The 46,162-nt window shown below is 38.0% G+C and carries 45 protein-coding genes, 1 pseudogene and 1 riboswitch; of the genes and pseudogenes, 15 read left to right on the top strand and 31 right to left on the bottom strand.

The window, feature by feature from the left end; translation table 11 throughout:
- The first annotated feature begins 158 nt into the window (after window positions 1-158).
- The 5 genes from FVQ77_08030 (at window position 159) to FVQ77_08050 (ending at window position 5,249) form a co-directional block, all read left to right on the top strand.
- Window positions 159-557 (top strand): 50S ribosomal protein L19, encoded by a 399-nt coding sequence (locus tag FVQ77_08030; GenBank protein ID MBW8050272.1) that lies wholly within the window; start codon window positions 159-161, stop codon window positions 555-557.
- A 290-nt stretch (window positions 558-847) separates the two neighbouring features.
- Window positions 848-1,753: a diaminopimelate epimerase gene (locus FVQ77_08035; protein ID MBW8050273.1), complete on the top strand. Its 906-nt coding sequence runs from the start codon at window positions 848-850 to the stop codon at window positions 1,751-1,753.
- Window positions 1,754-2,052: 299 nt separating this feature from the next.
- On the top strand, window positions 2,053-3,441 hold the full coding sequence (locus tag FVQ77_08040) for a hypothetical protein (GenBank protein ID MBW8050274.1): 1,389 nt from the start codon (window positions 2,053-2,055) through the stop codon (window positions 3,439-3,441).
- Window positions 3,442-3,588: 147 nt separating this feature from the next.
- On the top strand, window positions 3,589-4,635 hold the full coding sequence (locus tag FVQ77_08045; protein ID MBW8050275.1) for a glycosyltransferase: 1,047 nt from the start codon (window positions 3,589-3,591) through the stop codon (window positions 4,633-4,635).
- 122 nt (window positions 4,636-4,757) lie between these two features.
- Window positions 4,758-5,249, top strand: a complete 492-nt coding sequence (locus FVQ77_08050) for a hypothetical protein (GenBank protein MBW8050276.1) — start codon at window positions 4,758-4,760, stop codon at window positions 5,247-5,249.
- A 347-nt stretch (window positions 5,250-5,596) separates the two neighbouring features.
- Here FVQ77_08050 and FVQ77_08055 read toward each other — a convergent pair whose 3' ends face one another.
- Both FVQ77_08055 and FVQ77_08060 read right to left on the bottom strand, forming a co-directional pair.
- The gene (locus FVQ77_08055; protein ID MBW8050277.1) at window positions 5,597-7,135 is read right to left on the bottom strand and encodes a 3-deoxy-D-manno-octulosonic acid transferase; all 1,539 of its coding nucleotides are present in this window, start codon (window positions 7,133-7,135) and stop codon (window positions 5,597-5,599) included.
- Between the two features lie 105 nt (window positions 7,136-7,240).
- Complete coding sequence (locus tag FVQ77_08060; protein MBW8050278.1) at window positions 7,241-7,864, bottom strand: porin; 624 nt, start codon at window positions 7,862-7,864, stop codon at window positions 7,241-7,243.
- Window positions 7,865-7,983: 119 nt separating this feature from the next.
- Here FVQ77_08060 and FVQ77_08065 point away from each other — a divergent pair, with 119 nt between their 5' ends.
- The 3 genes from FVQ77_08065 (at window position 7,984) to FVQ77_08075 (ending at window position 10,777) form a co-directional block, all read left to right on the top strand.
- On the top strand, window positions 7,984-8,469 hold the full coding sequence (locus tag FVQ77_08065) for a peroxiredoxin (protein MBW8050279.1): 486 nt from the start codon (window positions 7,984-7,986) through the stop codon (window positions 8,467-8,469).
- A 175-nt stretch (window positions 8,470-8,644) separates the two neighbouring features.
- Complete coding sequence (locus FVQ77_08070; GenBank protein MBW8050280.1) at window positions 8,645-9,433, top strand: outer membrane beta-barrel protein; 789 nt, start codon at window positions 8,645-8,647, stop codon at window positions 9,431-9,433.
- A gap of 132 nt (window positions 9,434-9,565) precedes the next feature.
- Window positions 9,566-10,777: a hypothetical protein gene (locus tag FVQ77_08075; GenBank protein ID MBW8050281.1), complete on the top strand. Its 1,212-nt coding sequence runs from the start codon at window positions 9,566-9,568 to the stop codon at window positions 10,775-10,777.
- Window positions 10,778-10,831: 54 nt separating this feature from the next.
- Here the strand turns inward: FVQ77_08075 and FVQ77_08080 are convergent, their stop codons facing one another.
- The 13 genes and pseudogenes from FVQ77_08080 to FVQ77_08140 all read right to left on the bottom strand — a co-directional run bounded on the left by FVQ77_08080 (window position 10,832) and on the right by FVQ77_08140 (window position 20,113).
- Window positions 10,832-11,056: a DUF2283 domain-containing protein gene (locus tag FVQ77_08080; protein MBW8050282.1), complete on the bottom strand. Its 225-nt coding sequence runs from the start codon at window positions 11,054-11,056 to the stop codon at window positions 10,832-10,834.
- 16 nt (window positions 11,057-11,072) lie between these two features.
- A complete protein-coding gene (locus FVQ77_08085; GenBank protein MBW8050283.1) occupies window positions 11,073-11,318 on the bottom strand; it encodes a YgiT-type zinc finger protein in 246 nt (81 codons plus the stop codon).
- Entirely contained in the window at window positions 11,315-11,629 is a 315-nt protein-coding gene (locus FVQ77_08090; protein ID MBW8050284.1) for a DUF4258 domain-containing protein, read from the bottom strand. The genes FVQ77_08085 and FVQ77_08090 overlap by 4 nt, the downstream gene beginning before the upstream one ends.
- A gap of 30 nt (window positions 11,630-11,659) precedes the next feature.
- On the bottom strand, window positions 11,660-12,229 hold the full coding sequence (locus FVQ77_08095) for a hypothetical protein (protein ID MBW8050285.1): 570 nt from the start codon (window positions 12,227-12,229) through the stop codon (window positions 11,660-11,662).
- Between the two features lie 95 nt (window positions 12,230-12,324).
- On the bottom strand, window positions 12,325-13,305 hold the full coding sequence (locus tag FVQ77_08100) for an NAD-dependent epimerase/dehydratase family protein (protein ID MBW8050286.1): 981 nt from the start codon (window positions 13,303-13,305) through the stop codon (window positions 12,325-12,327).
- Window positions 13,306-13,374: 69 nt separating this feature from the next.
- Window positions 13,375-13,590, bottom strand: coding sequence for a hypothetical protein (locus tag FVQ77_08105; GenBank protein ID MBW8050287.1), 216 nt, complete (start codon window positions 13,588-13,590; stop codon window positions 13,375-13,377).
- Window positions 13,591-13,618: 28 nt separating this feature from the next.
- Window positions 13,619-14,392, bottom strand: a complete 774-nt coding sequence (locus tag FVQ77_08110) for an enoyl-CoA hydratase/isomerase family protein (GenBank protein ID MBW8050288.1) — start codon at window positions 14,390-14,392, stop codon at window positions 13,619-13,621.
- Between the two features lie 141 nt (window positions 14,393-14,533).
- Window positions 14,534-14,893 (bottom strand): annotated as a pseudogene (locus tag FVQ77_08115) (transcriptional regulator).
- On the bottom strand, window positions 14,886-15,212 hold the full coding sequence (locus FVQ77_08120) for a type II toxin-antitoxin system HigB family toxin (GenBank protein MBW8050289.1): 327 nt from the start codon (window positions 15,210-15,212) through the stop codon (window positions 14,886-14,888). The pseudogene FVQ77_08115 and the gene FVQ77_08120 overlap by 8 nt, the downstream one beginning before the upstream one ends.
- An 80-nt stretch (window positions 15,213-15,292) precedes the next feature.
- A complete protein-coding gene (gene paaZ / locus FVQ77_08125; GenBank protein ID MBW8050290.1) occupies window positions 15,293-17,353 on the bottom strand; it encodes a phenylacetic acid degradation bifunctional protein PaaZ in 2,061 nt (686 codons plus the stop codon).
- A gap of 27 nt (window positions 17,354-17,380) precedes the next feature.
- Window positions 17,381-17,704: a helix-turn-helix transcriptional regulator gene (locus FVQ77_08130; protein ID MBW8050291.1), complete on the bottom strand. Its 324-nt coding sequence runs from the start codon at window positions 17,702-17,704 to the stop codon at window positions 17,381-17,383.
- Window positions 17,705-17,806: 102 nt separating this feature from the next.
- Complete coding sequence (locus tag FVQ77_08135; GenBank protein MBW8050292.1) at window positions 17,807-18,349, bottom strand: hypothetical protein; 543 nt, start codon at window positions 18,347-18,349, stop codon at window positions 17,807-17,809.
- A 174-nt stretch (window positions 18,350-18,523) separates the two neighbouring features.
- A complete protein-coding gene (locus tag FVQ77_08140) occupies window positions 18,524-20,113 on the bottom strand; it encodes a YjgP/YjgQ family permease (protein MBW8050293.1) in 1,590 nt (529 codons plus the stop codon).
- Between FVQ77_08140 and FVQ77_08145 the strand changes: the two genes are divergently transcribed.
- Entirely contained in the window at window positions 20,080-21,252 is a 1,173-nt protein-coding gene (locus FVQ77_08145; protein MBW8050294.1) for a D-alanine--D-alanine ligase, read from the top strand. The two genes, FVQ77_08140 and FVQ77_08145, sit on opposite strands and share 34 nt — an antisense overlap.
- A gap of 129 nt (window positions 21,253-21,381) precedes the next feature.
- Here FVQ77_08145 and FVQ77_08150 read toward each other — a convergent pair whose 3' ends face one another.
- Window positions 21,382-22,824, bottom strand: a complete 1,443-nt coding sequence (locus FVQ77_08150; protein MBW8050295.1) for an aldehyde dehydrogenase — start codon at window positions 22,822-22,824, stop codon at window positions 21,382-21,384.
- A 96-nt stretch (window positions 22,825-22,920) separates the two neighbouring features.
- Here FVQ77_08150 and FVQ77_08155 point away from each other — a divergent pair, with 96 nt between their 5' ends.
- On the top strand, window positions 22,921-23,937 hold the full coding sequence (locus FVQ77_08155; GenBank protein ID MBW8050296.1) for a nitronate monooxygenase: 1,017 nt from the start codon (window positions 22,921-22,923) through the stop codon (window positions 23,935-23,937).
- Window positions 23,938-24,118: 181 nt separating this feature from the next.
- Here the strand turns inward: FVQ77_08155 and FVQ77_08160 are convergent, their stop codons facing one another.
- Both FVQ77_08160 and FVQ77_08165 read right to left on the bottom strand, forming a co-directional pair.
- Entirely contained in the window at window positions 24,119-24,931 is an 813-nt protein-coding gene (locus tag FVQ77_08160; protein MBW8050297.1) for an SDR family oxidoreductase, read from the bottom strand.
- Between the two features lie 33 nt (window positions 24,932-24,964).
- Window positions 24,965-27,853, bottom strand: coding sequence for a hypothetical protein (locus FVQ77_08165; GenBank protein MBW8050298.1), 2,889 nt, complete (start codon window positions 27,851-27,853; stop codon window positions 24,965-24,967).
- Between the two features lie 438 nt (window positions 27,854-28,291).
- On the opposite strand from FVQ77_08165, the gene FVQ77_08170 reads away from it, so the two are divergent.
- The gene (locus FVQ77_08170) at window positions 28,292-28,801 is read left to right on the top strand and encodes a 3-hydroxyanthranilate 3,4-dioxygenase (protein MBW8050299.1); all 510 of its coding nucleotides are present in this window, start codon (window positions 28,292-28,294) and stop codon (window positions 28,799-28,801) included.
- A gap of 1 nt (window position 28,802) precedes the next feature.
- Here FVQ77_08170 and FVQ77_08175 read toward each other — a convergent pair whose 3' ends face one another.
- Window positions 28,803-29,042, bottom strand: coding sequence for a hypothetical protein (locus FVQ77_08175; GenBank protein MBW8050300.1), 240 nt, complete (start codon window positions 29,040-29,042; stop codon window positions 28,803-28,805).
- Here FVQ77_08175 and FVQ77_08180 point away from each other — a divergent pair.
- The 3 genes from FVQ77_08180 to kynU are packed head-to-tail and all read left to right on the top strand — an operon-like array spanning window position 29,028 to window position 31,546.
- Entirely contained in the window at window positions 29,028-29,192 is a 165-nt protein-coding gene (locus tag FVQ77_08180) for a nucleotidyltransferase domain-containing protein (GenBank protein ID MBW8050301.1), read from the top strand. The genes FVQ77_08175 and FVQ77_08180 overlap by 15 nt on opposite strands.
- An 11-nt stretch (window positions 29,193-29,203) precedes the next feature.
- A complete protein-coding gene (locus tag FVQ77_08185) occupies window positions 29,204-30,253 on the top strand; it encodes an amidohydrolase (GenBank protein MBW8050302.1) in 1,050 nt (349 codons plus the stop codon).
- A gap of 27 nt (window positions 30,254-30,280) precedes the next feature.
- On the top strand, window positions 30,281-31,546 hold the full coding sequence (gene kynU / locus FVQ77_08190; GenBank protein MBW8050303.1) for a kynureninase: 1,266 nt from the start codon (window positions 30,281-30,283) through the stop codon (window positions 31,544-31,546).
- A 23-nt stretch (window positions 31,547-31,569) separates the two neighbouring features.
- Here kynU and FVQ77_08195 read toward each other — a convergent pair whose 3' ends face one another.
- From FVQ77_08195 to metH, 11 genes are all read right to left on the bottom strand, one after another.
- The gene (locus tag FVQ77_08195; protein ID MBW8050304.1) at window positions 31,570-32,559 is read right to left on the bottom strand and encodes an RNA ligase (ATP); all 990 of its coding nucleotides are present in this window, start codon (window positions 32,557-32,559) and stop codon (window positions 31,570-31,572) included.
- A gap of 15 nt (window positions 32,560-32,574) precedes the next feature.
- Entirely contained in the window at window positions 32,575-33,102 is a 528-nt protein-coding gene (locus FVQ77_08200; GenBank protein MBW8050305.1) for a DUF4396 domain-containing protein, read from the bottom strand.
- Window positions 33,090-33,554: a hypothetical protein gene (locus FVQ77_08205; GenBank protein MBW8050306.1), complete on the bottom strand. Its 465-nt coding sequence runs from the start codon at window positions 33,552-33,554 to the stop codon at window positions 33,090-33,092. The genes FVQ77_08200 and FVQ77_08205 overlap by 13 nt, the downstream gene beginning before the upstream one ends.
- 67 nt (window positions 33,555-33,621) lie before the next feature.
- Entirely contained in the window at window positions 33,622-34,461 is an 840-nt protein-coding gene (locus FVQ77_08210; protein MBW8050307.1) for a DUF1571 domain-containing protein, read from the bottom strand.
- A gap of 216 nt (window positions 34,462-34,677) precedes the next feature.
- Entirely contained in the window at window positions 34,678-36,315 is a 1,638-nt protein-coding gene (locus FVQ77_08215) for a hypothetical protein (GenBank protein ID MBW8050308.1), read from the bottom strand.
- A gap of 103 nt (window positions 36,316-36,418) precedes the next feature.
- Window positions 36,419-37,228: a restriction endonuclease gene (locus FVQ77_08220; protein MBW8050309.1), complete on the bottom strand. Its 810-nt coding sequence runs from the start codon at window positions 37,226-37,228 to the stop codon at window positions 36,419-36,421.
- Window positions 37,225-38,193: a site-specific DNA-methyltransferase gene (locus FVQ77_08225; GenBank protein MBW8050310.1), complete on the bottom strand. Its 969-nt coding sequence runs from the start codon at window positions 38,191-38,193 to the stop codon at window positions 37,225-37,227. Before FVQ77_08225 ends, FVQ77_08220 begins: the two co-directional genes overlap by 4 nt.
- A 115-nt stretch (window positions 38,194-38,308) precedes the next feature.
- Window positions 38,309-39,106, bottom strand: a complete 798-nt coding sequence (locus FVQ77_08230) for a hypothetical protein (protein ID MBW8050311.1) — start codon at window positions 39,104-39,106, stop codon at window positions 38,309-38,311.
- Between the two features lie 161 nt (window positions 39,107-39,267).
- Window positions 39,268-39,567, bottom strand: a complete 300-nt coding sequence (locus FVQ77_08235) for a type II toxin-antitoxin system RelE/ParE family toxin (GenBank protein MBW8050312.1) — start codon at window positions 39,565-39,567, stop codon at window positions 39,268-39,270.
- The gene (locus FVQ77_08240) at window positions 39,560-39,811 is read right to left on the bottom strand and encodes a type II toxin-antitoxin system ParD family antitoxin (protein ID MBW8050313.1); all 252 of its coding nucleotides are present in this window, start codon (window positions 39,809-39,811) and stop codon (window positions 39,560-39,562) included. Before FVQ77_08240 ends, FVQ77_08235 begins: the two co-directional genes overlap by 8 nt.
- Window positions 39,812-39,978: 167 nt before the next feature.
- Window positions 39,979-43,716: a methionine synthase gene (gene metH / locus FVQ77_08245; protein ID MBW8050314.1), complete on the bottom strand. Its 3,738-nt coding sequence runs from the start codon at window positions 43,714-43,716 to the stop codon at window positions 39,979-39,981.
- A 183-nt stretch (window positions 43,717-43,899) separates the two neighbouring features.
- A riboswitch (SAM riboswitch) is annotated at window positions 43,900-44,043 on the bottom strand.
- A 535-nt stretch (window positions 44,044-44,578) separates the two neighbouring features.
- Here metH and FVQ77_08250 point away from each other — a divergent pair.
- The gene (locus FVQ77_08250) at window positions 44,579-45,526 is read left to right on the top strand and encodes a phosphatase (protein MBW8050315.1); all 948 of its coding nucleotides are present in this window, start codon (window positions 44,579-44,581) and stop codon (window positions 45,524-45,526) included.
- Between the two features lie 146 nt (window positions 45,527-45,672).
- Here FVQ77_08250 and FVQ77_08255 read toward each other — a convergent pair whose 3' ends face one another.
- Window positions 45,673-46,122, bottom strand: a complete 450-nt coding sequence (locus FVQ77_08255) for a hypothetical protein (protein MBW8050316.1) — start codon at window positions 46,120-46,122, stop codon at window positions 45,673-45,675.
- Window positions 46,123-46,162: the final 40 nt, after the last annotated feature.

Here is a 46,162-nt window from a genome sequence, read left to right on the forward strand (position 1 = left end):
TAACCATTTGTTGATTAATAACGAAAGAATCTATTTATTACTAATTAATGTTGCAAAACTAAATTGTTGCTACACTACATTGCATAGAGCAAAGGCCAAAGCGTTGAACCCAGCCAGTTGGCGGGGCTCTGCTCTCTACATTTATTTATTTGTCAATCATGAGTGAATTATTAAAACTAATAGAAAAAGAATACCAGGAAACACGTAAGAACTTACCTGATTTTAAAGCCGGGGATACAATTAATGTCCATTATAAGATCCGTGAGGGCAAAAAGGAAAGGGTGCAGCAATTCCAGGGGACAGTAATTCAAAGGAAAAATCCGAGTTCTAATGGTGAAACTTTTACTGTCAGGAAAATATCGAATGGTATTGGTGTAGAAAGGATCTTCCCATTTATTTCACCAAATATTGCTGAAATAAAGGTCATCCGACAAGGTTCTGTAAGACGGGCCAGACTGTATTATTTAAGAAATGTTTCCACTAAAGCTGCCAGGATCAAGGAAAAAATAATCGGAGATTCCAGGAAATCAGGTACTAAGAAACAGAAAAGCGCGTAACGCAGGGCGTTTTCACCACGCTTAAGCTCTTTTTCCCCATCAAAAGGTATAGTAGAATACTAATAAAAAATGCTAATATACGAATGTTCCATAAGCTGGCGTAGCCAGAACCAAACAAGTTATTAATCAACAGTCGGCAATCGGCAATCGGCAATCGGCAGTCGGCAGTCGGCAACATTGGCGACTGTGGACTGCCGACTGTGGACTTGTTTCAGATTAGCTTCTCTAAAGGGTAAAGTCAGGATGTCTGAATTTACTCATCTCTAAACCAATCCCTATTTCCCAGATCAATGAACGTTGAATTTTACAAATACCAGGGTACTGGCAATGATTTTATTATGATTGATGACAGAAAGAATGATTTTGACCACAATGATCATCAATTAATAAACAAATTGTGTAGCAGGAAATTTGGAATTGGGGCTGATGGGCTTATCCTGATCCGGGATCACGCTGATCATAACTTTGAAATGGTTTATTTTAATGCAGATGGGTATCAAAGTTCATTGTGCGGTAATGGAGCAAGATGTGCCGTCCATTTTGCAAATTATTTAAGTATTGTTAATAATAAATGTCGTTTTAAAGCAATTGATGGCGAACATGAAGCTTTTATTGATGATCTCATGCCCGTCAGCCCTAAAGCAAAAAAGGAAATAGAGGAAATAACGGCAAAAATAAGGCAGGCAGGCCTAATCCGCTTAAAAATGAATGATGTAACACTGATTGAAAAAAACCCTGCCCGCCCACAAAGCTCTTCCTCAATGCAGGCAGGCGGGAGTGACCATTACTTATTAGACACCGGTTCTCCACAATACGTTTCTTTTGTAGATAATTTAACTGATTTTGATGTAAAAAATAATGGGAGAAAGATCAGAAACAGTCAACGCTTCAGGAAAGAAGGCATAAACGTAAACTTTGTAGAGAAAATTTCCAATGACACAATTTTCGTCCGATCCTATGAAAGAGGAGTAGAAGATGAAACGCTTTCATGCGGTACGGGTGTTACGGCTGCGGCTTTAACATGTACTATAGATGGAAGGAGTAAGATAGGAAATAGTATGATAGGCACTGTAAAAATCAGAACTTTAGGCGGTGAGTTAAAAGTTACATTTAAAAGCATTAATGAAATGCGTTTTGAAGATATTTACCTTATTGGCCCTGTTGAAATGGTCTATAAAGGTATAGTAGAATACTAATAAAAAATGCTAATATACGAATGTTCCCTAAGCTGGCGTAGCCAGAACCAAACAAGTTATTAATCGGCAGTCGACAGTCGGCAGTCAGCAACATTGGCGACTGTGGACTGCCGAGTGTGGACTTGTTTCAGAATGTATAAAAATATTCTGCCAAAATATGTCAGAAGTAAAAATATTAGTATAAATTAGTATATCAGCATTATTTTATTAGTATGCCTTTCACCAATGCTTTAAATTTCATCAAATCCTCCCTCTGGCCTCTTCTCGTTGTCTTCTTCAGAATACTGAGCAGTTTAGCAGTGAATAAGCTTTTTGCCGTTTTCTATGGGCCGGCAGGAATTACACTACTCGCACATTTTCAGAATTTATTAAGTATTATCACTACTATTCCAGGAGATGGCATCAATCGTGGCATGATAAAATACACGGCAGCCTGCCTGCCAAACAACCGGCAAGGGAAAGGCAGGCAGGCAGGGACTCATGCCTCTTCCCACAAAAAAAATAACCAGGAGTTGTACCCCGCCAAAGGCGGGGCAGGTAAGAACTATTTTGTTGCGGGTTTCTGGTTAAATATGATCGTTTTCGTTATTACAATGCTTGTGCTGGTTCTTGCAAAGCAACAATACTTTGTATTATTTCTAATAGATTATAGCTTTCCGGATAAGTTTATCTGGTTTACTGTATTTATAATAGCCTCACTATTCCTAACCATCAATCTCTTTTTACTATCAGTAATTCTTTCAAAACAATTATTACGTACTGTTGCATTGATCACCATTGCAGGAAGTGTTTTTACTATTGTTTTTTCAGGTATTGGTGTCTTGCATTTCACGATTACCAAAGCTTTACTCGTATTTCTGCTGGGACAATCATGTGCTTTTTTGTTTTCAATAATTTATGTAACAAAGAAAAAGTTTATACTTGTCATTTCGACCGCAGGGAGAAATCTTCCGATTGGAAGTTGCTGCTTGCAAATCAGGATATTCCTCGCTGCCCTTCGGAATGGCAGATACTCTAGCGGGGGAGGATGGAGGGTTTATAAAGATTTAGGCAAATTCATTCTAATGGCGCTCAGTGTAGTGTTGTTTGATAAAATGGTTGATTTTTTTGTCAGGATGTATATCATCAATCAGTATGATCTTTACCAAACAGGGTTATGGCAAACGGTTGTCAAAGTATCTGACAGCTATACAATGGTTTTTACAGCCATTTTAGGAATGGTTTATTATCCGAAGATATCTGCACTGATCAATAATGACCCAGGGAATGAGCACCCTTCGGGGGGATTTAGGGGGGCTCCAACTAATCTACAAAAATATGTTAGCAATGTTTTTTACTTGCTGGCGCCATCTATTGCAATAGCGCTTGGGTTTGTGTTTTTATTCAAACAAGGTATTATCCTCCTCCTTTTTGATACACAATTTTTAGGATCCGCGTTTTTGATGAAATACCAGATACTGGGAGATTTCTTTAAAATGTCGTCATGGATACTTGCTTACCTGATACTTGCTCAGGCCCGGGTAGGTTTGTTTATAGCCACCCAGGCAATTTCAGCAATCATATATGTGGTATCATTATATTTATTAACTCCTGTTTTTGGATTAGAAGGGTTGACAATCTCGCATTTGATTCGTTTTGTGTTATATTTCATCTTTAATATTATTTATTTCAGGAAAATATTTCATTAATGGAAGATGGATATTTATTCTTGATTTTGAAACCACGAAACCACTAATTACACGAATTACACTAATTAAGAATTATACTAATTAAATTAGTGAAATTCGTGTAATTAGTGGTTTCGGATTTCGAGTTTCGAGTTTAGAATTTTACATATGTCCCCTCTTGTCTCAATCATATGCCTTTGCCATAATCATGGTCGCTTTATTCGCGAAGCATTGAATTCGGTTATTAACCAGACTTACAATAATATTGAGATAATAATAGTTGATGATGCAAGCAGCGATAATAGTACATCTATAATCAATGAATATGTAAAGATACATCCTGAATTTAAATTTTTAGCGCTCAAAAAAAATGCAGGCAACTGCACAGCTTTTAATAAGGGGCTTTCTTTAGCCAAAGGTGAATTTGTGATTGACTTTGCAACTGATGACGTTTTAACAAAGGAAAGGGTGGGATTACAGGTTGAAATATTTAAAAAACTGGATAAGTTTTATGGTGTAGTATTTACCAATGCGATTTATATTAATGAACATTCGGAATTTTTGGGTTATCACTATAAAATGTCTAAAACATCCAACATCCAACCCCGGATGGATAAAAAAGAAATCGAACGAGGTAAATATCAAACACCTGCCCGCCAAAGGCCTATGGCAGGCGGGTCAAATATCCGGCAACCAGTACCTAGTGGAAACGTTTATAAAGAAATACTTGAACGATATTTCATTTGTCCGCCTACGATGATGATCCGTAAGCGGGTTTTGGATGAACTGGAAGGCTATGATGAGCAGCTTGCTTATGAAGACTTTGATTTTTGGGTGCGCTCTGCAAGGAATTACAAATATTACTATTTAGATAAAGCGTTAACTTACAGGAGAATCGTCAGCGATTCTCATTCCGTAAAATTCAATAAAGCCGGAAACGACCGGATGATAAGGAGTACTTATTTAGTATGTAAAAAAGCGTTTGAATTAAACAGGAATGAGATAGAAAATAAAACATTGGCAAAACGCGTTAAATATGAAATGAGGCTGGCTTTTTTTACTGAAAATTTTGATATTACACAGGATTTTGCGATATTGCTAAAAAAATTAAACTACCTTGATTGGTTTCACAGGATAATTGATTTGCTTTCAAAAATTAAAATAAGAGTATCTTATCTGTATAAATGGTATTATAGATTAAGATATGGAAAATAATTTATTGGTGAGCAGTGCGTTGTTAATGAAAAATAAGTTATTTACAGATGGAAATTAATAAGATCATAACGATACTATTTTTATCCTTTTTCATTTCTGTAGCAACAGTGTATGGGCAGGATATGCCTGATACTGATGAACAAACATACCGGGATGAAAAAGCACCTTTTAAAGAGCGGCTATATATTGGCGGGAATTTGGGGTTGCAGTTTGGTACAATTACTTTTATTGATCTTTCTCCTGTAATTGGATATAAATTTACAGAGCGTTTTTCAGCCGGGCCTGGATTGATCTATCAGTATTTCAACTTCAGAGGAGTTGGTTTTAGTAATTATGGTGGAAAGATCTTTTCCCGTTACCTTATTAGTGAAAACCTGTTTGCACATTCTGAATATGAATATCTAAATATTGAATTATTAACGGTTGATCGCACAGGAAAAATTGTAGACAGGAGAAGGACAGACGTCAAAAGCTTTTTTATAGGCGGAGGCTATATTCAACGGATAGGTAACAGAGCTTTTATATCAATCATGTTACTATACAATCTTATCGATAATCCCTATAGTCCTTATACCAACCCAATAATCCGGATCGGGATAAGTGCAGGGATCTAAATATTTACGAATGACGAATGACGAAGTACGAATTATGTAATAGGTATATGCGTTTAGGTCGCACAAGATTTATACTTTTGAATATGTATGAGTGACTAACCACGCCATTTATGGCGTGGACATTAAAGAATAAAACTGACAGGGCTTTAGCCCAATTATGCTAAAAACGGGCTAAAGCCCAGGGTTTGTATAGTTTGATTATCTCCGCCATAAATGGCGGAGTTAGTCAGCCATAAATAGACACAATCTTCAATTTGTTTATAAAAAGGATGGTAGAGAATGAGTAAAAGCCAACAAAATCAATATCAACTGATGTGATACCTAAACGCATATACCTATTATGTAATTCATCCCCTCGTCATTCGTACTTCGTCATTCGTAATTTGAAAGATCTTTTCGGCTGCTCCGGTATTTTTCAGAACGTAATTGCGTGCAATAGATGCCTTATTAGCTCTGAGCTCATCGTTTTCGTAGTTGGCCTTAAACTGCTTTTCAAACTCCTTTGTATTTTTTATTGAAAATGCTGCTCCTGACGCAACCAGGTCAACAGCTTCATGAAATTTTTTATAATTGGGACCAAAAAATATGGGCATCCCGAAAGTGGCTGCCTCCAGGATATTGTGCAGACCTAACCCAAAAGCGCCCCCTATGTAGGCAAAATCGGCATATTGATAAAGCGAAGATAACATACCAATATTGTCTATTATCAATACTTTATATTTTGCTGCATTTTGTTTGTTTAACATTGAATAGCGTATGCAATCAGCTGTTTCTTTCCTAAAATGTTTTTTTTGAGTTTTTTCCTGAACTTTTAATATTTGTTTACGTATATTTGCGGTGAAGTCTTTTGTGGTTTCCACACTTGGGGAATTGAACCCCTCTGTTGGCTGGAGCCACTTTAGGCTTCTTTTTTTGTTATTGAATCCTTTATTAATTTTATGTAGAATATCTTCTTCACTCACTTTATGGAATAAACGAGACTGTAGTTTTTCTATCTCATTTTCACCTATCTCATGCGGAGCAATTACAATTTTAAGTTGTTTGTTAAAATTATTAATAAAAGGAATCAGTATTTTCATATCCTCAGGCCAACTACTTCCAATAATAAGCAGCTTTTCACCAGCTTTAAATTGCTCAACTATGGGTATCTCTTTTTTATTATCGCAAATCGTTTTCACCCTGTCAAACCGGGTATCACCTGCTATGGTTAGGTTATTTATTCCAATATTTTTTAACAGATCATAAGAAATTTGGTCTTGCACAAAAATGTACTGAAAAAAGGAGAGCATTTTCCTGTAAAATCCGCCATGAGGCTTAAAAAATAATTGATTGGTTCTGAATATTGCGGAAAATAAAATGACCGGAATATTGTTTTTCTTTAAAGTATTGAGGTAGTGATACCAGAATTCATATTTAACAAAGAATACAATTTTGGGCTGAACTATTTCTACGAATCTCTCTGCATTTTTTTTGCTGTCTATGGGTAAATAGAAAACAAAATCTGCCAATTCATAGTCTTTCCTGACTTCATATCCGGAAGGGGAAAAAAAAGTTAGTAAAATTTTCCATTTCCCATCTTCCCACCCTTTCGGGTGGTCACCCGTTAGGGGTGACATTTTCCATTTTTCAATAACTGGCCTTGCCTGCTCAAACTCTCCCAGGGACGCGCAATGAAACCAGGCTATTGGGGAATTATTATCTTTCAATGTCAGCTTGATCTGATCAAAAATCCCTTTCCTTCCTATAATCCATTTTTTTGCTTTGGGATTGAAAGATGAAGCTATTATGATTGCTAAATGATAAAGCCTGATACTAATATTATAGAAAAATAGTGACAATTGAGAGATGAAGCGTAAGCTTTTTTTACTAACATAAAGATGACTCATTAGCGTATGGTTTTATACATACGCTTACTATGACAAAACCCTCTAAACAATTCAGAGGGTTTTGCAGCCAAAGATTATTTTAATTTATTTTCCCGTAGTGATTAATCACCCTGTTTCATCAAGGTTCAGGATATTATAAGCCAAACCAGCTAATGCTCCACCAGCAAGCGGGCCCAACAGGTAAATCCAAAGATCCCCTATTGAATCACCACCGGTAAATGTATCTATCAAAATTGGGCCAATACCAACAGCAGGATTAAAAGCGCCTCCTGAAATTGGACCGCCCGCAAAAGCAGCTGCCAATATAGTAAACCCGATGGCAAGCCCGTAATAGGAATTTCCTTCGGTTTTTTTTGAGGTGGCAACATTAAGAACAACCATACAAAGAGCAAAAGTGAAGGCTCCTTCAATAGCTAAAGGCTTTAAAACATTGAATCCTTCTTTTGGAGCCGGGAAAAAAGTATCTTTATACAATAAATAGAAAAATAATGCCGCTAATAAAGCTCCAATGATCTGGAAGATCATATACATCAAGGCATCTTTGCCTCCGATCTTTTTCCTGATCAAAACCGCAAGGGTTACGGCAGGATTATAATGTGCACCTGATAAATGCCAGCCCATATAGACCATGACCATTAAGATGGCACCAATGGCTATAGGATTACCTGTCAATCCTATTACGAGCACTAAGAAAAAGGTGCCGGTTAATTCTACTAAATAATTTCTCATAATAATAATATTTTAGTTTGGTACAAAGCTATGATTTTTTTAAATAATTATTTATTTGATAAGATTTTTTTTACATTTGCCTTCTAAAATATGACTATAAAATTAAAAACCAATTAATTATGAATGTTGAAAAAGGACAACAAGCGCCTTCGTTTACGCTGCGTGATACAGAGAAAAACGAAGTTTCATTAGATGATTTCAAAGGAAAAAATGTGGTATTATTGTTTTTCCCTCTGGCATTTACCGGGGTTTGCACAAAAGAATTATGTGCAACCAGGGATGACCTTGCATTTTACGATGATCTTAATGCCCAGGTTTTAGCCGTTTCGGTTGATTCCTTGTTTTCCCTTGGCAAGTTTAAGGAAGAGCAAAATCTCAATTTCCCGTTATTATCAGATTTTAATAAGGAAACGGCCCGATCCTATGGAGCGCTTTATGAAGAATTTGGACTGGGGATGAAAGGCGTTGCTAAAAGATCAGCTTTTGTGATCGATGCAAACCAGGTGATCAGGTATGCGGAAGTATTGGAATCGGTAGATGATCTGCCAAATTTTGATGCTATTAAAGAAACGCTCTCTTCTTTACAAAAGGAACGTGTAGCTTAATTTTAGCTGTAAACGATAATTACAGGGTTACTAGCCCTCCGAGGGTTAGTAATCCTTTTTTAAAAACAAAAAAACTAAAAATATTTTTCTTTTTAAAAAAAGTGATACATTTGCCCCCGATAATGATTTGTACAAAACAGATCAACAAATATTAACCAATTAAATTTTTACAACTATGAAAAAACTTTTTTTATCAAGCGTATTGGCATTTGCTATGACATTTGCCTTCGCACAGGATGATGACTCAAGAAAACCCGTTGCAGGTGACATGGGTTTTGCATTTGGCGTTAATAGCCCATTCGTGACTTCATCAATTTTTACCACTGTAGGTAATGCCGGAACTGTGGTATTTAAATATGTAGTTGCTGATGGCATTGTGGCAAGGGTAGGTATTATTATATCTAACAGTAATAGTACTATTGAAAATGAGTTTTTAGATTCTACAGGAATTTCCGGAAATGGTATTTTTAGCATTAACACAACCAAAACTAATTCATGGACCATCAGTGTGGGTGGTGAGTACCATCTTGAAGGTACCTCCAAGTTAGACCCGTATGCTGCTGCTGATCTGTATTATGGCGGATTGGGTGGATCTACCATTGTTCGACAGGAAGTAAAAGAAGCAACAGGTGTCTTACAAACAGGAGCTGTAAACGGAGATTTTAAAGAAACTAAAACAACTAAAGTAGGAAAAGGATCTGTTTTGGGTTTACAGGGCGCTGTAGGAGTTAATTATTTTATTGCCAAGAACTTTGCAATAGGAGCTGAATTTAATTATGGCCTTGCAAAAACGGTATTTAACAATAAAAAAAGTGAAACAATTATTGAAACTAAAGGTAATACATTTCTTTTACCTGGTGAAACAGCTGGTATAAAAACTTTTACAAATTCCAATGCTGTTAATAAATCAGGCGGCTGGGCAACAACCGGAGGTGGAGTACTTACCGTTAATATTTTCTTTTAAAAAATAAATTTGTAAAAAACGCCTTATCAAATATTTGGTATGGCGTTTTTTTTTAAAAACATTTATTTTGTTTGTATTATTATTTTTATATTTATATTTGTAAAAGATATTAAAACCTAAATTTCATTAGTTATGAAAAAGTTCGCAAAAAGTTTCGTGCCACCTGTATTTTCAGGTGCATCCTTTGCAACCATGTTGATCTGTATAATGGTTGCTGTTTCGTCATGTAAAAAAGAACCAGACTATGGCAATCCTACACTTTCTGGTCTTGCTGATAAAGATAGTGTTGATTTAACTACTGTGGCCAGACAAGTGGCAGGTGATGTCAACGAAGGCGCTAATAGTGAAAGCGGGGAAAGTTTGGAAAATCTTGTTGATCTGTTAAATACTGCTGATCCATTATTAAGAACTGTAAAGGGCGAAGGATTTAAAGGGATCTTTGAACGAACAAAACTGAAGATCAAAAGCGCCATACGAAATTTGCCTTTTAGAGATAAATTGGAATCTGCCAAAATTGCAAGCGATACATCCGGCAATTTTTGCTTTGACTGCCATTGGGGCACCTATACCTGGGTCCCTATCGATTCGGGTTATTGGCATTATACTCCTGGGGGTAATACCATTACCATGAAGTTCCCTGCTGATAAGAACAGCCCTGTTAATAATGCCGTATTGACCATTGGCGCCTATACGGAAATACCCATTACAACGGTGGACGAATTTGGTTTTTCTCAAACTAATTATTATCCCACCAGCCTGGTAGTTGATCTGAAAGTTAACAACATTCCTGAAGCTAATCTTAATTATACCGGTACTTTTGATTCTGAAGGTATGCCGCTCTCTATTAAATTAACCATTTATTTCAAACCATTTACCCTTTCATTTATATTCTCTAACCAACCTACCACCGTTTCTTTCGATCTGTCCCTTAGTAAAGATGGTGCAGGTGTTATGTACGCTGTTGGCGGTACAGGAACATTTACAGATGCATCCAAGGATTTTGTAAAAACAATTGAAGGGTACGTACAGCTATATAAGCTAAAACTGGAAACCTCTTCACCTGTTGATGTAGAAACGCTTAATGATATTGACCTGAATACTGGCATTACTGCTGCCGATCTTAACAAGTATGTCAATATAGATTTGTTCTATAATACTCTGAAAATTGGAGAATTATTCTTTATAGATATTATAGATCCTATAATGGGCATAGAGACACAAGTGTACATTAAATTCAATAGTGGCAAGGTGGTGCTCGCAGAGACCTATCTTTGTATAGTTGAAGAAACAGTTTGTACTGATTTTGGCGGGCAATGGGATCAGGCCCTTTGCGAGTGCCTGTAAAGAATTAATTTACAGAACTAAAAAGCCTTTCCAAAATTGGAAAGGCTTTTTTTATTAAGATACAGGCTTATTTTCCACCATTACCTTGTCAAATGCCTGAATAATAAGCTGCTTTATTTCTGCATTTTTAGATGCTGCTAATACTTCAATACCTATAATATTTCCATCAACATCATAGTCTGCTATAATATCATCAGTAATCGCATCAGTATTCTTTATAGCTAACTCCTTTAGTCGTATGTATAATGCATCTGCCTGTTGGGAATAGTGTATTCTCATTTATTACTAATGCTTTTTATAATACTACTTGAAAGGATTTGCCAAGAGGTTGGAAATCAGATGTTTCATGATTTTTGAGTTTCGCTTCAATTTTCTCAAAACTTCTTATTACTTCTGACGAGTATAATCTTTCCCCGCAATGGAGACAAACACCAGCCTTTACGTTCAGAATAGCAGTGTTGATACCTCCGGATAAAATCTCTTTAACTTCTTTTTTAACTATTTGCCCCTCACATCGAGGGCATTTTTTTACGTATTTCATGTCTTTTTTCTTTTCTTAAAATTAATCCAACGATTAGGATTAGGACGATATACTGTGATCAAGATTGCAATCTTGCTTTCAGGATCATAAGCCCAAACGCTATGAATTGGTTCATCCCCTGAAGATTTACCATAGATTAAACAACTTGGATAGGGCATATCTGTTTGGTAATCCTCTATAACTTCACCATTGCTTACTGAAAATAAAATGTCATCCAAAACCAACAAATCATTCCTTGCTTCTTGTTTTGCATGAAAGGTAATATTTAATTGATTTGCCTGTATAGCATCAATAATCTCAACTATTTTCAACTTATAAATATTATAAGGCCAAAAAAATTTCTACTTCAACGGGTCTGCCGTTACGCTGAAAGTATAATTAACGTTAAAAGTAAGCGTATCAAATATGAATCTGTTAGTAAATAATTGGGGATTCATTATAAGTGTATCCTTATTAACATAAGGAATAAAATCACCACCTTTTGTATCTAAAGTAAGAACATTGCTGTTGGTGTCAGCAGGTGTAACATTTTTACCTGCAAGTAAAATATTGCCAAGTACAGCATCAGCAAGATAGATCTTTACAGAGTCTAAAAAAGCAAATGTTCTGCCGGAATTAGTAATCGTCAATTTTAGGGCTTTCAAACTTGCCTTTTTGATGTTCTTAATATCTGCACCATTCTTTCCAAATTCATCTTTTGCTTTTGTTGGATATGTAACTATTGTATCAACCTTCACTTCAAGGATTGGAGTTGTGAAAGAGGTACTGTCTGAATAATCAAAGGTCAAAAATTTATCCACAAGATCATCTTTATTGCAGGAATACCACACCATAGCAAAAGAGAAAATAACGAGCGACCCCATCAGATATTTAATATCCAACGAAGTAAAAATTTTTCTTAAAGTTTTCATGATTTTGTTGTTTTTGGTTCAAAGATATTTTAATACAGTTGCAAATATAAGACTAATCTGGTATTGCTGCAAATAAAAGTGATAATAATTAAATTTTATAATAATTGTTCATCCTCCAACCATCGACAGGAATCACCGGCCATCTCCTCCAGCGATGAAGTTTTATAGTCCAATGTCTCAATCGCCTTATCATATTTACATGAAACATTTCCTGTTAACAACTCTAACGTTTCGGGTGTTATCTGAGGCTCTTTTGAAGTAAAAATTGATACGAACATATACCAGTTACAGGCAAGTTGCAGAGCCCATTTAGGCGTTACTTTACGGGTTTCTTTTTTTTTCAACAACTTTTCAATCTGGTTGATCACTTCCTTAAAACTTGCTTCTACGCCTCCCAAAAGGTAATTTTCACCTGTCTTTCCTTTTTCAACAGCGTTAATATGAGCCCTCGCAATGTCTTTTACATGGCAAAACATCCCGATTCCCGGAGGAATGCCGGGCAAATTATTATAATAAATCGTTTTAATCAGCTTAGCCCAGTTGTGCTTGTCGTAAGGGCCCATAATATGTGCAGGGTTGATGATCACCGCATCTAATCCTTTTGAAACGGCTTTTTTAACTTCCTGTTCACCAAGATATTTGGTGATAAAGTAATTGATTTTGGATGTTTCTGCATTGGAAGGTGTATTTTCATCAATCATTTCTCTATGAATACCGAATGCAGCCACTGAAGAGGTGTGTATGAATCGTTTTGCTTTCTTGGCAAGGGCACAATTCACCATATTGCGGGTACCTGTCACATTGTCAATATATTGTTGTTTATTCCGTTTAGACCACATATTGGTATTACCGGCAACGTGGAATACTGCATCAACCTGGTCAGGCATGGCTGCTATCAATGAATCATGATCGTCAATAGATCCAACTACCTTATTTACGCTAAAACGATTTAAATACTTTAAATCGGAAGTGGGGCGGTGTAAGGCGTAAACTTCCCAGTCTTCCTTACACAATTCTTCTATCAGGTTGAGGCCTACAAAGCCGGTTGATCCTGTTACAAAAGCTGTTTTTGGCATCGTGTTGTTTACAGTGAGGTTTATATGTAGCAACAATTTAATTACGCAATATTGTAATCATAAAATATATTATTTCATTAAGAAACCACTTAAAGATTGGAGTTTTATTCCTTTTTTCCTTGCTGTTTTTACTTCGATAATTCCGTCCTTTATAGCTTTAAAAACATCCAACTTGTTTTTTAATTTTTCATAATTTTCATTCAATTTCTTCCATTCTTTAACTGGAACAAGCACAGAGGTTTTATTGCCCGATTCGTCAATTACATATTTTACATTTTGGTTCATAATAACAAATTTACAGATTGCAAAGCTACTATTTTTTCTTCAACTTTTCAATAGCCTTAGCAACAAAATCTGATAAAACAAGCCTGCCGCTAATTTCAGCACGTTCCTCTAATAAAGTATCCCATTGTTCAGCGCCTTTCCAGAATATGTTTTTCAGCTTTTCCATTGCTTCCGGGCTGCTATTGGCCAGTTTTTCTGCGAGGGTATATACAGCTTCGTCTAATTCACCAACGCCTGGAAAAATATTAGCATAAAGCCCTTTTTCTTTTGCCCATTGGGCAGTCTGCCATTCGGCAGCGTTGATGGCAAGCTGGCTGAATACAGCTGTCCCGATTTTTCGTTCAACAGCAGGGCCAACTACAAAGGGGCCTATCCCAAGCGCCAGCTCACTGAGCTTTACCGATGCTCTATCCACAGCCAGAGCATAATCACAGGCAGCTACCAATCCAACGCCACCGCCTACCGCTTTTGCCTGTACACGTGCAATGATAAACTTTTTGCATTTACGCGCTGCATTGATAACCTTAGCAAAACCCATAAAAAACGCTTTGCCTTTTTCAATATTATCAATTGCGAGCAGTTCATCAAATGACGCCCCGGCACAGAATGCTTTCTCACCCTCACTATGCAAAACAATTACCTTAGCTTCGGGATCATTGCCAACCGAGGTAATTTCATCAGCGAGTTTTCTAAGTAAACTGCCCGGAAGGGAATTGCTTTTTGGGTGGGAAAAAGTGATGGCTGCTATTCCGTTTTCTATCGTAGTATCTACTTTGCCTTGTTCCATGATGTTTGTTTCCATAGCCTTTCCTGAACCTCTCCAACGAAAAAGGACCGTTTAGTAAACCAATGCTTCTTTATTTACCTTTGATCGATCAAGATTTTCTAAAAGTTGCTTTTTGGCTGAAAAATTTAAATCAAATTTAGAATTTTTAGTCATTTTATTAATTAACGATGTAAATGAGATCCCTAAATAATGATTTAGATTATAAACCATTTTCAAAGTAAGCGGTCTCTTTTTATTCAACACTTCAGAGACACGTGTTTTTCCTCCAAAAATAGGCGCAATGTCCTTTTGTTTAAGGTTCATTTGATCCATTCTAAACTTAATGGCTTCAACGGGGTCAGGTGGTGGAATAGGAAAATATTTTTTCTCATAATTTTCTATCAAAATAGCTAATATTTCAAATTCGTCTCCTTCAGGTGTATTAGGTTCTAATGGATTTGTACTTGAATGTATTAGGTCATAAGCTCTTTTAAGGGCTTTGTCTAATTCTTTGTCATTTTTTATAGGTTTAATCATGGTTGTATTTTTTTATAGGTTTATATGCTATCGTTTTTATATTTATATTATCATATTCCTGATGAGTTCCGAACCAAACGATGTAGATAGTTTTAAATCTATATTCAATATCTACAACCAATCGAAAATGATTTCCACTAATATCAAAAACCACTCTTTTATTATCAATAATAGATGCATTACCATATTTTTTTTTCACATCCTGAGTATTATTCCAATTTTCATTATAAGTATTAATAATCCATGCTTTTAATTCTTTTGCTGCCCTTTTATATTTTGGACTTTGCCAATATTTCTTTAATGTACTTTCAGCTATAATTCTCATTAATGTATATGAGATAAACGTATGAGAAAGAAAAAAGTTACCAATTAGGGTAACTTTCCCTCAGGATGTTAATTCTACTTTCTTTGAACCAACGTCAAAATAGTCGCCAGCGCCACCGTTTCCCCGGTTTCATCAAGTACCTCTGCCAGCCATTTCACAATGCCTTTTGCCACCTTATCATCCGGACGTTTTTCCTGGGCTGTTTTTTCTTTGACGGTCAACCTTACACCAATGGTAGCGCCAACGTAAACAGGTTTTGTAAAACGGCACTCATCAATACCATAATTGGCTAAAACCGGTCCTTTTTTCGGATCAACGAAAAGGCCGGCAGCGGCAGAAAGGATAAAATAGCCGTGTGCTACCCGTTCTTCAAACATGGTATTCTCAAGTGAGGTTACATCCATGTGTGCATAAAAATTATCACCGCTGATGTTGGCAAAATTCACGATATCTGCTTCGGTTACAGTGCGTTTATGCGTGACCAATGTTTCGCCAATTTTCAGGTCATCAAAATATTTCCTAAACGGATGGACAATATCTTCTTCCTGCTTAGCGCCTGCTAAGTAGGTGTTTGTTACTTTCATAAGCGTGGTAGGGGAACCCTGGATAGCCGTTCTTTGCATAAAATGAAAAACCCCTCTTATACCACCCATCTCTTCCCCGCCCCCGGCTCTTCCGGGCCCTCCATGAACAAGATGGGGCATGGGAGAACCGTGCCCGGTAGATTCCGAAGCACAGTCTTTATTGACAACTATGATCCTGCCATGATAAGCGGCTGTACCTAATATAATATCCCTTGCAAAGTTATCATCGGCAGTAAAAACCGATCCGACAAGGCTGCCTTTACCCATTTTAGCTAATTCTGCTGCTTCATCAATATTCTTATAAGGCATCACCGTGCAAACTGGTCCGAATGCTTCTACATTGTGCGGTTCGGTTTTATTGAATGGGTCATCACAATACAACAGCATGGAAGGCATAAATGCACCTAACTTCTTATCTGCACCCATTACTTCAAAATCATCATAACCGCCATGAACCAGTTTACCGGCTTTCAGAAGTTCCGATACACGGTCTTTAACTTCATCTACCTGTCCTATACTTGCCAGCGGGCCCATTCTTACACCGTCTACCGAGGGATTGCCCAATATTATTCCTTCAAGTCGTTTTTTTAAAGCTTTTATAACATCCTCACACAATTTTTCAGTTATTAGTGTTCGCCTTATTGCTGTACATTTCTGTCCGGCTTTTACGGTCATCTCCCTTGCAACTTCTTTGATAAATAGCTTAAATTCCTCCGTATCAGGAGTCGCATCCGGACCCAGGACTGAAAAATTCAGTGAATCAGCTTCCATATTAAACCGTACTGAATTATCAACAATTGCGGGATGCTGCTTTAACATTTTCCCTGTTTCAGCAGATCCGGTAAATGTGACCACATCCTGACTACTAACGTGATCCAACAGGTCTCCTACGCTTCCGCAAATGAGTTGCAAGGCGCCTTCGGGCAATATTTTTGAGTTAACGATCTCCTGTACCATCAGCTCAGTGAGATAGGAAGTGATCGTAGCAGGTTTTACTATTGCCGGCACCCCAGCTAAAAAGTTAACGGCAATTTTTTCTAACATTCCCCAGCAAGGGAAATTAAAGGCATTGATATGTATGGCAGTTCCCTCCATAGGCACACATATATGATGCCCAATAAAAGTTCCGTTTTTAGATAAAGCTTCCAGGTTGCCATCAACATAAAATGGCTCATCAGGAAGTTCGCGCCTGCCCTTGCTTGCATACACAAACAGGTTGCCGATACCGCCTTCAATATCTACCCAGGAATCGGTCTTGGTAGCGCCCGTAGCTGCTGACAATTCATAAAATATATTCTTCTTTTCGGTAAGGTATAGCGCCAATGCTTTCAGCATCCTTCCCCTTTCATGAAAGGTCATTTTGCGTAAGGCAGGCCCCCCTACCCTTCTTGCATATTCCAGCATGGCTTTAAAATCCAGCCCTTTGCTCGTAGCTATAGCAATTTGCTCACCGGTAACAGCATTGAACAGATCCTTTCCGTTTCCTTCACCCTCTATCCATTTGCCCTGAACGTAGTTTTTTAATTTGATGGTTTTTGTTTTTACTTGCATGATTGGTTTATTTATTTTAATGACAGGCTAAACAGTTACCTCCTGTTTTTTCTTTACTACAATTTTCTTCTTGTATTGCTTTTTAGCTTTCATTGGAGTAATTATTATATCTTCATCCAATACGGCCTCAATCTTAGCAATAGTTTTTAGAGTAATATTATGCTCCCCGGATAACCATTTGCTGATCTCTGATTCATTTTTCCATAGGGCCTTAGCAAGGTCCTTTTGAGTCATACCTTTACGCTCTGTTATTTCATAGATTTGATCTATTATATCAAGTGATTTAGTCACAAAGATTTTCGATTCTTTGCTAGTTCTTTTAATTATTTTATCGAAGAATTTACTTGGCATTTTTTTATATTTAACTATTTTATTAAAAATATAATTCCAATTCACCTTCTAGAGATGATGAATTCCTATTAATTCTTATTAGACCTTCTGCAATACAATTATTCACTTATTTAAAAACATTTGTTTCAACCGTTCCAATGCCTCTGCCCAATAAGCCTTCATTTTCTCTGCTCCTTTCGCATCAGGCAGTTTCGTATGTTGCACGACCACCTGGCTTTTATCCTGGCCTTTGTCGTAAAAGTTCACATTTAAGCTTTTTTGACCATCGGTCCAGGTGATGCGCATGGATACTTCCGGAGTGGCTTTATGAATGGTAATGGGCGTATCCGGCTGCCAATTATTCCTGGCTCTTTCATCTTCAAAGGCATTATATAGTTCAGCTAACGAAACGTCAATAGTTTTGCTCACACTGATCTCATACCCTTCGGGTTTCTGGTGTAATGCACGCATTCCTCTTTCCTGTTCGTAAGTTACCGTTACCATTTGCTGCCACCATGGCTTAACCTGGTATGCCTTACCAATATAGGTAACAATTTCCTTGTGGTTCATCTTGGCAGCGCCTGCCGCATCCAGTATTTTAAACCATTCATCCCAGGCTTTTCCTGTGCTTGCCAGGACTTTTTCATCGCTTATTTTTTGGGACATAATGATGAGTTGTTTGATGATTGACAGGCAAAAATAGATAAAACCTGCCACAAAGACACGAAGAAACTAAGTTTTACAAAATATTTTAGACGCGAATTACACGCCTGCGTGCCGAAACTTGTGTCAGCCCGTACTATGGCGTGCAGGCACGAATTTCACTAATTATATTTAGTTTTATGTTTTTCGACCTGGCCTTATCTTTTGCCACAAAACGGCCCAGGCATCTGTCTGAAACAACCTTGAATCATTTTTTGCCTGCCGTAAAAAAAACAAACCGATGGGTAATAATATAAAATCTGCTGCCCACATTCCGTAAGGAATTAAAATAATTCCCTCTTTAGCCCACTTCTCTCCAATGATAGAGAGCACGTAAAAAATCATAAAAAACATAATTGAAATTATCGCAGGTACGCCCAAACCTCCCTTTTTAATGATAGCGCCCAGCGGTGCCCCGATCAGAAAAAATATTATACAGGCAACAGATTGAGTATATTTTCGCCACTTTTCAATTTCAAAATAATTTGCATCCCTGTCAATGTTTTTTAGCCTTTGCCTGTTAGCTTTTATATAGCTTTTAACGCCTCTTGCCTGGTTTGTCGCTTTTTTGAGGATATGCGGGTTCTCCCGTGTACCAGGGACAGGTTGTTCCGGGTGCCCGGAACGTGATGCGTCTGTGGATGTTTTATTTAGAGCAGCTTTTAGTTTTGAAGATTGGTGGAATCTTCCAGCCACCTGGCGGCCAGGACGGCTAAATGTATCAGAGGGAGTAAAACCCGTTTGATATTTACCTGCCTGGCGATCTCTAAATCTTCGATCAGTACTTTTAATTTTTATATATGTACTCTCATTTTTAGCGCTATCTAACGGGGAAAATAAATAATGATAATAAGCAGCAATATTTTTTGATAGCTTAGTCTCCAATTTGTCATATTCACGCCTTGATGAATCAACATATGTATTCAATTCACTTATATTATTCATCATTCTATTACCCTTAAACAGCTCTTCTTTTGTGCGCTCAAGGTCAAACGATGCAAGGCTGAATATCAACTTACTCTGCCTGAATTGGTTTCTAACAAATTGCTGTGGTTGTGCAACATTCTGTTCATGAATCTCATTAAAGCTTTTACCATTGAAAAGTTCAAGCACCAGGTACCTGTCATTGTAAATGGTATATGTGTAACCCGAATCGGCTAATATTACATTAGTGTTACCTCTGCCGCTGGTATGATCATATATCATTACACCTTTCAGTGCATTACCCCCTGGAAACTTTTTACTAACTTTTATACTATAGCCCGGCAAACCGTTATAAAAAGCGCCCTCCTTAAAATTCAATGTGGGCTTCTTCTGTCTGATGTCGAATAACAAACTATAAGCTTTAAGATTTGCTTTGGGTACGATATAGTCATTAAAATAGAATATTCCGAATGTTAATATTAACACAACTATAAAAATCGGAAACAGCGCCCTGATCAATGATATGCCAGCGCCTTTTATTGCTGTTAATTCATTATGTTCAGCTAAATTGCCAAAGGTCATTAAAGTTGATAACAAGATGGCTAAAGGTAGGGCGACAGGGGTCATATTCAGACTAAAATAAAAAAGGAGCTCGGCAAAAACTGTAAATCCCAGGTCCTTGCCCACAAAGTCTTCTATATATTTTAACATATATTGAATTAGTAAAATAAATACTACTACAACAAATGTTATAGAAAAGGGTCCAATGAATGCCCTTAGAACAAGCTTATCTATCTTTTTCATTAGCAATTGTACAAAGATATGAAATTTTATATGTAATTTTGAGTGGATTAAATCAGATAATGAGTAAAAATAAAATCAATGTTGCTGTCCTCATGGGCGGAACCTCCACCGAACATGAAATATCCCTTCTTACTGGCGCTACCATCATTAATGCCCTTAATAAAGATAAATACAACATTTATTCCATAAAAATAGAAAAAAACGGGATATGGTTGTTACCCAATGGTTACCTAAACGAAAACCCGAAATCCCACCCTGCGGGTGACCCCGCCAACTGGCGGGGCAAAATCCGAAATCCAAAATCTGAAATTAAAGAGCTTGATGCTGGTTTAGCATTAAATACTATTAAAAAAGAAAACATGGATGTGGTATTTATTGCTCTTCATGGAAAACATGGTGAAGATGGCACTATCCAGGGATTATTGGAATTGGCAGGAATTCCCTATACAGGTTCAGGTGTGATGGCAAGTGCATTGGCTATGAATAAGGTGAAATCCATGGAAATATTTCAATTTCATGGGCTTAAAGTACCCCCCTATATTGTATTTGATAAGATCCGATCCCAGAATAACCTGGTTGAAATAATCAATGAGATAAAAACAAAATTTAGCTTTCCTTGTGTTTTAAAACCAACAGATGGCGGATCAAGTGCCGGAGTTTATATTTTAAAAAGCGAAAAGGAAATTAAACAGGCAGTACGTAAAGCATTTGAAGTCACAAATAAACTTATGTTTCAGCAATACATCAAAGGCGATGAAGTAACCTGTGCAGTACTTGATACCGGCAAAGCGCCTATTGCACTACCCCCAACACAAATAATACCTAAAACAAGCGATTTTTTTGACTATAAAGCAAAATACACACCGGGAGCCTCCGAAGAAATAACTCCTGCAAAGTTTCCTCAAAAGACCCTTGAAAAAATACAAGAGATATCCTTGAAAGCACATAAGATCCTGGAATGTTCGGGTTTGTCGAGAGCAGATATGATCGTGAGTGATGACGACATATACATTCTGGAAACCAACACTATTCCGGGAATGACCCAAACAAGTCTTTATCCGCAGGCAGCATCTAAGATCGGTTTAAGCTTTGAGGTATTGTTGGATAAGATAATAGAACGTGCTTTGAAGAAGTTGTAACGCAACAGAAGAAATTGGCAGTTGGCAGTAGGCAGTAGGCAATATTGCCTACCTATTGCCTACCTATTTGCCTATTGCCAACTGCCTACTGCCAACTGCAAACTGCTTTCGTGGGTTTTTCAAAGCCTCCTACAACTTCACACACACATTCTTTGCCTCGGTAAAAAATTTCAAAGCCTCAAAGCCCCCTTCACGCCCAACTCCCGAATTTTTCATCCCACCAAATGGCGTGCGCAGGTCTCTCAGCAGCCAGCAGTTGATCCAGATGATACCATTATTTAGCCGGTGTGCAACATTATGCGCTTTGGTTAGATTTTCTGTCCAGATGGTGGCAGACAGGCCATATTGAGTGCTGTTGGCATAAGTCAAAACTTCTTCCTCTGTATCAAATGGAATAAGCGTTACTACAGGGCCAAATATTTCTTCCTGGTTGGTACGGCATTTATAGTCTAATCCTTCGATAACTGTGGGGGCAACAAAGTAGCCGTTTTTACAAGGCCCGTTCAATTTAACCTGACTGCCTCCTGTTAGTATTTTTCCACCTTCTTCTTTGGCCAGGTCAATATAATACAATATTTTATTCATATGTTGTTTTGAAACAACCGCACCGATCTTACAGCTTTCTTCTTTTGGGTTTCCCACTTTCAGTTTTTTTGTTTGTTCTATAAAAGCATCTTTAAATTTTTCGTAAATGGACTTTTCTATGAACATTCTCGATCCGCATAAGCAAATTTCACCCTGGTTTGAAAATGATGAACGTATAGAGGTGCTTAATGCTTTTTCAAAATCACAATCTGCAAAAATGATGTTTGGATTTTTACCCCCCAGTTCAAGTGACAATTTCTTGAACATCGGTGCAGCTACACGGGCAATGGTTTCACCTGTTTTGGTACCGCCTGTAAACGAGATCACAGGAATATCTGGATGTGATATAATAGCATTGCCTGCTTTATTACCATTACCATGAATTATATTTAAAACTCCTGGCGGCATTCCGGCTTCAATACATAATTCAGATAGCATCGAGGCAGTCACAGGTGTGAGCTCTGAAGGTTTGCCTATCACACAATTGCCGGCAGCAAGTGCCGGAGCAATTTTCCAGGTAAACAGGTAGAGCGGTAAATTCCAGGGAGAAATACATCCTGCTATGCCTATTGGATGATGCATCGTATAGTTGATGGCTGTCTCTTCCATGTAATGAGCGTCAGAAGAGTCATGCAGAATGGCTGTAGCAAAAAAACGGAAATTACTTGCTGCCCTGGGTATATCAACAACTTTGGCTAATTTCACCGGCTTGCCGTTATCCATGCTTTCTGCCTCCGCCAGCTTTTGGAGATCTCTCTTAATCAGGCCGGCTATTTTTAGTAAGATACCAGACCGCTTTTCCGCACTCATTATGGACCATTGTGGAAATGCTTTTTTTGCAGCTTCCACAGCTAATGCTACATCTTTTTCATCTGAATCAGGAATTAGCGAATATACTTCCCCCGTTGCAGGGTTATAATTGTCTATATACTTGCCCGATTTTGGTTCAATTAATTCTCCGTTAATGTAGTTTTTTAGTTTTTGCATTTCTAAAATTTTCATAAAAGTACAAATTTTGTACCGGATTTTTGATTTAAACTATTAAATTTGCATGGGTATTTTTTTATATAAAAATACACATTTATGAAAACCCCGGAAAAACCCCAACCAATCCATACCCCCTTCAGCAATCACTTTGACATCAAATACCCCATCATTTGTGCCCCAATGTTTTTGGTAAGTTCTGTGGAGATGGTAGTAAAAGCGTCCAATGCAGGCGGACTTGGTACTTTCCCGGCTTTTAATTACAGGCCCATTGAAAATTACAGAAAAGCCATAAGGGAGATCAAACAACAGACAAAGCACCCTTTTGGCGTCAATATAATTGTCCAGAAGACAAACAAGTTCCAAAAAGAACAATTAGAGATTGCCCTGGATGAAAAAGTGCCATTGATCATCAGTTCTCTCGGCAACCCCAAAGAAGTCATACGCCTGGCACACGAGGTTGGTACCAAAGTGTATTGTGATATTGTAAACATAGAGCACGCAAAAAAAGTGATTGGTCTCGGAGCTGACGGACTTATTGCCGTGGGCAGCGGGGCTGGTGGGCATGCCGGGGATATTTCGATCTTCGCACTTATTCCTTCTTTGAAAAAAATGTGCCAGGTGGAAACTCCTGACACCACCATACCCATTATTGCAGCAGGAAGCATTGTAGACGGGATAGGTATGTTGGCAGCTTTGAGCCTTGGAGCATCAGCTATTTATATGGGAACACGTTTTATTGCTTCAAAGGAAAGCGAAGCGCCTGATGAATACAAAAATGCGATCCTCAATGCAATTTCTGAAGACATCGTGAACACCGATAAAGTAGATGGTTTCCCTGGAAATTTTATCAAAAGCCCCAGGCTTGAAAGGCTGGGTATCGAGCCTGGCATTGTTGAATTTGCAGCAAAGAAGCATCCCAAATTGAAACGCTGGATAGCCATGTCACGGGCAGCGAGCATCCTGTTTAAATCTAATGATAAGATGAAAACATCGTATAATACGATTTTTTCGGCAGGCCATGGTGTTGGTTTGATCGAAAAGATAGAATCTATTGAAGATATTATTACTAACACGGTTATTCAGTATCACCAGCTTAAAGAACAACTGCCATAATTAACTGACGTACTGGTACGAATTACGAAGTACAAATGAAGAAGTTAGAATTCGCAGGAATATTCGTCATTCGTCATTCGTAATTCGTCATTCGTCATTTGTCATTCGTCATTCGTCATTCGTCATTAAGCCATTAATCATTCGTAATTCGCCATGCTCTATGCGCCCTGCACCATGCGCTTTACAGGCATCCCAACCTTCCCCCATCCACTGGCAGGTTAATACCGTTGATATAACTTGCAGCCGGACTGGCTAAGAAAGCTGCGGCTGCAGCTATTTCCTCAGGTTTTGCCAGGCGCAAGGCAGGAATTGATGAGATCATGTCTTTTTTAATTTCATCAACAGCTTTTCCAAGTTTTTTTGCTTTGTTTTTAATAAGTGATTCTAAACGTACAGTATCTGTATAACCCGGCAATATATTATTGACGGTAATACCAAACGGGCCAAGTTCTGCTGATAATGTTTTAGCCCAGCTTGCAACTGCACCGCGTATGGTATTTGAAACTCCTAATCCGGGAATTGGCTGTTTTACCGAAGTTGAAATAATATTGATGATCCTGCCGTATCCAGCTTTTTTCATCAGGGGCACAACAGCCTGCACTAAAATCTGATTGCAGATAAGATGATTTGAAAAGCCTTGCATAAATTCTTCTGATTGAGCCTCTAAGATAGCGCCTGCCTTTGGCCCTCCCGTGTTGTTTACCAGGATATGTATGGTTGCTGTTGAAGTAGTGTCAGGTGTTTCCACCTGACACACATATCCATTTATTTTGGTTCTTAGCTCATCCGGTTTATTGAAATCCACACAGATAATTTCATGTTTCTGACCGGCATTGGTATCTAATTCTGAGCGCACTGATCCTAATTTTTTTTCATCTCTTGCCACTAATATTATTTCCGCTCCCAAAGAAGCTAATTCCAATGCTACAGCTTTCCCGATTCCTTGGGTGCTGCCGCATACGATGGCTTTTTTATTTTTAAGATTTATATCCATACTAATAAAAAATGCTAAAGTACTATTCGTATGTTAGGTTAATTCCTCAATCTTCCTGCCTATTTTCTTTTTCTTTCTTCCAATCAAGTACTTTCTTAGAAAAATTTGTACCGGTAATAATATACCAAAAAGAATAAGATTAAGCAGCGTCTTGATAATAGGGGCGCTTCCAACATATTTCTCATAAAAAGGTTCACACAAATTCTGTATAAACTCAAAAATGACAAACAAACAAATTATCACAATCGCAGTAATAATGGTTTCACTCTTCCCTACCCGGCTGGCAAGCAATGTACCGCCTATTAACAAAACAAAAAATAATACCTGACCGGCATAAAACCACCACCTCTCCCAATAAGGCAGCTCGATCTCAAAAGGAAATGCAGCCGGTTCTTTATTCCATACTCCCTCATCATTACACGCTTTCACCATAAAAGTATAATCACCGGACGGTATGTTAGAATAGGTTGCCTCTGTCTTACTCGTTACAGGCAACCAGTCCTTGTCCAATCCCTCTAACTTAAACTGGTAACGAACCTTCTCAGGTATCTTTAACGAAATACCAACATATTCAAAAGTAAGGTGATTTTTATCATAAGGCAAAACTAAATTCTCAGGCAAGTGATACCACTTTGTTACCCCTGTATATTCAATCCCTGCAAGCTGCTGGTTTTGTTCATTTGTCATTCGTAATTCGTCATTCGTAATTCGTAGGGCTTTCTTCCAATCCACATCCTCAAAAAACAGCTTTATCCCTTTAATATGCGTTTGCGGCTCTAACTTATTTACCCAATCAACTTTTGGATCATATTTCGTCAACTGTATAGTCGTCCCGAACCACAAATTGCCCTTACTGTCAAGGTAACTTGCGTTTTGGTTACACTCAATCCCTTTAAATCCTTCTAACTTAGTGTACGACCTTACTTCAAAAGTTTCTGTATTTATCCTGCTAATCCCTTTATTCGTTCCAGCCCATACGTATCCCTCTGCATCAAAAACCATCGAAACTACTCCATCATCCACCAAACCATTATTTGTAGTAATATAAGTCCATTCATATTGGGAGCTGTCTTTGGGCGTTGGCTCTCCCTCCCCATCGGGGAGGTCCGGGGTGGGGCTCCTCTTTAGCACACACACGCCACCACCGTACGTACCTACCCATATATTACCCCTGTTATCTTCAAGTAAGCAAATTACACTGTTGTGGCTCAGCCCCTCTTTTGTCGTGAAGTGAGTAAAGGCCTGTTCCGAACGAAGTGAGGAATCTCCTTTTTCATCAGCAGCGCTATTTTTAGGAGATCCTTCGCTGTCGCTCCCCGAGCGCATCGGGGCAGGCAAGACAAGTTTATTAACCCCGCCCCCATAAGTGCCGAACCAAAGATTTCCCGCCTTGTCCTCTAAGATGCTAGATACCATGTTGTGGCTCAGCCCCTCTTTTGTCGTGAAGTGAGTAAAGGTTTCGCCATCGTATTTATTAACCCCGCCCCTGTATGTGCCGAACCAAAGATTTCCCGACTTGTCCTCTAAGATGCTCAAAACTTGGTTGTTGCTCAGCCCCTCTTTTGTCGTAAAGTGAGTAAAGGTTTCGCCATCGTATTTATTAACCCCGCCCCCGTCTGTGCCGAACCAAAGATTTCCCGCCTTGTCCTCTAAGATGCCCCAAACGCTGTTGTGGCTCAGCCCCTCTTTTGTCGTGAAGTGAGTAAAGGCCTGTTCAGAACGAAGTGAGGAATCTCCTTTTTCACCAGCAGTGCTATTTTTAGGAGATCCTTCGCTGTCGCTCCCCGATGTATTCGGGGCAGGCAGGACAAGTTTATTAACCCCGCCCCCGTATGTGCCGAACCAAAGATTTCCCACCTTGTCCTCTAAGATGCTCATTACTCTGTTGTTGCTCAGCCCATCTTTTGTCGTAAAATGGGTAAAGGTTTCGCCATCGTATTTATTTGCGCCCTCGTCTGTGCCAAACCAAATATTTCCCGCCTTGTCCTCTAAGATGCTCATTACCTGGTTGTTGCTCAGCCCATCTTTTGTCGTGAAGTGAGTAAAGGTTTCGCCATCGTATTTATTTGCGCCCCCGTTTGTGCCGAACCAAAGATTTCCCGATTTGTCCTCTAAGATTGACCGGACCTTGTTATTTGACAGCCCCTCTTTTTCGGTGAAGTGAGTAAAGGTTTCGCCATCGTATTTGCTTACCCCGCCCCCGTATGTGCCGAACCAAAGATTTCCCGCCTTGTCCTCTAAGATGCTCCAAACACTGTTGTGGCTCAGCCCCTCTTTTGTCGTAAAATGGGTAAAGGCCTGTTCCGAACGAAGTGAGGAATCTCCTTTTTCACCAGCAGCGCTATTTTTAGGAGATCCTTCCCCGCCTTTGGCGGGGCTCAGGACAAGTTTATTAACCCCGCCCCCGTATGTGCCGAACCAAAGATTTCCCGCCTTGTCCTCTAAGATGCTCATTACTATGTTGTGGCTCAGCCCCTCTTTTGTCGTGAAGTGAGTAAAGGTTTCGCCATCGTATTTGCACACTCCGCCATAAGTACCGAACCACACGTTACCTTTGCTGTCCTCGCACATCGAAACCACCTGCGATTGCACCAGCCCCTCTTCAATATTATAGTTGCGGAAAGTATAGAGAATACCGGCATCAACTTTGGTGGGAGTACCGGCTTTTACTACTTTTGGCTTACCGGCTTTAACTACTTTTGGAGCGGATAGGGTATCGGGTTGGGCGAAAGAAGGATTTACTGCAAATTGAAAAGTGAAAAAGGCAAAATGCAAGACGAGTAATGAATATCCAATGATGAATGTAGCATGTAGAATTGTTTGTTTTATTTTAAATAAAACTCCTGTGCAAGTCATTTTTATACAAAAGCTAAAATCATATGTAAAGCAGCCAGCAAGATAAATCCAAAAACAATGAGCCATTTGATAAACTTAAATTCAGATAGGTAAACAGATAATTATCTTCTTCAAACGTTTTCATTTTTTAAAATCATTTACTACGCAAAGCTACAAATTTTATTCATTTAAACCAATTTTGTGTAAATTTTAATGTGATGCCTATTGGAAACACCTGAAACCACTTGTAATCAACTAAATATTTGTATTAACTTATTGCAGGATATTATTTTTTTTCTAAATTTAGGGCAAATTTCAAAATTTATAACTACAGGAATATTTTTTTAAAAGAATGAAAAAAATACCATATAATTGCAAAAATGGATTAATTACTAATTTTAACAATACAGTTGTGGATTTCAGATTAGATTCCTCGCTTCGCTCGGAACAAGTTTTGGTCTTTATTCTTTTAAAAAAGTATTCCTGTAGTTCTTTTTTAAACCTTTAACTCTTATTATCATGGCTATTCAGTTACCTTTTAACTTCAAAAAATGGATTGCCGATAACAGGCACTTGCTAAAACCTCCTGTAGGCAATCAATGTGTTTACAAAGAAGCAGAAAGTTTTATCGTAATGGTGGTAGGGGGGCCTAATGCGAGAAAAGACTATCATTATAATGAAAGCGAAGAATTTTTCCATCAGCTTGAAGGTGATATTGTTTTAAAGATCATTGATGAGGGCAAACCTGTTGATATACCGATCAGGGAAGGGGAAATTTTCTTATTACCACCTAAAGTTCCCCATTCTCCTCAAAGACCGGCAAATACGGTTGGTTTAGTTATGGAGAAGAAAAGAGATCCGAAAGATACGGATGGACTCATGTGGTTTTGTGGAAGCTGTAATGAGAAATTGTATGATGAATATTTTCAACTTACAGACATCGTTAAGCAATTACCACCCATTATGAACAAGTTCTACGCTTCAGAAGAACTTAGAACCTGCAAGAAGTGCGGCACGGTGATGGAAAAACCGTAATTCAGTCGGCAGTCGGCAGTCGGCAGTCGGCAGTCGGCAGTTGGACAGTCGGAAGTCGGAAGGCGGAAGTCGGAAGGCGGAAGGCGGAAGGCGGAAGGCGGAAGGCGGAAGTCGGAAGTCGGAAGGCGGAAGGCGGAAGGCGACTGTGGACTGCCGACTGATTGGTTACACTGCGTTTAATTTTTTGAAAATTGAAGATTTTGATGTAAATTTTAAAAATAAGAATATGCGAATAGCACAAATACTATCAGAAGTTAAAGATCAATTATCAGATCTCTACAGTAAACGTTTGAGCAAGATCATATTGTACGGATCCCAGGTGAGAGGAGATACAACTAAAGAATCTGATATTGATCTTTTGATCGTTTTAAAGGGCAGGGTAAATAAGTAACCAATAAATACTTGAAGATAGATATCCACACCCACATCCTCCCCAAATCCTGGCCTGACCTGAAAAAAAAATATGGTTATGGAGGATTTATACGTCTTGAACATCATCAGCCCGGTTGTGCCCGCATGATGCTGGATGATAAGTTATTCCGGGAGATCAAAGAGAACTGCTGGGATCCAAAAGTGAGGTTGAAGGAATGTGATAAGAAAGTTGATGTTCAGGTGCTTTCAACCACACCGGTAATGTTTAGTTACTGGGCAAAACCTCAGCACACACTTGATCTGTCAAGGATACTTAATGATCATATTGCAGAAATAGTTGCTGATTTTCCGGCCAGGTTTGTCGGGCTTGGAACATTGCCAATGCAAGCGCCTGATTTGGCGATTAAAGAATTGGAAAGGTGTATTGAAATAGGGTTAGCAGGCGCTCAGATTGGTACTCATATTAACGAATGGAACCTTGACGCTCCTGAACTGTTCCCTGTATTTGAAGCTGCCCAACAGTTAGGAGCCGCAATTTTTGTACACCCCTGGGATATAATGGGTAAAGAAAAAATGCCAAAATACTGGCTGCCCTGGCTGGTGGGCATGCCTGCCGAAACATCCCTGGCTATTTGCTCAATGATATTTGGTGGGGTATTGGAAAAGTTACCAAAATTAAGGGTTGCCTTTGCCCATGGAGGGGGAGCTTTCCCGATTACGATTGGCAGGATTGAACATGGATTCAACGTCAGACCCGATCTGTGTGCAGTTGATAATCCCGTGAATCCCAGGAAATACATCGGTAAGTTTTATATCGATTCCTTAGTTCATGATCCAAAAGCTTTGGATTATATTGTTGAAGTGATCGGAGCAAATAATATTGCCCTGGGGTCTGATTATCCTTTCCCTCTCGGTGAATCTGAACCCGGAAAATTAATTGAGTCTATGCCTTATGACGATAAAACAAAGGAGCGGCTATTATGTGGTACTGCGATGGAGTGGTTGGGGATGGGGAAAGGGGATTTTAGTAAGAAAGAGAATAAAGTTGGAGTTAAAGTCAGGGCTGAAATTAATAGTTAGATTTATTGATTAAAATTTATCACCCAAATGACCTACCAAAACACCCTCGATTTCGCTCGCCAACTGGATAAAAAAGATCCCTTAAAAAAATACCGTGATCAATTTTATATACCTCAGATCAACGGTAAACCCGTTATTTACTTTTCCGGGAATTCTCTTGGTTTACAACCAAAAAATGTAAGAGCAGCCATAGAGCAGGAGCTTCTTGATTGGGAAAAGCTTGCTACTAATGCTCATTTTCATGGGAAAAACCCCTGGTTTCATTATCATAAATTCCTGACCGATGCAACAGCTAGTATAGTGGGAGCAAATACAGACGAAGTTGTAGTCATGAACAGCCTTACAGTAAACCTGCACCTGATGCTTGTGTCATTTTACCGACCAACTCAAAACAGGTACTGTATTATTACCGAAAACAAACCTTTTCCGTCTGACCGGTATGCTTTGGAATCGCAGGTAAAATATCATGGATTTACTCCTGAAGAAGCCATTATTGAATTAATGCCTGAAGAAGGAGCACATACACTCCATACGGAAGATATTTTAAAGACAATCAGGAGCGTAGGAAAGGAGCTGGCATTAGTGATGATAGGCGGAGTAAATTATTATAGCGGCCAGGCATTTGATATGGAAGCAATCGCAAAAGCAGCACATGAAGTTGGCGCTGTTGCGGGTTTTGATCTTGCCCATGCAGCAGGAAACCTGAAAATGAACTTACACGATTGGAATGTTGATTTTGCAGTGTGGTGCACTTACAAGTACTTAAATTCCGGGCCGGGAGGAGCAGCAGGCGCTTTTGTTCATGAAAAGCATGGCAGTGATCCTGATATACCTCGCTTTGCAGGCTGGTGGGGTTATGATGAAGAAGACCGTTTTTTGATGAAAAAAGGGTTTAAACCTATGAAAGGCGCTGCCGGATGGCAACTTAGTAACGCGCCCATATTCCCAATGGCTGTGCAAAAAGCCTCACTGGATATTTTTGAGGCAGCAGGAATGGATGCTATTGTACAAAAATCTCAATTGCTTACAGGGTACCTGGAATATTTATTTAATGAGATCAAAAAAGAAAAAGATAGTTTTGAGATCATTACCCCATCTGATAAAAACCAAAGAGGCTGCCAGTTATCGTTGCTGTTTTATAAAAACGGGAAGGAAGTATATGATAAATTAACCCAGGCTGGCGTTATAGCTGACTGGCGTGAACCCAGTATAATTCGTGTAGCTCCTGTGCCTTTGTATAATACTTTTGAGGAGGTGTATAGGTTTGGGAAGATGTTGAAGATATCTATTTAAATATAGCTTTCAAATTTTATATTTTATTCATATTTCAAAAGATACTTCGGATTAACAACCTTAAATGATACCCTGCCATTTTTATCATATTTTTCTTCCAGGGGTCTGATCACAATGCCTTCACGCATGGTTTCGGGGTTAATTAATGAATTGCCAATAGAAATTTCCACCAGCTTATTAATATCAACAAACAATACAAAATCCTTATTAATTAAGGGAACGGTCTCTAATCCTAAATTATTGATAGTATCATAAAACTGCTGAAAGTCTGAATATTTGTGGTTGTCAATGTCGTAGAGATTAAAGACATAGACCGTTTGTCCTCTTAACTTTAGTGTATTCTTTTGTATTCCTTCACCTACCATTTCTCCCTGTACGGCATAGTTGCCGTTAAGTGAGCGCAGCTTGTTTTCAATATCCAGGTCTTTTGCTACTTTCCATAGCGTATTTTCATCGGTTTCCAGCAGCTCTAAATTCCGGCTGCATACGCCAAACGTTCCCTCATTGATATAATATGTTACACTGCTGCCATCTAATTTTTCTGTAATATAGCACTTTTCGCCTTTGAAGCTGTCGAGCGTGTCCTGTACAACCTGTACCCTGGGTTCATCTGTTTTTGGAATGAATGATGGGATCTTTCCTTTTGCTACTCCCTGCAGATGGGCAGGTATGGGCGGTTCATATTTTATTATGCCAAGAATTTCAGTGACGTCCATATCCTCTCTTATTTCAGTATCAGTAGGTAGTATTGATAACGGAAAGCATATACCCTGGGATATTTGTCCACGGAGCTTGACGGTTTTTATTCGCATTTTCCGTGGCTTGAGAAATTCAAATTCCGACCGCTCGGGTAATACACTGTCAATTTCGCAATATACACACAGATCGCCTGGTTTAAATTCACCCTTTTTTACTACCAACTGCCAGCCCAAAACGGTTGCTTTTTCAATAGCATCAGCGTCTTGTATTGGTTCAGTGGCAGAAATTTTTTGAATAGATGCTAATTTTCTCATATACTAATCGGGTTTTTAATGACAAGATTTGTCGTATTTTTTTAATTTGTAATAATTGTAAGGTAAAGGCACAAGAAAACCAGCTATTGAAGCAATAATAAAAGCTATCCAATACATGGGTGAAGTAAAAGCTGCTTTTCCTCCTGTAATTAAGAAATCTGTTGCATTCATTGCTATTTCCATGGCTATCATTGACAGGAATGACATGGATAACGCTGTTTTAAAAGCCAACAGCCATAGGAATTTTTCTCTTGTTCTTAAAATCATTGTTTCCAAAGCTATAGAAGTTATTAAGCCGGCTATAATTGCCAGTACCATTTGCCATATCATGGAAGTATCAGGATAAAAAGCCTGTAAAAAAAGCAACATCCCATAATCACCAATACTACATCCGATCAAACAATTCAACGTATTGAAAGACGCTCTATTCCAGGTATTTAAATTATTCCAAAAATGGATGTTACTTTCTTTTTTAAGTTGCGAGTCGATTTTTTCTACACAATCTTCGCAATGAATATCTGTAGTGAATGTTAGATTTTCCATTGTATTATTTTATTTTTCAATGTTCTGTTTATGCCATAATAGTTTATTACTCTTTTGAGAAATATCGAGTAGACCTTGTCATTTTCTATTTGCTGGTCAATTGGTCTTTTGTTCAGATAATTTCTAATCATGATGTGTCCTAAGTACCAATGATAAAGTGCTGAAACAGCAACAATGAGTAGAAATATTAGAAGGGATATTCCTATCAATGGAATGAGGTCAAGGTATTCAAATAGAAACATAAGTCCAAGTCCAGGTAAAGCAAAAATAAGTGTCAAGGTCAATCCGACAATGAGCAAAGTCGGGTATGAGATTATTGCTGTCAGAATTATTATCTTTCCTTTTATTCTCCAGTTTTTTGAGAGTAACATAGGTCCTCCGATAAGAAATGCAACTCCAAGTAATCCAAAGTACACAATGAAACCCATAAATATCAGAAAGGTTGGTGGCATGGTTTATTTACGATTAAGTTTCTTGTTTTTCAAATTACAGCTAACGATATGCTTTCTAGTTTTCAATTTAAAAACCATATTCCTTATATTCTTTTGTAAACTCTTCCGGTTTAAAAAAGGGGTTTACCACTACATTTATATATTCATATTGTTCATATAACCCCTGGTCATCATATATTTTCATTACTAAAGGGATCATTCTTTGTTTATCAATATAAATGATCATTTTGGGAGAATAATCATTTGGAATTTCAATAATTTGCCCGGAATTTACATCTTCATAATCATCCACCGCCTCATTTTTTTCCAGGATCATATATTCACTTAGTTTAGTTCTCTCAGAAATAGCAGGCAAAGTTTCTCCATGCCGGACTGTATAATCAAAAAACTTAAAATATGGGTTTGAAAACATTATTACATAACAAGCACGCCCATCACAAATTACCGTTCCTTGTTTTTTAACCATTGTATCAATTATTGTGTCATACTTGTCAAACAAATATTCTAAAATGGAGACAACATAGTCAAAGCCGGAACGATGAATAGTATGATGCTGGTTTGCTCTCATGAGACTGCCGTAAGGATCTAATCTTATATTAAACCATGGAAATCCATTAGGATTGACCAATGCTTTATTGTTATTAGTTCCACTAACATACAAAGCTTCCATTCCTTTATTAGGGAAATCTTGTTTTATATAAACTTTGAATGGTTGCCGAACTAATTTTACAAAAGATATTTGCCGGATCATCTCACCATCTATTCGCTCCTGTTTTTTTATTGTATAGGTCAATGTTTTTATTTGTTTGGTTTTTGTAAACATTGTTTTTGCTAATTCACGGGCAGATTGGCCATGGAGCCCTTGAAAGGTTACTAAAATAAAGGCTAAACTAATACTTAGTTGCATAAATAAGGGTTATTTCAATAGTAATTCAATAGTAATTTGATGGTCATACAATAGCTATACAATCGTATAACAATCATATGATAACGATTTGGATAAAGGCAGTGGGGTTTAGGTTACGAAACTGTCTCCCGTTACGAGATTTTCAATGGGAATTGAGAGTCTCTTTTCGAGACGGTCAGCCCCATTGCCTTTATGTTTTGTTGGGCATAGTGCTTTTCATTGTTTAATTATTTCTTTGATGCTAACCATACCTTCCTCTTTTTCCTTGTAAATGATGTGGTGCTTCACTACCGTGTCGTCATCTTTTAATTCAAGGTCCCAATGGTCAGGCATATAATCTCCTGTCTCTGCTTCAATGAAGCCTTTATACAAGATAGAACCATCCTTATTCCAGCAAGCCAGTTCAGTTCCTGTTGCTTTCCATATACAGGCTTTCATCATCTGTCCATTCTTCCACCAATAGCTTTCAGATAATAATCCCTCCTTACTCCTCACTTTTTTACTTCGTAAACTCCCGCTGGAGTACCATTCCCTGGTTGCATCCTTACCATGTTCCTTGCTTTTTATCCCATTGGGATGCCATTCAGTATAAGGTTTTCCTTTAACGTTACGCAGCTTCATTTGGCCGTTCTTGTACCATTGGAATTGTCCTGCGTCTGATCTTTCCCAGAGCTTTTTACCTGAGGGATACCATTCTGTTTCGATGCCATTGCCATGCTCTTTTATCTTTTGTCCGGTTTTATCAAAGGTGGTATATACATACGTGTTCTGTTGATAATCATTTACACTTTGAATTTCTCCGGTTTCGTAGTAGTGAATCTCTTTCAGTACCTTCTTTTTGCCTTTGACATAAGCAACCGATCTTGGACCTCCTGAAGAGAAATAAGTCCTTAGTGTGTCCAACACATTGGCCAGGGAATCCAGCCTGTGCTGTTCCGTTGCTTTGCGGGTGCTGTCTGCACGTTGCTTTTCGGCCAGCAAGTTTGCTTTTTGCATTTCGTATGCCAGCATCATGGAGTCTGCGTCAATTTGCAGGCGAGCAGGGGTGGGAGTAGCGGCAAGATGAATTACCAGGTCATTTAAGCAAGTCCACCTCATTTTGCGCGAACTGATCTGCTCTATGGTGCAATCAAACAAAGGAATATTCTCAAGGATAAAAAGCAGTTTACCTTCCACCTGCCATGCACCCACTATTATGCGGGCAGTATCGCTGGCCGGCTGCATAAGCACCACTCCATTTTTCTTAAACAGGTATTTGCCTCCCTTATATATGCTGTTCCAATCAATAGGCCCGCCCATTTCCTCCGGATCAATTTCAGGCTCCGACAATGCTGCATATTCAATCTCCCAAAGGGTATCGCACAGCATATCCTCTGGGCTCATTAGCGCCTCTTTTAGTAATACTTCTGCTTCTTTCGGGGGTAGATAACGCCCATCATATTTTACCAACTTCCCTGCACTCAGCTTTTCATAGGTAGTATAATCAGGCAATTCAGTTCCCTCTTTGTCCCAGTAGCGCCAGCCATCCATTTTCACACTGGTGCGATATATTCTTATTAACGGGTTTTTAGGAGGTGGGTATATTCTCGTTTGTATTTTGTCCCGGCCAATCCGTACTTTTAGTGCTATCCTGTAGTCGCCTGATGCCCCTTTTTTTCCGTTCTCATAGTAGTCTGTTCTTTTCCCTTTTTTCAGGAATGGCCTTCCTTTTTTGTATTTGTAATTAGCCAGCGACATCATAGAGCCGTCATTATATCTCGTCAGATGGTTGAAGCTTTCTCCATTCACAACCGTGTCTTGCTGTGCTGCGGTTAGTAAGGGAAACAGTAATAATATGGCTGTCAGTTCTCTCATTTTGCATTATGCACAACGTTTAGTATATGAAGCGTAGCATCCCGAAGGATGCTATGATTTCATATACATTGTTACCATGCGTTTCTTTTTAATTTTTAACTCCTTATGTCGTTATGAAATTCATTACTCTTAATGAAGTCTTAGCAATATCAATCATAATTGGAAGCATTTCTTCAGTTGTTGTCCACGGAGTGGCTTTAGTATAAATTGAAACAGCTTGCAGCATTATTTTTTGACCGTCTATAGAAATAAAAATATTTTCACATCTATTTTGATTAATGGGCAAACTATAATTTGCGGCAGTTAATCTATCAATTCTGTTTAAAGATCCAACATCGTGTCTCAATTCTACCTCTCTTCCATCAGGTCTTTTTACTGTTATAGATTCAGTGAGAAAATTCGAACCTTGTAAAAAAAGGATATAAGGAAAGTGTTTCTCATTCATCATAATGTTCCTTATTTCATTGATATTTTTGTGAGAACGTTCAATAGCATTTCCTGCAACCATTATGTCCTGATCTTTATTTTTCCCCACCAATATACCTTCCTGTATATTGTCTATATCCTTGCCTTGATGCTTCGCTTCGGAGACCAAGATAATTCTCCAATTCTCATCTTTATCTTTAACTTCTATTATTCCACCATCAGGCTTTATAGCTGCTTTTTCTACAAATATTGTTACGCCTAACCGAGAATCAGTTTCATTAAGTTTTTCGTTTATTTCTTTTTTTGCAATAAACTCCCTATAACGGAATTCTAAGTCAGTAAATTCTTTTTTTAAAGATTCAAATGCACTTTTTGAAATATCTTTTACGGACAAATCATGGTCTTGTGCTGATTTTCCAAAAATCCCTTTAGGTCCTTCAATTTTCTCTTGTTGCTTACTTAATCTATCTGTTTGTTTCTTTTTCAATGTGATTCTTTAACTTCTAATGATTCTTGTTTTGTCAATCTTTTGATTGCTTGATCAACAGTTAAATTCTTTTCTATTGAATATGGCTTGATAAACATATTTTCATTAATTTGAGAAAGATGTAAATCTAAATATTCATATAGCTTAGAATCAGTATCTACAAGAATAGAGTTTCTCGCTTCTTCAATTGCAACACGACCTGTTGTTCCTGAACCAGCAAAGAAATCTAAGACAGTTGATCCTGGATATGACAAACTACGAATGAATCTACGAATAATCTCAACCGGCTTTTGAGTAGGGTGCCCAACTCGCTCCTTAGAATTTCCGTTTAATCTATTGATTTCCCATACGTTTGTTGGGTTTTTCCCTTTTTCGATAGTTTCTGGATTCAATCTTTTATCTTTTCTATAAAGCTCTTTTGTCTTTTCATCATATGGGATTCTTACAGAATCTAATTCAAAATAGTACTTCTTAGTTTTGGATAACCAAATGGCTTCTTCATGTCTATTTGCAAAAAAACGATGAGCACTCATACCGTTTTTATAATACCAAATTACCAAATTGATAAAGCGTAATTTGGTAGAATGTCTTGTGTAATGTAATATTTCAAGTAAATCACCTTTCTTTAGGTCTTGAAATTGGAATCCACCAAAAATTACACAATTTCCTGAATCAGATAATATCCTATAAATCTGATCCAACCAATCTTTTGCCCATTCCAGATAGTTTTCGTAAGTATCCCAATAATCTAAATCCAGATTATATGGAGGATCGATTAATATAAGTTGAATCGAAGAGTCAGGAATTTGCCTTAGCACTTCAACTGCATCCTTAATGAAAATAGTATGCATAGTGCTTTCCACTTCTTGACGTGTTACATCTATTGTAGAACTGTGTCGCACCCCATTTTTCCTTTGTCGGTTGATCGCGATATGACCTTTATTAAAGTGAGATTTATTTGGCATCTTTTGAATTTTGGCTAAGGTCTAACATTTTTTTGATTTATTATTTAATAATGCATGGTAACGTGTTTGGCTAAACTGCGTTTCAATGCAGTTTAGGTATTGTTGGGCTTAGTTCTTAATTAGTTGTAAAATTCAATGTTCTTGCACAGGCAGGGTTAGGGCACAAAACGGACGTGTAACCTGTCAACTTCCTTTTATCAATTTCTATTTTTGTTGTGCAAAATGGACAATTCCCAGAAACCAAATTAGGATTTCCTCCAAAAATCAAGGTGCCTCCAGCGCCAAAACCAACACTATTGCCTTGTACAGAAATATCACCTTGCGTTGTAATTCCATCCATTCCAACACTTCCTTCTGAACTAGAGAATTTTGTCTTGTCAATGAAGTTCTTACTTCCGTCTTTGGCGTGCAGATGAGTCTTCTTAGCTTTTATCTCAGTATTCTCGACAACATTTGTGCTATTGTTCTTTGCTATTATAGCTGCGAAATCAGCTTCAACAAACGAATTCAGTACTTCTTGATAGCTCCAATCCTCAGTTTCCATTATCCATTCAGTTCCATCGTCTGTGTTCAAGTCTTCGATAATTTCAGCAACTAATTTTTCTACTTGCTCATTTAAAGCTTTATTGTAGTTAATGGTTCCTCCAATCTCTTGTAGTTTTTCAATTTCATCGTCTATTGAAGCAATTTTATCGTTTGTAGAATTAATCTCAGTCCAGATATCATCTAGTCTTATTTTGAGGGCTTCATTGGACGAGATTCGGTCAATTATCTGATTGACTTGCTGAAATCCAGGTATTGGTATAAAGCTTAACCAAAAGGACGTATAACTCACATCATCTTGCAAGTGTTCATTTTTAAGGTGAATTTTAACTGTCTGAAGTAATTCCTTTGCTTTTTCTGCTATGTTCATATGGAGTGTTTTGGTTGTCTAATTAAGCCCAACGGTTTGAATATGGTGCGTTTGGCATTTCAAAGCTCACATCTTTCAGTTTATTACTATGTTTATTCATTGCTATCATTTTCCATTTTAGCACTATCTGCCAAATGCACTATATTTTTTGTTATGTGGGGTTATTCTGTTATTCTATGTTTTAAATCCATTTGCTCGTGCAATATTCTTATTATTTCAATTTCATTCTTATTTAACTTTCTGTAAAAAATAATATGTCGCCCAGTTCTATAACCAAATAATTTGTCTGCAATTCCGTCATAATTTTTACCAATATTTGGCTTTTCTGCAATTCCCTTACAGTTATCGAGTAACATTTGATAGTATTTGTCAGCTTGTTGTTCAGACCAGTTATCAAAGGTATAATTCCAAATTTTGGATAAATCTTCTACGGCTTTATTAGTCAAAAAGTAATTAGCCATTCTGATCTTTTTTTGCTTTTAATTCTTTCAGATGTGTTTTTGGATTGAAGTCAAGAGCTAATCCGCTTTCAACACCTTCTTGAATTGCATTTTTTAAAGCAATAATCTTATTTTCTTCTTCTTCCAAAAGCCGCAGTCCTGCTCGTATTACTTCACTTGCATTTTTATATCTTCCAGTAATCAAGCTACTCTGAACAAACTTATCAAAGTAATTCCCTAATGATATTGACGTATTTCTATTCATTTTAAATATTTTTTTTTATTTTTCAAAGATACCAAATATTGGTACAATAGTCAAATCTTTTCCTTTTTTTTATCACTAACATTGATCATTACGGCAACCGTATGGCAACTGAATTGCAAGGAGTTACAACTGAGTTACAACTGAATTACAACTGAATTACTATTGAATTATACGTCATAATTCAAATTAGGCGAAAGCCATTTCTCTGTTTCTTTCAGGTCCATTTCCTTTCGTTTGGCATAGTCTTCAATCTGGTCTTTACCGATCTTTCCCAGGCCAAAGTATTTGGATTGAGGATGGGCAAAATAGATGCCGCATACCGAAGCAGCAGGGTACATTGCAAGGTTCTCGGTTAAGGTAATACCTGTGTTTTTTTCTACTTCTAAAAGATCAAATAATGTTCTTTTTTCAGTATGATCGGGACAGGCGGGATAGCCTGGCGCCGGACGAATACCGGCATATTTTTCATGGATCAGTTCTTCACTGGTAAAATTTTCATCTTTAGCATAACCCCAGAACTCTTTACGTACACGCTGGTGCAGCAATTCAGTAAATGCTTCAGCTAACCTGTCTGCCAGCGCTTTTATCATAATGCTGCTGTAATCATCAAGGTCTGCTTCAAATTTCTTAATCATCTTTTCTATTTCAATGCCAGTTGTAACGGCAAAGAAGCCGATGTAATCCCCGCCACTATTCCTTGCTATAAAATCTGCTAAAGCAAGGTTAGGCACTCCGGGAGCTTTTTGTCCTTGCTGCCTTAATGTATGAATTACGGCTTTAACCTTTTCTCTGCTTTCATCTTCATAGACAGTGATGTCATCATCACTCGTAGCATTGGCCGGATAAATACCTATTGAGGCATTTGCGGTAAGAAGGCGTTTATCAATCACTTCCTGCAATAATTTTAGAGCATCATTAAGTAGTTTTTGTGCTTCTTTACCCATTTTAGGGTCATCAAGCAATTTCGGAAATTTACCCTTTAGCTCCCAGGCCTGGAAAAAGGGCGTCCAGTCAATGAAATTGCTTATTTCTTTGAGTGAATAATTTACAAAAAATTTATTTCCAATAAATGATGGTTTGGTAATTTTTGTGGTTTTCCAGTCAATATTAAATTTATTAGCCCGCGCCTTTGTAATGCTCAGAAGTTGCTTATCCTTTTGGCGGGATAAATGATCGATCCGGAGTTTTTCATATTCTGTTTTTATATCGTTGCAAAATACTGCTTTGTTCTTTTCATTCACAAGTTTACTGGCAACTCCGACACTGATGGAAGCGTTTAAAACGTGAATAACAGAACCATTGTAGTTAGGTTCAATTTTTACAGCAGTATGTATGCGTGAAGTAGTAGCTCCACCAATTAGTAACGGAAGATCGAAGTTCAACCGCTTCATTTCTTTGGCAACGTGCACCATTTCATCTAATGAAGGCGTAATTAAGCCGCTCAAACCAATGATATCTACATCATTCTCTTTTGCTGCTTGCAGAATTTTATCACTGGCAACCATCACCCCCAGGTCAATGATCTCATAATTATTACACCCTAATACAACTCCTACGATGTTTTTCCCTATATCATGTACGTCACCTTTTACTGTTGCCATTAATATTTTACCTGCGGCTTTGGGCTTGCCGCCATCTTGCTTTTCCTCTTCAATAAATGGTGTCAGGTGAGCTACTCCCTTTTTCATCACCCTTGCACTTTTCACAACCTGGGGAAGGAACATTTTACCCGAACCAAAAAGATCGCCCACCACATTCATACCGTCCATCAAAGGCCCTTCTATAACGTGCAGGGGCCTGTCATATTTTTTTCTCGCCTCCTCAACATCTTCTACAATATAATCTGTAATACCTTCTACCAGGGCATGTTTGAGACGTTCCTCAACATTTTCTTTTCTCCAGCGCTCGTCCTTTACCTTTACAATACCATTGGATACTACATTTGCTGCGTATTCAACCAATTTCTCTGTAGCATTTTCACGTTTATTGAACAGCACATCTTCAACCTTACCAAGCAAATCTTTTGGAATGTTTTCATATACCTCTATCATTCCTGCATTCACTATTCCCATATCCATACCAGCCTGTATCCCATGATAGAGAAATGCAGAATGCATTGCTTCCCGTACCGGGTTATTTCCCCGAAAGGAAAAAGATACATTGCTTACGCCCCCACTAACCATTGCGTATGGTAAATTCTTTTTTATCCACCTGGCTGCTTCAAAATAATCTACTGCATTTTTATTGTGTTCGGGAAGACCGGTTGCAACCGGAAAGACATTAGGATCAAAAATGATGTCTTCAGGTGGAAAATTTAATTCTCCGGTAAGTATTTTATACGCCCGTTCACATATTTCTATCCTGCGTTGGATTGTATCTGCCTGGCCTTCTTCATCAAAAGCCATCACCACAACTGCTGCACCGTATTGCCTGATCTTTCTGGCATATTCTATAAACTTTTCTTTCCCTTCTTTGAGACTTATAGAGTTAACTATTGATTTTCCCTGCACACATTTAAGCCCGGCTTCAATCACCGACCATTTTGAAGAATCTACCATAATAGGGATCCTGGCAATATCAGGTTCTGAGGCAATAAGATTCAGAAATGTGGTCATTTCTGCTTCAGAATCAAGTAAACCTTCGTCCATATTTACATCAAGGATCTGGGCTCCGCCTTCAACCTGGTCTTTCGCTATTGCTATTGCTTTTTCATATTCCTTGGCTTTGATCAGCTTTGAAAATTTTTTTGAGCCGGTTATATTGGTTCTTTCACCAATGTTTATAAAGTTGCTTTCTGAAAAGATCGTTAACGGCTCTAAGCCGCTGTAATTTGGTTTTTTCTCTTTTTCCGGAACTTTCCTTGGGGAATATTTTTCTGCTAATACCGCTATTTGTTTAATATGTTCAGGAGTAGTACCGCAACAGCCCCCAACAATATTTACAAAGCCACTTTTTAAGTAATCTTCAATAACAGATGCCATGCGTTCCGGAGTTTCATCGTACTCACCAAATTCATTAGGAAGCCCTGCATTGGGATGGACACTTACAAAAAATGGCGCTGTATCGGATAATGTTTCAAGGTAGGGCCGTAATTGTTCCGCTCCAAGAGCACAATTTAAACCAATACTCAACATAGCTGTATGTGATACTGAATACAGGAATGCTTTAACGGTTTGACCGGACAAAGTACGCCCGCTTGCGTCTGTGATGGTCCCTGAAACCATGACTGGAATACGAATTGAGGATTTCGGATTTTGGATTTCGGATTTCGAGTTTCGAATTTCGAGTTTCGAGTTTTGAATTTCAAGCTCATTAAATTGCGATTCAATAGCAAACAGCGCCGCTTTACAGTTCAGTGTATCAAAAACGGTTTCTACGAATAAGAAATCTACGCCACCGTCAATTAAACCCCGTACCTGTTCTGAATAAGTTCCAACCAGATCATCAAAGGTGGTAGCCCGGTATTCCGGCCGGTTTACGTCAGGAGAAAGAGAGGCGGTTTTATTGGTCGGGCCGATGGAACCGGCAACGAATCTGGGTTTGTCAGGATTCTTATTAGTGAATTCATCAGCCACTTTTCGTGCTATTTTCGCAGATGCCACATTGAGCTCATACACAATGTCTTCCATCTGGTAATCAGCCATTGAAATTGAAGTAGAATTGAATGTATTGGTTTCAATAATATCAGCGCCCACTTGCAAAAAAGCAGCATGAATATCTTCAATTATTTTGGGTTGGGTAATGGAAAGCAGGTCATTATTGCCCTTCAGATCACTGGAAAAATCTGCAAAGCGCTTCCCCCTGAAGTCTTCCTCTTCTAATTTGTGTGCTTGTATCATTGTGCCCATTGCACCGTCTAATACAAGTATTCTTTCTTTTAATATGTTAGTGATTTTGTTTGTCATAACTTATTCGTAAATACGAAACTCGAAATCCGAAACTCGAAATTCGAAAATCGAAAATCGAAATACGAAATCCGAAATCCGAATGGAATTATCCAACGGGATAAATTCGTTATTCCCTGATGATTTGCTTATCAGAAAGAGAAGTATCGGTGATGGGGTAATCCCGGTTGAATAAAGGGGGAAACCTTATCTTTTCCCGAACATAAATTTTATCGCTACAGCCACAAAATTTATATGCAAGATGGGATTTAGCACCCTGACTTTAGGTATTTTTCAGGGTTGCTAAGACTTCAAAGGGCCCATTCCCTCCATCTTTCTCGATAAGTTACAATTTAGCTATAAAAAATCAAATAAGCGCTTTAAATTGCAGTTTGCTTTTCTAATTTTACAATTTGTCGATTTGATCACGAGTACCCGGGATTAAATGATAATATTTTAAGATTATCAAATCGTCAAATTATAATACTCCATTCTTAATGATCCTTGAACGAAGTTTTTTACGTGCAATAGGAGAAATATTATACCATGTACATAACATTCTAAACCTGATCAGCCTATATAAATGGTAAAATGTAATGACCTTACTTAAATTCCTTGCTTTCATGTTAAAATAATTTGGTGCAAAAATAATAATAAAATATTTCTTTAGAACAATTTTTTTAGATTTTTTTAATCTAATTGAAGATCAGATGCTAATTTTGCAAATTACACAGAATGTATACTGCTAATATACTAATTAATAAAATGCTAATATACGAATGAATACTAATGATACTAATAAAGAAATCTATATTAAGAAGCAGAGTAAAAATATTCGTATCATTATATAAATTAGTATATTAGCATTATACCCTATTCGTATATGAAATTAGCAGCCATAGACATAGGCACAAATGCCGTAAGACTTCAGATATCATCTGTTCTCAATGAACAAGAGCAGCGTACAAATACGGCATCAGAAGAGGCAAACGTTAAATTTAAAAAACTGGAATATATCCGCTTTCCATTACGGCTTGGGTCAAATGTTTTTAAAAATCAGAAGATAACTCCTAAAAAGATAAAAAAGCTCTCCAAACTTCTGCGTGCATTTAAAATATTATTAAAGTTGTACAAAGTGGATGAAACCATGATCTGTGCAACGGCTGCTATCCGGGAAGCCGAAAATGGTAAACAGATCGTTAAACACATCAAGGATAAGTTAGGATTGGAGATCCGGATAATTACCGGAAAAGATGAGGCAGATATGATTAGCAAAGTTATTTTAAATAAGCTGGACGACAAAAATTATCTCCATATTGATGTAGGAGGCGGCAGTACCGAACTGAATTTGTACGTAAACAAAGAAAAAGTGTCTTCAACATCTTTTAAAATAGGAACTGTAAGGATATTAAAAGGCAAGATCAAACCTGAAAGGTGGGAGAAAATGGAAAAATGGATAATTGACAATGTTAAAAGTGATTATCTGCCAATTACTGCGATAGGTACGGGAGGAAGCATTTCCAAAATTTCTGATCTGTTAAGAGAAAATTTCAGCGATCAGGAAGTAGAGAATAAAACAATTTCGTTTAAATCAATAAAAAAGGTTCAGCAATATTTAATGCGGTTCACAGAGGAGGAACGGATCAATAAGCTAATGCTCAACCCCGACAGGGCTGACGTGATCATACCTGCTTCAAAGATCTATCTTTCTGTAATGAAATGGGCCAAGGCTGAGAAGATAATGGTGCCGGAAGTTGGATTGAAGGATGGGATGATACAGGTGCTTTATGAGGGCGCACAGCGCATAGCCCCGCCAACTGGCGGGGCATAGCGCATGAAACATGGCGTACAACAATCGGCAGTCCACAATCGGCAATCGGCAGTCCACAATCGGCAGTCGGCAATTGTTTTTTGCCGACTGGGGACTGTAGATTGCCGACTTTTCTCTATCCAATATCTTCTTTCCCCCTTGCACTGTTAGCTTTTTAGAAATTTTTTTATAAGTCCGGCTCCCTTTAAACTAATCCCTTTGATCTTTGTTAGCTCGTCAGCAGGAGCATTTATGATGGATTCAATGCTTTTAAAATGGTTTGCCAGACGTTTGGAAAGATTCCTGCCGATACCGGGTAAGCCCTCCAGGAAATAATTTTTTTGTTTTTGTAGAGACGTTGCATGTTGGAACGAAGTGGAAATCCCGACTTGTCGGGGCAACGTCTCTACAAAAACAGGAAAACTTTTTTTTGGAGTTGTAGTGACCTGGCATGTTGATCCCGGGTTACTCCCGATATATCCGGACTCTATCAGGGCCCGTACTTTATATAATTTATTATTCCCCGGATACTTCTTCGCAATAGAACATAATAATTCTGCAGTATCTTTTATGTTTTTTGTCACTGTTGTCCGATTAAATTTATAAACTAATAAAATTACTTCTAAAAATTATAAATTTACTCATCAGCATAGGATT

The organism is Cytophagales bacterium, assembly GCA_019456305.1.
GTDB lineage: Bacteria > Bacteroidota > Bacteroidia > Cytophagales > VRUD01 > VRUD01.

Coding starts and splice junctions, on each gene's coding strand:
- paaZ (MBW8050290.1), bottom strand. CDS start 17,353: ATGCAAGTAAAAACAAAAACCATCAAATTAAAAAACTACGTTCAGGGC.
- FVQ77_08145 (MBW8050294.1), top strand. CDS start 20,080: ATGCCCTTAGAACAAGCTTATCTATCTTTTTCATTAGCAATTGTACAA.
- FVQ77_08225 (MBW8050310.1), bottom strand. CDS start 38,193: ATGCCAAATAAATCTCACTTTAATAAAGGTCATATCGCGATCAACCGA.
- FVQ77_08065 (MBW8050279.1), top strand. CDS start 7,984: ATGAATGTTGAAAAAGGACAACAAGCGCCTTCGTTTACGCTGCGTGAT.
- FVQ77_08155 (MBW8050296.1), top strand. CDS start 22,921: ATGAAAACCCCGGAAAAACCCCAACCAATCCATACCCCCTTCAGCAAT.
- FVQ77_08050 (MBW8050276.1), top strand. CDS start 4,758: ATGCCTGATACTGATGAACAAACATACCGGGATGAAAAAGCACCTTTT.
- FVQ77_08160 (MBW8050297.1), bottom strand. CDS start 24,931: ATGGATATAAATCTTAAAAATAAAAAAGCCATCGTATGCGGCAGCACC.
- FVQ77_08150 (MBW8050295.1), bottom strand. CDS start 22,824: ATGCAAAAACTAAAAAACTACATTAACGGAGAATTAATTGAACCAAAA.
- FVQ77_08045 (MBW8050275.1), top strand. CDS start 3,589: ATGTCCCCTCTTGTCTCAATCATATGCCTTTGCCATAATCATGGTCGC.
- FVQ77_08085 (MBW8050283.1), bottom strand. CDS start 11,318: ATGAAATACGTAAAAAAATGCCCTCGATGTGAGGGGCAAATAGTTAAA.
- kynU (MBW8050303.1), top strand. CDS start 30,281: ATGACCTACCAAAACACCCTCGATTTCGCTCGCCAACTGGATAAAAAA.
- FVQ77_08095 (MBW8050285.1), bottom strand. CDS start 12,229: ATGAAAACTTTAAGAAAAATTTTTACTTCGTTGGATATTAAATATCTG.
- FVQ77_08110 (MBW8050288.1), bottom strand. CDS start 14,392: ATGGAAACAAACATCATGGAACAAGGCAAAGTAGATACTACGATAGAA.
- FVQ77_08075 (MBW8050281.1), top strand. CDS start 9,566: ATGAAAAAGTTCGCAAAAAGTTTCGTGCCACCTGTATTTTCAGGTGCA.
- FVQ77_08080 (MBW8050282.1), bottom strand. CDS start 11,056: ATGAGAATACACTATTCCCAACAGGCAGATGCATTATACATACGACTA.
- FVQ77_08195 (MBW8050304.1), bottom strand. CDS start 32,559: ATGAGAAAATTAGCATCTATTCAAAAAATTTCTGCCACTGAACCAATA.
- FVQ77_08205 (MBW8050306.1), bottom strand. CDS start 33,554: ATGCCACCAACCTTTCTGATATTTATGGGTTTCATTGTGTACTTTGGA.
- FVQ77_08135 (MBW8050292.1), bottom strand. CDS start 18,349: ATGTCCCAAAAAATAAGCGATGAAAAAGTCCTGGCAAGCACAGGAAAA.
- FVQ77_08235 (MBW8050312.1), bottom strand. CDS start 39,567: ATGGCTAATTACTTTTTGACTAATAAAGCCGTAGAAGATTTATCCAAA.
- FVQ77_08130 (MBW8050291.1), bottom strand. CDS start 17,704: ATGCCAAGTAAATTCTTCGATAAAATAATTAAAAGAACTAGCAAAGAA.
- FVQ77_08055 (MBW8050277.1), bottom strand. CDS start 7,135: ATGAGTCATCTTTATGTTAGTAAAAAAAGCTTACGCTTCATCTCTCAA.
- FVQ77_08210 (MBW8050307.1), bottom strand. CDS start 34,461: ATGCAACTAAGTATTAGTTTAGCCTTTATTTTAGTAACCTTTCAAGGG.
- FVQ77_08070 (MBW8050280.1), top strand. CDS start 8,645: ATGAAAAAACTTTTTTTATCAAGCGTATTGGCATTTGCTATGACATTT.
- FVQ77_08100 (MBW8050286.1), bottom strand. CDS start 13,305: ATGCCAAAAACAGCTTTTGTAACAGGATCAACCGGCTTTGTAGGCCTC.
- FVQ77_08180 (MBW8050301.1), top strand. CDS start 29,028: ATGCGAATAGCACAAATACTATCAGAAGTTAAAGATCAATTATCAGAT.
- FVQ77_08035 (MBW8050273.1), top strand. CDS start 848: ATGAACGTTGAATTTTACAAATACCAGGGTACTGGCAATGATTTTATT.
- FVQ77_08230 (MBW8050311.1), bottom strand. CDS start 39,106: ATGAACATAGCAGAAAAAGCAAAGGAATTACTTCAGACAGTTAAAATT.
- FVQ77_08165 (MBW8050298.1), bottom strand. CDS start 27,853: ATGGCTCATTGTTTTTGGATTTATCTTGCTGGCTGCTTTACATATGAT.
- FVQ77_08140 (MBW8050293.1), bottom strand. CDS start 20,113: ATGAAAAAGATAGATAAGCTTGTTCTAAGGGCATTCATTGGACCCTTT.
- FVQ77_08250 (MBW8050315.1), top strand. CDS start 44,579: ATGAAATTAGCAGCCATAGACATAGGCACAAATGCCGTAAGACTTCAG.
- FVQ77_08240 (MBW8050313.1), bottom strand. CDS start 39,811: ATGAATAGAAATACGTCAATATCATTAGGGAATTACTTTGATAAGTTT.
- FVQ77_08215 (MBW8050308.1), bottom strand. CDS start 36,315: ATGAGAGAACTGACAGCCATATTATTACTGTTTCCCTTACTAACCGCA.
- metH (MBW8050314.1), bottom strand. CDS start 43,716: ATGACAAACAAAATCACTAACATATTAAAAGAAAGAATACTTGTATTA.
- FVQ77_08030 (MBW8050272.1), top strand. CDS start 159: ATGAGTGAATTATTAAAACTAATAGAAAAAGAATACCAGGAAACACGT.
- FVQ77_08105 (MBW8050287.1), bottom strand. CDS start 13,590: ATGAACCAAAATGTAAAATATGTAATTGACGAATCGGGCAATAAAACC.
- FVQ77_08200 (MBW8050305.1), bottom strand. CDS start 33,102: ATGGAAAATCTAACATTCACTACAGATATTCATTGCGAAGATTGTGTA.
- FVQ77_08060 (MBW8050278.1), bottom strand. CDS start 7,864: ATGAGAAATTATTTAGTAGAATTAACCGGCACCTTTTTCTTAGTGCTC.